Source organism: Actinomadura parmotrematis, assembly GCF_019458805.1.
GTDB classification, from domain to species: Bacteria; Actinomycetota; Actinomycetes; order Streptosporangiales; family Streptosporangiaceae; genus Spirillospora; species Spirillospora parmotrematis.
The window spans coordinates 56,894-114,564 of sequence record NZ_JAIBOA010000016.1 but is presented as its reverse complement, the minus strand read 5'-3'; the positions used below and the strand labels follow the sequence as shown (position 1 = coordinate 114,564).

The following is a 57,671-nucleotide window of genomic DNA, read 5'->3' as shown; positions in this document are numbered from 1 at the left end:
AGGCCGCCGAGGGACCAGCCGGCCAGCCGGTAGGGGCCGTGCGGCCGCACGCCGCGGATCAGCTCCAGGTAGTCGGCGGCCATCTCCTCGATCGAGCCGGGCAGCTCGTCGCGGGTGAACGCGCGCGCCTGGAGGCCGTAGATGGGCTGGTCGGGGCCGAGGTAGCGCTGGAACTGGAAGTAGTTCCAGGCCAGGCCGCCCGCCGGGTGGACGAAGAACAGCGGCGGCCGCGTCCCGCTCTCGCGGATCGGCAGCAGCACCTCGAAGCCGAGGTCGGGCTGCCCGTCGGCGGCCAGCAGCGCCTCCACGGTCTGCCGGGTGAACAGGTCCTTCGGGGTGAGCTCGAGGCCGGCCTGGCGGGCGCGGGTGACGAGCTTGAGGGCGGTGATGCTGTCGCCGCCGTAGTCGAAGAAGCTGACGTCCGCGCCGACCCGCTCGACGCCGAGGACCTCGGCGAACAAGGCGCAGAGGGTCTCCTCCTCGGGCGTGGCGGGCGCGCGCCCGGCGAGCGCCTCGCCGTAGTCGGGGGCGGGCAGGGCGCGCCGGTCGAGCTTGCCCGTCGGGCCGATCGGGAAGGTGTCCAGGACGACGACGGCGGCCGGGACCATGTACTCGGGCAGCCGCTCCCCTGCGAACCGGCGCAGGTCGGGGACCTCGCGGCCCGCGACGGGCAGGACGTAGGCGACGAGGCGCTTCAGGCCGGGCTCGTCCTCGCGGGCGAGGACGGCGACGTTGGCGACCGAGGGGTGCGCGGCGATCGCCGACTCGATCTCGCCGAGCTCGATCCGGAACCCGCGCACCTTCACCTGGAAGTCCGCCCGGTCGACGTACTCCAAGGTCCCGTCGTCCCGCCACCGCAGCAGGTCGCCGGTGCGGTACATGCGCTCGCCGGGGGCGCCGAAGGGGTTGGCGACGAACCGCTCGGAGGTGAGGACGGGCCGGTCGAGGTAGCCGCGCCCCATACCGGCGCCCGCGATGTACGCCTCGCCGGTGACTCCCGGCGGGACGGGCTGGAGCGCCTCGTCCAGCAGGTAGACCTGCATGTCGTCGATGGGGCTGCCGAGGACGGGGAGGGTCTCGCCCGCCTCCAGCGGGCCGCGCATCCCGGCGACGGTGGTGTAGGTGGTGCACTCGGTCGGGCCGTAGACGTTGCCGACCTCGGTGTCGGGGCAGGCGGCGAGGACCTTGCGCATCGCCGCGACCGACCCGGCCTCGCCGCCGGTGAGGACCTCCCGCAGGTGCGCGAACGCCTCCGGGCGCTCCTCGGCGACCAGGTTGAACAGGGTGGTGGTGATGAACAGCCCCTGCACGTCCTCCTCGACGATCACCTTCTCCAGGGTGGCGGCGTCGAGCCGCCCCTTCGGCGCGACGACGACGGTCCCGCCGTGCAGCAGCGGCGTCCAGATCTCGTAGGTGGAGGCGTCGAAGGCGTGCGGGGAGTGCATGAGGACGCGGTCGTGGGCGCCGTTGGTCATGGCGGCGTCGTCGGCCAGGTCCACGACGTCGCGGTGGCGGACCATGACGCCCTTCGGCAGGCCCGTCGAGCCGGAGGTGAACAGCACGTAGGCGAGGCGGTCGGGCTGCACCTCGACGTCGGGCGCGTGCGCGGGGCCGTCCCCGTCCTCAGTCCCGTCGAGGACGATGGTGCGGGCGGTCGCCCGGACGTCCGCGACGAGCGGCGCGGTGACCGCGTCGACGAGCAGGACGGGCGCGCCGACCTCCTCGATGGCCCAGGCGATGCGGTCGGCCGGGTAGCTGTGGTGGATCGGCGCGTACACCCCGCCCGCCTTGACGATGGCGAGGGTGGCGACGACGACGTCGGCGGACCGGTCGAGGAGCGTGGCGACGCGCGTCTCGGGGCCGACGCCGAGCCCGGCGAGGCGGTGCGCGAGGCGGTTGGCGCGCTCGTCGAGCTCCCGGTAGGTGAGCGTGGTGTCGCCGGCGCGGACCGCGACGGCGTCCGGGGCGGCGGCGACGCGGGCGGCGAACCGGCCGGTGATCGTGGCGGGCGCGGTCCCGGCGCGGCCGGTGACCGGGCCCTGCCAGGCGCGGAGGACGCGGGTGCGCTCGGCGGCGTCGAGGACGTCGATGCGGCCGAGCGGCGTCGCGGGCCGGTGCGCGATCGTCTCCAGGGCGCGCCGCAGCCGCCCCATGATCCGCCCGGCGGCGGCGTCGTCGAACACGTCCCGCCGGTGGTCCAGGCGGAGCGACAGCCGCCGGCCGGGGACGGCGGCGAGGGCGAGCGGGTAGTGGGTGGCGTCGTAGCCGTCGAGGGCGCTGATGGCGAGGCCGCCGAGGTCGGTGCCGGCGGCGTCGGGGTCGAAGGGGTAGTTCTCCAGCACCGTCATGGTGTCGAAGAGCGTCCCGGCGCCGTGCAGCCGCTGGATGTCGGCGAGGCCGAGGTGGTGGTGGGCCAGCAGGTCGGCCTGCTCGCCCTGGAGACGGCGGAGCGCCTCCGCGACGGTGTCGGCGGGCCGGACGGCGACGCGGACGGGCAGCGTGTTGATGAACAGGCCGATCATCTGCTCGACGCCGGGCAGCTCGGGCGGCCGCCCGGACACGGCCGCGCCGAACACCACGTCGGTGCCGCCGGTCAGCCGGGACAGCACGACGCCCCACGCGAGCTGCAGGACGGTGTTGAGGGTGACGCCCTCGGCGCGGGCGCGCGTGTTGAGGGCGGCGGTCAGGTCCTCGGGCAGCGCGACGCGGACGCGGCCGGGCGCCGCCTCGCCGCCGGGCGCGCCGGCGTCGGGCGCGACGAGCGTCGGCTCGTCCACGCCGTCCAGGGCGCGCCGCCAGGCGTCCTCGGCGGCGGTGCGGTCCTGCTTGGCCACCCACGCCAGGTAGTTCTTGTAGGGGGTGACGCGCGGCATGCCGGTGTCGTCGCCCTTGGTGAGGTAGAGGGTGAACAGCTCGGTCTGCAGGATCGGGGTGGACCAGCCGTCCAGCAGGATGTGGTGGTTGGTGAGGATCAGCCGGTGCCGGTCCTCGCCCGTCCGCACCAGGACGAACCGCATGAGCGGCGGCTTGGCCATGTCGAACGGCGTCGCCCGCTCGCGGGCGGCGATCGCGTCCGCCTCGGCGGCGCGGTCGGCCTCGGGCAGGCCGGTGAGGTCGACCTCCTCCCAGGGCGTGCGGACCCGGCGGTGCACGACCTGGACGGGCGTGCCCTCCTTGCGCTGGCGGAACCCGGCGCGCAGGTTGGCGTGCCGGGCCAGCAGCGTGCCCGCGGCGGCGCGGAGCGCGCCGGCGTCCAGGGGGCCGTCCAGGGCGCAGACGAGCTGTGCGGTGTAGACGTCCCGGTCGTCGCCGTAGAGGGCGTGGAAGAACAGGCCCTGCTGGAGCGGCGACAGCGGCAGCACGTCCTCCAGCTGGGACGGCTTCTTCGGCTGCTCGGTCATCGTCAGTCCAGCTCCCAATCGCCGTCCAGCTCGGCGGCGAGGTCGTCGATCTCGTCCTGGTCGATCTCGACCAGGGACAGGTCGGAGGGGGTGAAGCCGCCGACCGGGCCGTCCGCGGGGGCGTCCACGACGTGCGCGACGAGGCCGCGCAGCGCGGCCGCCCAGCGGCCGGCGAGGTCGGCGATCTCGGTCTCGGCGAACAGGCCGCCCGCCCACGTCCAGGTCGCCGACAGCTCGGGGCCGCCGGGCAGGTCGCGGGTGTGGGCGTTGACCTCGATCGCGTGGACGAGGGCGAGCGCGTCGTCCTGGCCGCCGGCGAGCGCGTCGGTGTCGGCCTGCCCGGCGGGCGACCAGTCGGTCTCGGCGGGGGCGGCGGCGCGGCCCAGGTAGTTGAACGCGATCTGCGGGGTGCGGGCGGCGGGCAGCCGGTCCTCCAGCAGCCCGTACCCGATGCCGTTGTCGGGCAGCTCGCGCAGCTGCTCCTTGATCCGCTTGAGGGCGGTGCCGACGGCCGGGCCGCCCGCGGTCGCCTCGGCCCAGCCGACGCCGCCCGCGTCCAGCCGGACCGGGAAGATCGAGGTGAACCAGCCGGCCGTGCGGGACAGGTCCACGCCCGGGACGATCTCCTCGCGGCCGTGGCCCTCCAGGTCGATCAGGACCGCGCCGTCCTCCCCCGCGCCGCGCTCGCGCCGCCACTCGGCGACGGCGAGGGCCAGGCCGGTGAGCAGCACGTCGTTGGCGCGGCCGTGGAACGCGGCCGGGACGTCGGTGAGCAGCGGCCCGGTGACGTCGGCGGGCAGGTCCACGGTGAGGTGGCGGGCGGTGCCGAAGGTGTCGGCGGCCGGGTCGAGCGGCCGGTCCGCCAGGTCGGGGTCGGGGGTGGCGAGGATCTCGGTCCACAGCGGGACCTCGGCGAGGCGCCCGGGGTCGGACGCGGCGGCGGCGAGGCGCTGCGCCCAGCGGCGGAACGACGTCGGCACCGGGTCGAGGGCGCCGCCCGCGAGGGCGGCGACCAGGTCGGGCAGCACGATCCGCCACGAGACGCCGTCCACGACCAGGTGGTGGGCGGTGATCAGCAGGCGGCCGGAGGCGGCCGGCCCGGCGTCGAACCAGACGAGCTGCACCATGGTCCCGGCGGCGGGGTCGAGGCGGCGGCGGGCGGCGAGGGACTCGGCGCGCAGGGTGGCCGCGTCGATGCCCTCGACCCGCCGGACGAGCGCGGCGGCGTCCACCGCGCCCGGCTCGGCGACCTCGAAGCCGCCGCCGTCCGGGCCGACGCGGAGGCGGAGCATGTCGTGGTGGTCCAGGACCGCCTGGAGGGCGCGGGCGAGGGCGTCCTCGCCGAGGCCGGGCGGGACGCGCAGCAGCATCCGCTGGCTGTAATCGTTGGTCGGGCCGTGCAGGCGCCGGAACCAGCGCATGATCGGGGTGGGCGGGACGGTGCCGACGCCCGCGCCGGGCGCCTCGACCTCGACCCGCTCGTCCTCGCCCGCGGGGCGGGCGACGGCGGCGAGCTCCTCGACGGTCTGGTGCTGGAACACCTCGCGGGGCGAGATCACCAGGCCGGACTGGCGGGCGCGGGACACGAGCTGGATCGCGATGATCGAGTCGCCGCCCAGGTCGAAGAACCCGTCGTCGACACCGACCCGCTCCAGGCCGAGGACCTCGGCGAACAGGGCGGCGAGGGTCTCCTCCTCCGGCGTGCGCGGGGCGCGGCCGGAGACCTTGGCGCCGAAGTCGGGCGCCGGGAGGGCCTTGCGGTCGAGCTTGCCGTTGGAAGTGAGCGGCAGCGCGTCCAGCTCCACCACGACGGCCGGGACCATGTAGTCCGGCAGGGTGAGGTTGACGAAGCGGCGCAGCTCGCCGGAGTCGACGCCGCCGCCGACCGCGTAGGCGATCAGCCGGTCGTCGCGGACGACGACGGCCGCGTCGCGGACGGAGTCGTGGCGGACGAGGGCCGCCTCGATCTCGCCGAGCTCGATGCGGAAGCCGCGGAGCTGCACCTGCTGGTCGGCGCGGCCGAGGTACTCCAACTTTCCGGATTTGAGCCAGCGGCCGAGGTCTCCGGTGCGGTACATGCGGGTGCCGGGCTTGCCGTGCGGGTCGGCGACGAACCGTTCGGCCGACAGGCCCGGACGGTTGAGGTAGCCGCGGGCGAGGCCGTCGCCCGCGACGTACAGCTCTCCGACGACGCCGATCGGTGCGGGCTGGAGCCGGTCGTCCAGGACGTAGAGCTTGAGGTCCGGGATGCCCTCGCCGATGACGGAACCGGGGGCGGTGGCGGCGTACTCGCGGTCGAGGGCGATGTACGAGACGTGCACCGTGGTCTCGGTGATGCCGTACATGTTGACCAGCGTCGGCGCGTCCTCGGCGTGACGGCTGTACCAGTCGTCCAGACGCCCGAGTTCGAGGGCCTCGCCGCCGAACACGATGTAGCGCAGCGCCAGGTCGGTGCCCGGGGCGTCCCGGTCGGCGGCCATGAGCTGGTAGAACGCCGACGGCGTCTGGTTCAGCACCGTCACGCGCTCGGCCGCCAGCAACTTCAGAAAATCGGCCGGCGTGCGCGACGTCAGGTACGGCACCACGACCAGGCGGCCGCCGTACAGCAGCGAGCCCCACAGCTCCCACACCGAGAAGTCGAAGGCGTAGGAGTGGAACAGCGTCCACACGTCGTCCGGCCCGAAGTGGAACCAGTCCTGCGTGGAGGACAGCAGCCGGGCCACGTTCTGGTGCGGGACGACGACGCCCTTCGGGCGCCCCGTCGACCCCGAGGTGTAGATGACGTAGGCCGGGTGGTCGGGCAGCAGGGGCGCGAGCCGGTCGGCGTCGGTGAGGTCGGTGTCGGCGTAGGCGCCGTCCGCGTCGGCGGACTCGACGGTGAGGACGGGCTTCGCGTCGTCGAGCATGTAGGCGATGCGGTCGGCCGGGTAGTCCGGGTCGACCGGCACGTAGGCGGCGCCCGCCTTCAGCACCGCCAGGATCGCGACGACCAGGTCCGCCGAGCGCGGCAGAGACAGCGCGACGAACCGCTCGGGTCCGACGCCCTGCGCGACGAGGTGGCGGGCGAGGCGGTTGGCGCGGGCGTTCAGCTCGCCGTAGGTGAGGGTGGTGTCCTCGAAGGTGACGGCGGGCGCGTCCGGCCGCGCGGCGGCCTGCGCCTCGAACAGCGCCGGAACGGTGGTGCGGTCGGCCTTCCCGATGGCCGTGCCGCCCGCCCACTTGCGCAGCAGGGTGCGGCGCTCGGCGCGCTCCAGGACGTCGGCGGTGCCGATCGGGGCGTCGGGGGCGTCCACGAGCTCGCGGACGAGGCGCGCGAAGCGGTCGGCGATGGAGGCGGCGGTGTCGGGGTCGAACAGGTCGAGGGCGTACTCCAGGCCGGCCTCGATCCCGGCGGGGGCGCCCTGCTCGTCCTGGCGTTCCTCCAGGTAGAGGGACAGGTCGTACTTGGCGACGCCCGCCGTCAGCGGCTCGGCGCCGCCCGACAGGCCGTCCATCTCCAGCCGGGCCTCGGGATTGTTCTGGAACGACAGCACGACCTGGAACAGCGGGTGCCGGGCCATGGAGCGGGCCGGGTTCAGCACCTCGACGAGGCGCTCGAAGGGGACGTCCTGGTGGGCGTAGGCGGCGAGGTCGGCGTCCTTGACGCGGGCGACGAGGTCGCGGAACGTCGGGTCGCCGGAGGTGTCGGTGCGCAGCACCAGCATGTTGACGAACATGCCGACGAGGTCGTCGAGGGCCTCGTCGGTGCGGCCCGCGATCGGCGACCCGATCGGAACGTCGGTCCCGGCGCCGAGGCGGGTGAGCAGCGCGGCGAACGCGGCCTGCATGACCATGAAGAGGCTGGCGCCGGTCTCGCGGGCGATGGTGCGGAGGGCGGCGTGCACGTCGGCGTCCAGCTCGAACGCGACAGTGCCGCCCCGGTAGGACGCCTCGGTCGGGCGGGGCCGGTCGGCGGGCAGTTCGAGCTGGTCGGGCAGCCCGGCGAGGGCGTCCTTCCAGTGCGCGAGCTGCCGGGAGATGAGGCTGCCGGGGTCGTCCTCGGAGCCGAACAGCTCGTGCTGCCAGAGCGTGTAGTCGGCGTACTGGACGGGCAGCGGCTCCCACTCGGGCGCCTTGCCTTCGGCGCGGGCGGCGTAGGCCAGGACGACGTCGCGGGCGAGCGGCGCCATCGACCAGCCGTCGGCGGCGATGTGGTGCAGGACCAGGGCGAGGACGTGGGAGTCGCCGCCGAGGTCGAACAGGCGGGCGCGGAGCGGCGGCTCGGCGGACAGGTCGAAGCCCTCCCCCACGGCGGCGGCGAGCTCCATCGGCAGGCGCGCCTCGTCGGTCCGCACCACCGGCAGCGCCGGGCGGGCGTCGGCGGCGGGCAGGACGAGCTGGCGCGGGGTGCCGCCGGAGTCGGGGAAGACGGTGCGGAGCGGCTCGTGGCGGGCGACGACGTCGGCGAGCGCGGCCTGCAGCGCGGCGCGGTCCAGGGCGCCGTCGAGGCGGAGCGCGGCGGGCATGTTGAACGTCGCCGACGGCCCCTCGAACCGGTTGAGGAACCACAGGCGCTGCTGCGCGTACGACAGCGGGACGGTGCCCGGCCGGTCGGCGCGTACGAGCGGCGGCCGGGCGGTGCCGGCGGCATCCGCGAGGCGCTCGGCGAGCCCGGCGACGGTCGGCGCCTCGAACAGGGCGCGGACGGGCAGCTCGGCGCCGAGCGCGGTGCGGATGCGGCTGATGAGGCGGGTGGCGACGAGGGAGTCGCCGCCGAGGTCGAAGAAGGAGTCGTCCACGCCGACGCGGGCGACGCCGAGGATCTCCCCGAACAGCCCGCAGAGGATCTCCTCCTGCGGGGAGCGCGGGGCGCGGCTGACGGTCGCGGCGGCGCCCGGCTCGGGCAGCGCCCGCCGGTCGAGCTTGCCGTTGACGGTGAGGGGCAGCGCGTCGAGGACGGTCAGCGACGGCACCATGTAGTCGGGCAGGTGCGCGGCGGCGTGGCGGCGGACCGCCGCGGCGTCCAGGCCGGCGCCGCCCGCTGGGACCAGGTAGGCGGCGAGGCGGCCGTCACGGACGACGACGGCGGCGTGCGCGACGGCGGCGTGGCGCACGAGGACGCTCTCGACCTCGCCGAGCTCGACCCGGAACCCGCGGATCTTCACCTGGTCGTCGACCCGGCCGAGGTATTCGATCTTCCCGTCGAACGTCCAGCGGACGAGGTCGCCGGTGCGGTACATCCGCTCCCCCGGCGCGCCGAACGGGTCGGCGACGAACCGCTCCGCCGTCAGGCCGGGACGGCCGAGGTAGCCGCGGGCGAGCTGGGCGCCCGCCAGGTACAGCTCGCCGGGCAGGCCGGGCGCGGCCGGCTGGAGCGCGGCGTCCAGTACATAGGCGCGGGTGGCGCGGTACGGGGAGCCGATGGTGGGCCGCGCGGCGTCGGTGACGCGGGCGTTCATGGTGTCGACGGTCGACTCGGTCGGCCCGTAGAAGTTGCGGACGGTGACGCCGGTGAGGGCGCGCAGCTCGTCCCAGAGCGCCTGGCCGATCGCCTCGCCGCCGAGCAGCAGCGTGGACGGGCGGTGCGCGGCGGTGAGCAGCCCCGAGTCGCGGAGCGACTGGAAGTGCGACGGGGTCGTGTTGACCAGGTCGATGCGGGCGGCGGCGATGTACGCGGCGAAGCCCGCGACGTCGCGGCGCAGCTCGTCGTCGATCAGGTGCAGCTCCTGGCCGTGCAGCATCCACAGCAGGCCGTGCCAGGAGGTGTCGAACGAGAACGACGCGGTGTGCGCGAACCGCATCCGCCGCCCGGCCCGCTCGATCTCCGGCTCCATGAAGGAGGCCCGGTGCGCCTCGTAGTAGTTGAGGACGGCCGCGTGCGCGACGGGGACGCCCTTCGGGCGGCCGGTCGAGCCGGAGGTGTAGATGACGTAGGCGGCGTTGCCGGGCAGCAGCGGCCGGACGCGGTCGGCGTCGGACGGGTCGTGGTCGGGGCGGCCGGACACGTCCGGGCTCTCGGCGCCGATGGTGAGGACGGGCGCGGCGTCGTCCAGCATGTAGGCGATGCGGTCGGCCGGGTACTCGGGGTCGATCGGCACGTAGGCGGCGCCGGCCTTCAGCACGCCGAGGATCGCCGCGACCATCTCGGGGGTGCGGGGCAGGACGAGGGCGACGCGGTCCTCGGCGCCGATGCCGCGGGCGATGAGCTCGTGGGCGAGGCGGTTGGCGCGCCCGTTCAGCTCCGCGAAGGTGAGCGCCTCGCCGTTCGCGACGAGCGCGGTCGCGTCCGGGGTCCGCGCGGCCTGCCGCTCGAACAGCGACGCGAGGGTGCCGGGGACGGGCTCGGCGGCGGTGGCGTTCCACGCGGCGAGCCGGGCGCGCTCGTCCTCCCCCGCGACGTCCACGGCGCCGATCGGCTGGTCGGCGTCCTCGGCGAACGCCTCCAGGAACCGGCGGGTGCGGGCGAGCAGCCCCTCCACGACCTCGGCGTCGTACACGTCCGGCCGGTAGTGCAGCCGCAGCGACAGTTCCTTGTCCGGGATGGCGACGAAGGACAGCGGGAAGTGGGTGGCGTCGTAGGAGTCGAAGCCGGTGATGCGGACGCCGTTCAGCTCGCCGTCCATGGACGCGGGGTCGAACGGGTAGTTCTCCAGCACCGTCATGGTGTCGAAGAGCGGCCCGCCGGTCCCGGCGACCTTCTGGATGTCGGTGAGGCCGAGGTGGTGGTGGGCGAGCAGCTCGGTCTGCTCGTCCTGGAGGCGCTCCAGGAGCGCCGACAGCGGCTCGTCCAGGGAGTAGCGGACGCGGATCGGCAGCGTGTTGATGAACAGGCCGATCATCTGCTCGACGCCGGGCAGCTCGGGCGGCCGGCCGGACACCGTCGCGCCGAACACCACGTCGCCGGTGCCGAGGAGGCGGCCGAGGGTGAGGCCCCAGGCGGCCTGGAGGACGGTCGACAGGGTGACGCCGTGGCGGCGGGCGGCGCGGCCGAGCTTCCTGGTCAGCCGCTCGTCGAGGGCGGTGCTCGTGCGGGCGGGGCGGACCGGCGGGCGGCCGGCGGCCTCGGGCGCGACGAGCGTCGGCTCGTCCACGCCGGCCAGCGCGCGGCGCCAGGCGTCCTCGGCGGCGGTGCGGTCCTGCCCGGCGAGCCAGGCCAGGTAGTTCTTGTAGGGGGTGACGCGCGGGAACCCGGCGTCGTGGCCGCCCTGGATGTAGAGCAGGAATAGCTCGGTCGCGAGGACCGGCGTCGACCAGCCGTCCCACAGGATGTGGTGGTTGGTGAGGACCAGGCGGTGGCGGTCGGCGGCGAGGCGGACGAGGACGAAGCGGAGCAGCGGCGGCTCCGTGACGTCGAAGCCGCGGGCCCGCTCCTCCTGGACGATCGCCTCGGCGGCGGCGTCGTCGGCCGCCTCGGCCTCGCGCCACGGCAGCTCGGCGGCGCGCGGGATCACCTGGACGGGCCTCGACAGGTCCTCGTGCCAGAACGCGGCGCGCAGGTTGCCGTGGCGGCGCAGCAGCGTGTCGGCGGCGGCGCGGAGCGCGGCGGCGTCCAGCGGGCCGGCCAGATCCAGCACGATCTGCGCCGTGTAGACGTCGCTGTCGCCGGGGGCCTCCCCCGAGTCGAGCAGCGCGTGGAAGAAGAAACCCTGCTGCAAGGGGGACAGCGGCAGGATGTCTTCGAGGTCCCCCCGGTTCACTTCTTGCCCTTCCACGCGTCCTGGAGTCGGTCGATCTCGGTCTGGTCGAGGTCGACCAGCAGGTCCGAGGGGGTGAAGCCGCCGGCGCCGCCCTCGGCGGCGCCGCTCGCGACGTGCGCGACGAGGCCGCGCAGCGCGGCGAACCACGCGTCGGCGAGGGCGCGCACCTCGTCCTCGCCGAGCAGCCCGTCCGGCCACGTCCACGCGGCGGACAGCACGGGACCGGCGGCGAGGTCCCGGGTGATGGCGTTGATCTCCAGCAGGTGCGCGAACGGCATCCGCGGGTCCTCGCCGGCGGGCAGCGGCTCGGGCGCGATGCTCCAGTCGCCGCCCTCGTCGCCGGGCGCGACCCGGCCGAGGTAGTTGAACGCCAGCTGCGCGGGCGGCGCCTCGGCGAGCTCCTCGCCCGCGTCCGCGTCCAGGTAGCGGAGCAGGCCGTAGCCGGTGCCGTCGCCGGGCACCTGCCGGAGCTGCTCCTTGACCTTCTTCAGCGCGTTCCCGGCGGCCGCGCCGCCCGCCTCGACCTGCGCCCAGTCGGCGAGGCCGGCGTCCAGGCGGACGGGGTGGATGGAGGTGAACCAGCCGGCGGTGCGCGACAGGTCCACGCCCGGGACGGCGTCGCCGCGGCCGTGGCCCTCCAGGTCGACCAGGACGCTCGTGCCGCGCCCGCCCCGACTCTTGCGCCACTGCGCGACGGCGAGCGCGAGGCCGGTGAGCAGCACGTCGTTGGCGCGGCCGTGGAACGCGGCCGGGACGTCGGTGAGCAGCGGCCCGGTGACGTCGGCGGGCAGCTCCAGGGTCAGCGACCGGGCGCGGGCGGCGATGTCCACGCGCGGGTCCAGCGCCCGGGACGCCAGCGGGGCGTTCGGGCCGTCCACGATGTCGAGCCAGGCGTCCAGCTCGTCCGCGCGGTCGGGGTCGGACGCCGACGCGGTGAGGCGCTGCGCCCAGCGGCGGAACGACGTCGGCACCGGGTCCGGGTCGGCGCCCGCCCAGGCCGCGACGAGGTCGGGCGCGATGATCCGCCAGGTGACGCCGTCCACGACCAGGTGGTGCAGCACGAGCAGCAGGCGGCCCTGCTCCTCGCCGGCGTCGAACCAGACGAGCTGCGCCATGACGCCGGCGGCCGGGTCGAGCCGGTCGCGGGCGGCGAGGGCCTGCTCGGTGATCGTCGCGGCGAGCTTGTCGGCGTCCAGGCCGGTCACGTCCACGCGGGTGACGAGGCCCTCGGCGGACGCCTCGGCGCGGACGACCGGCTGCCAAGCGTCGCCGTCGGCGTCGAGGCGGAGGCGCAGGACGTCGTGGCGGTCCAGGACGGTCTGGTAGGCGGCGGTGAGGGCCTCGACGCCGAGCCCGGCGGGGGTGCGGAGCAGCAGCGACTGGTGGAAGCCGGCGATCAGCTCGGCGTCGCCGTCGACCCGGTCGCGCAGCCACGCCACGATCGGCGTGACCGGGACGGGGCCGACGCCCGCGCCGGGCGCCTCGACCTCGACCTCCTCGCCCTCGCCCGCAGGGCGGGCGACGGCGGCGAGCTCCTCGACGGTCTGGTGCTGGAACACCTCGCGGGGCGAGATGACCAGGCCGGACTGGCGGGCGCGGGACACGAGCTGGATCGCGATGATCGAGTCGCCGCCCAGGTCGAAGAACCCGTCGTCGACGCCGACCCGCTCCAGGCCGAGGACTTCGGCGAACAGGGCGGCGAGGGTCTCCTCCTCCGGCGTGCGCGGGGCGGTCCCCGACACCTTCGCGCCGAAGTCGGGCGCGGGCAGCGCCTTGCGGTCGAGCTTGCCGTTGACGGTCAGCGGGAGCGCGTCCAGCTCCACCACGACGGCCGGGACCATGTGGTCGGGCAGGTCCTGCGCGACGAACTTGCGGAGGACGCCCGAGTCGACGTCCTCCCCGACGACGTAGGCGACCAGGCGGTCGTCGCGGACGACGACCGCGACGTCCTGGACCGCGTCGTGGCGCGAGAGCGCCGCCTCGACCTCGCCGAGCTCGATGCGGAAGCCGCGGAGCTGCACCTGCTGGTCCGAGCGGCCCAGGTACTCCAGTTTTCCGGATTTGAGCCAGCGGCCGAGGTCGCCGGTGCGGTACATGCGGGTGCCGGGCTTGCCGTAGGGGTCGGCGACGAACCGTTCGGCCGACAGGCCCGGACGGTTGAGGTAGCCGCGCGCCAGGCCGCGTCCCGCCACGTACAGCTCGCCGACGACGCCGGGGGCGGTCGGCTGGAGACGCTCGTCCAGGACGTAGACGCGCAGATCGGGGATGCCCTCGCCGATGACCGAGCCGGGGGCTGTGGCGGCGTAGGCGCGGTCCAGGGCGATGTACGAGACGTGCACCGTGGTCTCGGTGATGCCGTACATGTTGACCAGCGTCGGCGCGTCCTCGGCGTGACGGCTGTACCAGTCGTCCAGACGGCCCAGCTCCAGGGCCTCGCCTCCGAACACCACGTACCGCAGCGCCAGATCCGTCCCCGGGGCGTCCCGGTCGGCGGCCATGAGCTGGTAGAACGCCGACGGCGTCTGGTTCAGCACCGTCACGCGCTCGGCCGCCAGCAACTTCAGAAAATCCGCCGGCGTGCGCGACGTCAGATACGGCACCACGACCAGGCGGCCGCCGTACAGCAGCGAGCCCCACAGCTCCCAGACGGTGAAGTCGAAGGCGTAGGAGTGGAACAGCGTCCACACGTCGTCGGGGCCGAAGTCGAACCACCGCTCGGTCGCGCCGAGGAGCCGGACGACGTTCTGGTGCGGGACGACGACGCCCTTCGGGCGGCCCGTCGATCCCGAGGTGTAGATGACGTAGGCCGGGTGGTCGGGCAGCAGCGGCCGGACGCGGTCCTCCTCGCGGAGGTCGCCGTCCAGGTAGGCCGAGTGCTCGCCCTCGTCCAGCAGGACGCGCGGCAGGCCCTCGGGCAGCGCCGTCCCGGCGTCGGTGGTGGTGATGGCGAGGGTCGGGCGCGCGTCGTCGAGCATGTAGGCGATGCGGTCGGCCGGGTAGTCCGGGTCGACCGGCACGTACGCGGCGCCCGCCTTCAGCACCGCCAGGATCGCGACGACGAGCTCCGCCGAGCGCGGCAGGGCGAGGGCGACGAAGTCCTCCGCGCCGATCTCGCGGGCGGCGAGGTAGCGGGCGAGGCGGTTGGCCTCGGCGTTGACCTCGGCGTAGGTGAGGGTGCGGTCCTCGAAGGTGACGGCGGGCGCGTCCGGCCGCGCGGCGGCCTGCGCCTCGAACAGCGCGGGGATCGTGGCGCGCGGTTCGGCGGCGTCCAGCAGCGCGCCGCCGGCCCACTCCCCCAGGATCGCGGCGCGCTCGCCCGCGGCGAGGACGGGCGCGGCGGCGACGGGGGCGTCGGGGTCGGCGAGGAGCGCGGCGAGGAACCGCTCGAAGCGGGCGACGAGGGCGCTGGCGGTCGCCGGGTCGTACAGGTCGAGGGCGTACTCCAGCTCGCCGCCCAGGCCGCCGTCGCGCTCGGTGAGGACCATGAGCAGGTCGAAGCGGGCGACGGCGGCGCGCAGCGGCTCGACCTCGGCGGTGAATCCGGGCAGCTCGACGCGGGCCTCGGGGTTGTTCTGGAAGGTGAGGCCGACCTGGAACAGCGGGTGCCGGCCGAGGTGGCGCGGCGGGTTCAGCACCTCGACGAGGCGCTCGAACGGGACGTCCTGGTGGGCGTAGGCGGCGAGGTCGGTCTCGCGGACGCGGCCGACGAGCTCGCGGAACGTCGGGTCGCCGGAGGTGTCGGTGCGGAACACCAGCATGTTGACGAACATGCCGACGAGGTCGTCGAGGGCCTCGTCCGTGCGGCCCGCGATCGGCGACCCGATCGGGACGTCGGTGCCCGCGCCGAGGCGCGTGAGCAGCGCGGCGAACGCGGCCTGGGCGACCATGAACGGGCTGGCGCCGGTCTCGCGCGCCACCCGCTGGAGGCCCTCGGCGACGTCGGCGCCGAGCTGGAAATGGGTGGTGGCGCCGCGGTAGGACGCCTCGGCCGGGCGGGGCCGGTCGGCGGGCAGCTCCAGCTCCTCGGGGACGCCGGCGAGGGCGTCCTTCCAGTAGGCGATCTGCCGGGAGATGAGGCTCTCGGGGTCGTCCTCGGACCCGAACAGCTCCTGCTGCCACAGCGTGTAGTCGGCGTACTGGACCGGCAGCGGCGCCCAGCCGGGCGCCGCGCCCTGGGCGCGGGCGGCGTAGGCGGTGATGAGGTCGGTGGCGAGGGGCGCCATCGACCAGCCGTCGCCGCCGATGTGGTGCATGAGCAGCAGCACCACGTGCTCGGGCTCGGCGCCCGCGCCGCCGTCGGTCAGGCGGTACAGGTGGGCGCGCAGCGGCGGCTCGGCGGAGATGTCGAACGCGTACCCGGCGGCGGTGCCGAGCCGCGAGGGCAGCTCGGCGGCGGTGGTCTCGGCGGTCTGCAGCTCGGGGCGGGCGGTGGCCGGGTCCAGGATGAGCTGGCGCGGGACGCCGCCGCTGTCGGGCAGCACGGTCCGCAGCGACTCGTGGCGGGCGACGAGGTCGCCGAGCGCGGTCTGCAGGGCGTCCGCGTCGAGGGCGCCGCGGATGCGGAGCGCGATCGGCATGTTGTAGGTCGCCGACGGGCCCTCGAACCGGTTGAGGAACCACAGGCGCTGCTGCGCGTAGGACGGCGGCACCGTCTCGGGCCGCTCGCGGGCGGTGAGCGCCGGGCGGAGCGCCTCGCCGCCGTCGGCGAGGGCGGCGGCGAGGCCGGCGACGGTCGGGGACTCGAACAGGGCGCGGACGGGCAGCTCGACGTCCAGGGCGCGGCGCACCCGGCTGACGACGCGGGTCGCGATGAGCGAGTTGCCGCCGTGCTCGAAGAAGTCGTCGTCGATGCCGACGCGGTCGCGGCCGAGCAGCTCGGCGAAGACGGCGGCGATGGCGCGCTCGCGGTCGTCGCGCGGCTCCCGGTAGGGGGCGGTCGGGGCGGTGATCTCCGGCTTGGGCAGCGCCTTGGTGTCGACCTTGCCGTTCGGGGTGAGCGGCAGCTCGTCCAGCACGACGACGGCGGCCGGGACCATCGACTCCGGCAGGTTCGCGCGGGCGTGGGCGCGCAGCTCCTCGGCGTCGACGGCCTGGCCGGGCGCGGCGACGACGTAGGCGACGAGCCGCTTGACGGCGGGCGCCTCGGGGAGCTCGACGGTGACGGCCGCGCGGCGGTCGTCGGCGCCGGGCAGGTCCAGGGCGCCGACGGTGACGGCGGCGCGGGACGCCACGGCCGCCTCCAGCACCTGCCGGAACCAGCCGGCGAACCGCTCGACGGTGCCGCGGTCGAACAGGTCGAGGGCGTACTCGACCGTGCCGGTGAGGCCGCCGGAGCCGTCGCGCGGCTCCTCCAGCAGGAACTCCAGGTCGAACTTGGCGACGCCGGCGTCCACCGGCTCGACGCCGACGGTGAGGCCGGGCAGCTCGACGGTCGCCTCCGGGTTGTTCTGGAGGGTCAGCATGACCTGGAACAGCGGGTGGCGGGCGAGCGAGCGGGCCGGGTTCAGCACCTCCACCAGGCGCTCGAACGGGACGTCCTGGTGGGCGTAGGCGGCGAGGTCGGTCTCGCGGACGCGGGCGAGGAGCTCGGCGAACGTCGGGTCGCCCGAGGTGTCGGTGCGCAGCACCAGGGTGTTGACGAAGACGCCGACGAGGTCGTCGAGGGCCTCGTCGGTGCGGCCCGCGATCGGCGACCCGATCGGGACGTCGGTGCCCGCGCCGAGGCGCGTGAGCAGCGCGGCGAGCGCGGCCTGCAGCACCATGAACAGGCTGGTCTGGTGGGCGCGGGCGAGGTCGGCGAGGCCCGCGTGCAGGTCGGCGGGCAGCTCGAAGGCGACCTGGCCGCCCCGGTAGGACGCCCGGTCGGGGCGCGGCCGGTCGGTCGGCAGCGGCGTCTGGTCGGGCAGCCCGGCGAGGGCGTCCTTCCAGTAGGAGAGCTGCGCGGCGGCCAGGCTGCCCGGGTCGTCCTCGGCGCCGAGCAGCTCGCGCTGCCACAGCGCGTAGTCGGCGTACTGGACGGGCAGCGGCGCCCAGCCGGGCGCGGCGCCGTCGCGGCGGGCGACGTAGGCGGTGATGACGTCGCGGGCCAGCGGCGCCAGCGACCAGCCGTCCCCGGCGATGTGGTGCAGGACGAGGAGCAGCAGGTGCTCGTCGTCGCCGAGCCGGTAGAGGTGGGCGCGCAGCGGCAGGTCCGCCGACAGGTCGAAGCCGCGGGTGGCGTCGGCGAACAGGGCGGCGTGCAGGTCGCCGCCCGCGACGCGGCCGACGTGCAGGACCGGCTCGGCGTCCCCGGCGGGCAGGATCCGCTGCACGGCGGCGCCGTCGGCCTCGCCGAACAGGGTCCGCAGCGACTCGTGGCGGGCGGTGACGTCGCGCAGCGCCGCGCGGACCGCGGCGACGTCCAGCGCGCCGGTGAGGCGCAGCGGGATCGGCATGTTGTACGTCGCGGTGCCGCCTTCGAGCTGGTTCAGGAACCAGAGGCGCTCCTGCGCGAACGAGGCGGGCAGCGGCTCGGGGCGGGCGGCCGGGCGCAGCACCGGGCGGGACGCCTCGGGGCTGCTCGCGGCCAGGTGCTCGGCGAGCCCGGCGACCGTCGGGAACTCGAACAGGGCGCGGACGGCGAGCTCGGCGTCCAGCGCGGCGCGGGCCCGCGACACCACGCGGGTCGCCTTCAGCGAGTCGCCGCCGAGGTCGAAGAAGTCGTCGTCGATGCCGATCCGCGGCAGGCCGAGCACCTCGGCGAACACCCCGCAGAGGATCTCCTCGCGGGCGTCGCGGGGGCCGCGGCCGACCTCGGAGGCGGCGAACACCGGGTCGGGCAGCGCGCCGCGGTCCAGCTTGCCGGCCGGGTTCAGCGGCATGGCGTCCAGCACCACCACCGCCGAGGGGATCATGTACTCGGGCAGCGTGCGGGCCAGGAACTCCCTGACCCCCGCCGGGTCCGGGTCGCCGCCGGCGGCGCCGACGACGTAGGCGACCAGGGCGGTGTCGCCGACGGCGTCCTTGCGGGCCGTCACCACGTTCTGCGCGACGAGCGGGTGCGCGGCGAGCGCCGTCTCGATCTCGCCGAGCTCGATGCGGAACCCGCGGACCTTCACCTGGTCGTCCTGGCGGCCCATGAACTCCAGCTGGCCGTCGGGCCGCCAGCGCACCACGTCGCCGGTGCGGTACATGCGCTCGCCGGGCTCCCCGAACGGGCAGGCGACGAACCGCTCGGCGGTGAGACCGGGCCGGTTCAGGTAGCCGCGGGTGACGCCCTTGGTCGCCAGGTACAGCTCGCCGGGCACGCCCACGGGGACGGGCTTCAGCGCGTCGTCCAGGACGAAGCCGCGCACGTTCGGCATGAGCGGGCCCATCGGGGCGTGGCCCTCGGGGTTGCCGTCGTCGAACCAGGTCGTCACCATGACGGTGATCTCGGTCGGGCCGTAGATGTTGGAGACCCGCGAGTCCGGCGCGAGCGCGCGGACGTCGCGCAGCAGCCGCGGCGGCATCGCCTCGCCGCCGAGCGAGATGTCGCCGATCTCCAGTTTCAGGCCGCCGCGCGCGATGACGGCGGCGAACGCCGACGGGACGCCGCAGAGCAGGGTGCCCTGCCAGCCGCCGCGCTCGGTCAGCTCCAGCAGGTCGCGGACGACGTCCAGGCGGCCGCCCGCGGCGAGCGTCAGGTACCACTCCATGACCGACACGTCGAAGTTCAGCGACGTGGCGAACAGGGTGTGCGCCATCATCTCGGGCGTGAACACCGGCAGCATCCGCTCCCGGTAGTCGACGAGGTTGGCGTGCGTGACGACGACGCCCTTCGGGCGGCCCGTCGACCCCGAGGTGTAGATGACGTAGGCGGGGTTGTCGTGCCGGACCGGCCGGACCCGCTCGCCCTGGGCCAGGTCGTGGCCGGGCAGCGCGTCCAGGTCGAGGGCGTCGACGTCGACGCGGCGCACGCCCGGCGGCAGCGCCAGCTCCACGGTGCTCGCGGTGAGGACGGCCTTCGGCGCGGCGTCGGCCAGCATGAACGCGACGCGGTCGGCCGGGTAGGCGGGGTCCAGGGCCTGGTAGGCGCCGCCCGCCTTCATCGCCGCGAGCGTCGCGACGACGGTGCGGTGGTCGTGCGGCATCGACACCGCGACCAGGTCCTCGGGGCCGACGCCGAGGCCGACCAGGTGCCGGGCCAGGCGGTTGGCCCGCGCGTTCAGCTCGGCGTAGGTGAGCCACACCTCGCCGCAGGTGACGGCGACCGCGTCCGGCCTCTCCGCCGCCCGCGCCTCGAACAGCTCGTGCGCGAGGGGGGTGCGGTCGACGTCCTTGTAGGTGTCGTTCCACTCGACGAGGATGCGGTGCCGCTCGGCCTCGTCGAGGATCTCCACGTCGCGGAGGCGCGTCGACGGGTCGACGGCGGCGAGCTCGCGCATGAGGCGGATGTAGCGGTCGTGGTGGGCGGCGACCTCGTCCGCGTCGTACAGGTCGGGGTGCGCCTCGAAGTCGACGCGCATCCCGGCGCCGTCGAAGTTGTCGTAGATGTTGATCATCAGGTCGTCGTTGGGGCCGACGGTGACGGCGTGCATCCGGCCCGGCGTCCCGGCGAAGTCCAGCCGGTAGTCGAACGCCATGATGTTGATGACCGTGCCGTACAGGTTGCGGCGCTCGCCGAGCAGCTTCAGGTCGCGCTGCAGGTCCTCGTGCCGGTAGCGCTGGTGGCGGAGCGCGCGGGCGCTCGCCCGGGTCACCGAGCGGACCAGCTCCTCCACCGTCATGTCGGGGCGGACCTCGACGCGCAGCGGCAGGATCGACGACAGCATCGCCGGCGTCGCGAGGGCCAGCTCGGTGGCGCGGCCGGTGACGGCGAGGCCGAGGATGACGTCGCGCTCGCCGGTCATCTTCGCCACGTAGGCGGCGGTCGCGGCGATCGCGAGGCCCTGCGTGGCGGTGCGGAGGCGCCGCGAGCCCGCCACGAGACCGGCGGTCTGGTCCGGGGGGACGGTGACGGCGCGCGCGTGGTAGTCGGCGGTCGGCAGCGCCGTCTCGTCGGTGAGGCGGGTCGCCGTGGGGCGGTCGGCGAACCGCTCCAGCCAGTAGGCGCGGTCCCGCTCGAACTTCTCCGACTCGCGGTAGGCGGCCTCGTCGGCCAGCAGCCGGCGGTAGTCGCCGAGCTTGGCGGGGACGTACTCGCCGCCGCCGGCGAGCGTGGTGTAGACCTCGGCGGCGCGGTGGCTGATCAGCGAGCCGCAGTAGCCGTCCTGGACGATGTGGTGGGCGCGGATGAACCACCAGTGCACGTCCGGCGCCAGCCTGATCATCTCGGTCGTCACGAGCCGCTCGGCGTCCAGCGGCAGCGGCTCGCGCAGCCGCGCCCGGATGCGCGCGTGCGCGGCCGCCCGCGGGTCGTCCGCACCGCTCAGATCCACCAGCGGAATGGTCTGCGCGGCCTCTCCGATGACCTGGTACGCCATTCCGTCGCGCTCGACGATGCGCACGTGCAGCGCCTCGGCCTCGTGCGCGGCGATGCGCGCGACGCGGTCGAAGAGTTCGTGGTCGAGCGGCCCCTCGATCTCGATGTACTGCGCGATATGGATCGGCGTTTCCGGAACCAGTTGCTGGGCGTACCAGACGCTCTGCTGCGCGGCGGAAAGGGGAACGTACTCGGTGGACGACATCAAGCAGTGCTTTCCCAGTCGGAGGGGTTTCTTCAACACCCGGAAGGGTGACCGGAGCAACGGTCCGGAAGCGGGCGATAAAACGGCTGAACAAAGAACTGCGGGTGTCGCCGTCCCCTTTCCCCGAGTCCCCGGCGGGACGTGGTGCGCGCCCCCGGCGGCGGCCGGATCCGCGCCCGCCCTTCCGGGCCGGCGTCCCCCGCGGTCGCCGGCGCTGTCCCCGGCGTGGACCGGGCCCACGGTCCACGGCTCTACTGAGCAGTAGCGGAGCCACAGTTAACCAGCCTGTCACATGCCTCGCAATCCCCTCAAAAGTAGAAAACGGGGCGGCGGATTACTCACGGCGGTGACAAACGATCCCCAGGTCGCAGGTGCCTGGAGGGGCGCCGACGCTCACCCGGTGACAACGGTTGACGTCCACAGGCGGACACCGTCGCGGACCACGCCGTCACGCCCTGTACTCGTGCACCACCACGGCCGCCGCGCCGACCGCCGGATGCCGCTGGAGCACCGCCTCGATCTCGCCGAGCTCCATCCGGACGCCGGAGATCTTCACCTGCCGGTCGACCCGGCCGAGGTACTGCAGGGTGGGCCGGTCGTCGCCGCCGGCACCGGGCGGCAGCAGCTTCACCGCGTCGCCCGTCCGGTAGAGGCGGCCGGTCGCGGTGGCCTCGAAGGGGTCCTGGTAGAAGGCGTCGGCGGTGCGCTTCGGGTCGCCGAGGTAACCGCGGCCGACGCAGACGCCGCCGACGAACAGCTCCCCGGTCTCCTCCAGGTCGCAGGCCCGCCAGGTGCCGTCGTCCTCGTGCCGCAGCACGTACAGCCGCGCGTTGGCGACCGGCACGCCGATGGGCAGCCGCAGCAGCTCCAGGTCGCCCGCGGTGACGGTGTGGTGGGTGACGTCGTCGGAGCACTCGGTCGGCCCGTAGGCGTTCAGCAGCCGGGCGTGCGGCATGGCCTGCAGCCAGCGGCGGGACAGCTCGGTCGGCAGCTCCTCGCCGGTGGCGATCATCCAGCGCAGGCCGCCGAGCGCGCCCGCCGGGGCGGCCGCCAGGTCGTCCAGCAGGTGCCGGACCATCGTCGGGACGAGCTCGACGACGGTGATGCCCCGCTCGTCCACGGCGCGCGCGAACGCCACCGGGTCGTGGCCGACCTCGTCGCCGACGACGTCGACGCGGCCGCCGACCAGCAGCGGGCAGAGCAGCTGCCAGACCGAGATGTCGAAGCCGAGCGGGGCGGTCTGCGCGACGACGTCGGCGCCGGTCAGCCCCAGATCGACGATCTTGGCGTAGAGGTGGTTGACCATCCCCTGGTGCTCGACGACGGCGCCCTTGGGGCGGCCGGTCGAGCCGGAGGTGAAGAGCACGTAGCGGGGCTGGTCGAGCGACTCCAGCCGGGCCTCCCCCGCCCACGGCGCGCGGCCGTCGGCGTCGGCGGCGCGCAGCACGGTGCAGCCGGCCTCGGCCGCGCCCTCCAGCAGGGCCGGGGCGGTCGCGCCGGCGTCCACGGTGAGCAGCACCCCCGCGCCGGCCTGGTCGAGGACGTCGCGGACGCGCGCGGCGGGCCAGGTCTCGTCGGCGGGCACGTACAGGGCGCCGACCAGCTCGATCGCCAGGAACGCCGCGACGACGGTCGCGCAGCGCTCCCCGCCGACGCCGACGACCGTGCCGGGCCGCACGCCGGCGTCCTCCAGCAGGGTCGCGAGGCGGCGGGCCTCGGCGGCGAGCCCGGCGTAGGACAGCGTGCGGGTCCGGTCGGCGACGGCGGGCCGGTCGCGCTCGGCGGCGAACCGCTCGACCCGCGCGATCACGGCGTCCGCCAGGTCGACCTCGCGGTCGCTGGTCATGCCGTGGCGGGCGGCGAGCTCGCGCGCCCGCCCGGCCTCGTCCACCGAGACGGCGAGCGCGGGCAGCTCGGTGAGGGCGAGCAGCCGCCCGGCGACGGGACCGCCAGCATTCATGGTGACTCTCCGTGATCTCATCCTCGTGCACCGGCCGGGTGGAATGAACCCGTATACCCGCCCGGGCGTCATAGCTTATGTCCAGCGCCGAGCGGATGTTCGGGATTCACCGGATAACACCCTACTCGTGGGTAAGTAGGGGGTTGCGACAGGGGATGACCGAAGGTACCGTGAGGCTTCGCCCCGGGCGGCTTGTCGTGCGCCCGGGACACCATCGGGGGAGGATGGGAGAAGATCCAGGAAATGTTCACTGGAAATTGAAAAAGCGCCCCGCCCTGGAACGAGAATACAGCCCGGAGCGGAAATACGGCGCGGACTCCACTCCACTTCTTCCTGACCCATCAATTGTCATTCATTCAAGGGTGGCAGCGTGCCCATCATCACCTCGCCGCAGGACTTCAATGTCGAGGACCTTTATGTGGACCTTCGGCCGACCCTCGGCTGTCCTGTGCGTCTCAAGTGCGAGGGCTTCAACTTCGCCGGCTCGGTCAAGCTGAAGGCGGCCGCGGCCATGGTCGCCGCCGCCGAGCGCGACGGCGTGCTCACCCCCGACTCGATCATCATCGAGTCCTCCTCGGGCAACCTCGGCATCGCGCTCAGCGTGATCGCGGCCAGCAAGGGCTACCGGTTCGTCTGCGTCACCGACCCGCGCTGCAACCCCGCGTCCATGCGGGTGATGCGCGCGCTCGGCGCCGAGGTGCGGGTCATCTCCCGCCAGGACGGCAACGGCGGGTTCCTGGAGAGCCGCATCCGCTACGTGCAGAACCTCTGCGAGTCCGGCGGCGGCTACGTCTGGCTGAACCAGTACGCCAACGCCAACAACTCCCAGGCGCACTACGCGGGCACCGCGCCCGCCATCGACCGGGCCTTCCCCGACCTGGAGGTGCTGTTCGTCGGCGCCGGCACGACCGGCACGCTGATGGGCTGCGCCCGCTACTTCCGCGAGCGCAGGCGGCCGGTCACCATCGTGGCGATCGACGCGGTCGGCTCGGTCACCTTCGGCGGCATCCCCGAGCGGCGCATGGTGCCCGGCCTCGGCACGAGCCGCCGGCCCGAGCTCGTCGACGAGTCCCTCGTCGACGACGTGGTGCACGTCCCCGAGACCGAGACGATCCGCACCGTCCACGCGCTCGCCTCGCACGGCTTCCTGTTCGGCGGCTCCACCGGCACCGTCGTGGCGGGCGCGGCCCGCTGGCTCGCCGCCAAGTACCCCGGCGGCGACCCCGTCGCGGTCGCCATCGCGCCCGACCTCGGCGAGCGCTACCTCGACTCGATCTACGAGGAGAGCTGGCTGCGCGAGAACTTCGCCGAGCTGTCCCCCGAACTGTCCCTGCCCGGCGCCGATATCCTCGGCGTCTGATCATCACCAGCCATTCCACGGAGCATCCAGACATGACCGACGCCCCCTCTTTCGCCGTGATCTCCGGCGCCCAGGTGCACGAGGCGGTCAGCGGCCGCGAGCCGCAGGTCACCCGCATGATCGAGGCGGCCTACCGGCTGCACGGCGAGGGCCGGACGGTCAACCCCGACTCCTACTTCCTGCGGTTCCCCGACCGGCCCGCCGACCGGATCATCGCGCTGCCCGCCTCGGTGCAGGGCGAGGTGGACGTCCACGGCATCAAGTGGATCTCCTCGTTCCCCGGCAACGTGGCCAACGGGATCCCGCGCGCGTCGGCCGTCCTCATCCTCAACGACACCGCGACCGGCTACCCGTTCGCCTGCCTGGAGAGCTCCATCATCTCGGCGGCGCGCACCGCCGCGTCCGCCGCGCTCGCCGCCGTCACCCTCGCCGAGGCCCGCGGCGTCCGCCCGCGCCGCGTCGGTTTCATCGGGGTCGGCCTCATCGCCCGCTACCTGCACACCTACCTGGCGGGCAACGGCCTGGAGTTCGACGAGCTCGGCGTCTTCGACCTGTCCCGCGAGCACGCCGAGGGTTTCCAGGGCTACCTGGAGCGCACCGAGAAGGGCGAGGTGACCATCCACGGCTCGGCCGAGTCGCTGATCACCGCCTCGGACCTGATCGTGTTCGCCACCGTCGCGGGCGAGCCCCACGTCCACGACCCGGCGCTGTTCGCGCACAACCCGCTCGTCCTGCACGTCTCCCTGCGCGACCTGTCGCCGGAGATCATCCTGTCGTCGTTCAACATCGTCGACGACGTCGAGCACTGCATGAAGGCCAACACCTCCCCGCACCTGGCCGAGCAGCAGGTCGGCCACCGCGACTTCGTCGCCGGCACCCTCTACGACGCCCTGACCGGCGCCATCACCGCCCCCGCCGACAAACCGGTCGTCTTCTCCCCCTTCGGCCTCGGCGTCCTCGACCTCGCCGTCGCCCGCTACGTCTACGACCAGGTCACCGCCGCCGGCGAGCTCCAGAAGGTCCCCGGCTTCTTCCACGAGATGAAGCGCTACGGCTGACCCGGCCGCCGCTCAGGGGAACTCGAAGGTCTCCAGCTCGAAGCCGAACGGATCAGGCAGGGGCAGCGCCTTGCCGAAAGGCACTCGCGACGAGTCCCGGTAGTCGTCGCCCTGCGGCTCGCTGAAGAGCGTCAGGGCGCGCTCGTCGCGGTCGGCCAGCAGGTAGAAGGGGATATCGGCACGCGCATAGCAGTGCCGCTTGGCCTCGCGGTCGATGCCGGCGCGCCGCGAGGTCACCTCCAGCACCAGCAGGACGCCCTCGGCGGGCATCCACGTCCCGGCGTCTCGGAACAACCTCAGCTCCGCCAGGGCGAACGTCCCGTCAGGGATCACGCGGTTCTTCGGGCAGGCTCCCCCGCTGGGGACGATCAGACCCTTGGTACCGGCGAAGTTCACCCTGGTCTTCGTCTTCTGGAAGATCTGCTCGACGATCAAGCCGATGATGTCTTCATGTCCGCCCAGGGGGGGTGGGGTCACGACGATCTCTCCGTCGATCAGTTCGGCGCGGAATCCCTCGGGGGTGTCGAGGGCGAGGAACCCTTCCAGGAGGAAGTCCTCTTGCGTGTGCTGGTCATGAGCCATCGCGGTCATGCCCTGCTCCTTCCTCGTCACGGACGAGGATAGTGGCAGGTTGCCACCTTCCGCATACAGATCGTCACCGAAGAGTCGTCGCATCCAGATTACGTCGGCACCCGCCGGAAGACACAGAGCGGGTCGGCGCGCCGCCCCGTCAGGGGGTGAAGGCGGGGGCGTGGCGGGGCCAGGGGCGGGTGCGCTCCAGTTCGGCGGCGAGGGCCAGGAGGGACGCCTCGCCGCCGGGGGCGGCCACCAGCTGGACCGACAGGGGCAGGCCGGAGGCGCCGATGCCCATGGGGACGGTCGCGGCCGGGTAGCCGGCGAGGTTCCAGGCGGCCGTCATCGGGGCGTAGGCGGCCGACAGGGCGATGCTGCGCAGCCATGAGGAGTCGTTGCGGCGGGCGCGCGGGGCGCGGCGGGCCAGCGTCGGCATGACCAGGACGTCGTGGCGGTCGAAGAGCGGCGCCACCGCCTCCTGGAAGCGGGCGCGGTCGTCGGGGCGCGGCGGGCGGACGCGGGCGGCGGCGCGGCCCGCGCGGGCGTGGCGGCGGGTGCGGGGCTCCAGGCGCGGGTCGCCGAGCAGCGCCTCGGCCTCGGCGCCGGGCAGCACCAGCCAGCGCGCCATGACGGCGAGGCCCGCCCAGACGGGGTAGTCCGGGTCGTCGCGGTGCACGCTGTGGCCGCCCGCGACGAGGGCCTTGCCCGCTTCGCGGACGGCGGCGCGCAGGTCGGCGCGGACGGCGACGCCGGCGACCGGCGGGCGCACCGACAGCGCCACGCGCAGGCCGTCCGCCGGGCCGGGCGCCGCGAGCGACGGGTCGCCGGCCATGACCGACAGGACGAGCGCGGCGTCCTCGACGGTCGTGGCGAGCGGCCCGTTCTCGGCCATCGCGTCCCAGCTGTCGGCGCCGAGCTCGGCGGGCACGACGCCGGTGCCGGGCTTGATGCCGAACAGGCCGCAGTTCGCGGCCGGGATGCGGATCGAGCCCGCGCCGTCGTTGCCGTGCGCGACCGGGACGAGGCCCGCGGCGACGGCCGCCGCCGACCCGCCGGACGAGCCGCCCGCCGTGCGGGCGGTGTCCCAGGGGTTGCGGGCGATGCCGTAGCCGTTGTCGGTGAAGGGGTAGATGCCGAGCTCGGGCAGGTTCGTCAGGCCGACGACGACGGCGCCCGCGGCGCGCAGCCGCGCGACGACGGGGTGGTCGGCGGGCCGCGGGACGTCGTCGGTGGCGGCCGACCCGGCGCGCATCGGCTCGCCCGCGACCGGCACGTTGTCCTTGATCGCGACGGGGACGCCGGCGAGCGGCAGGTCCGCGCGGTCGGCGCGGGCGTCCACCTCGGCGGCCTCGGCGAGCGCCCGCTCGGGCCGCACCCGCACGAACGCGCCGAGCCCGCCGTCCAGCGCGGCGATGCGGTCCAGGTGCTCGCGCACGACCTGCACGGCCGTGGCCTTCCCGCCGCGCACCGCGGCGGCGATGTCGGCCGCGGTGCGGCCCGTCCATTCCCCCATAGCGGTACAGACTAGCCAGCGTTCAGCGGCCTGTCCCCTGCGCGTCAGGCGGGATTGCCGTGCCGGTCGCGGGGCGCCGAGACGCTTCGCCCGACGCGAAGGAGCCCGCCATGACCGCAGTCCACCGCCGCCGCTTCCTGCAGATCGCGGGCGGCGCCTCCGCCCTGACGCTGCTGCCCGACAGCATCGCCCGCGCCGCGGAGATCCCGGCGGCCCGCCGCACCGGCACGATCCGCGACGTCGAGCACATCGTGGTGCTGATGCAGGAGAACCGCTCGTTCGACCACTACTTCGGCAAGCTGCGGGGCGTGCGGGGCTTCGGCGACCCGCGCGCGGTGACGCTCCCGAACGGCGGGCCGGTGTGGGACCAGTCGGGCGTCCTGCCGTTCCGGCCCGACGTCGCCGACCTCGGCATGACCTACCTGACCGGCCTGAACCACGACTGGACCGGCGGCCAGAAGGCGTGGAACAACGGCCGCTACGACAACTGGGTCCCGGCCAAGACCGCGAGCACGATGGCGCACCTGCAGCGCGCCGACATCCCGTTCCACTACGCCCTCGCCGACGCCTTCACCGTCTGCGACGCCTACCACTGCTCGTTCATCGGCAACACCGACCCGAACCGCTACTACATGTGGACCGGCTACACCGGCAACGACGGCCAGGGCGGCGGCCCCGTCCTCGCCAACCAGGAGGCCGGGTACGGGTGGAAGACCTACCCCGAGCGGCTGGAGGCGGCCGGCGTGTCCTGGAAGGTCTACCAGGACGCCGGCGACGGCCTGGACGCCGCCGGTTCCTGGGGCTGGACCGACGACGCGTTCATCGGCAACTACGGCGACAACTCGCTGCTGTACTTCGACAGCTACCGCGACGCGAAGCCGGGCGACGCCCTGTACGAGAAGGCCCGCACCGGCACGAACGTCAAGGCGGGCGGCACCTATTTCGACGTGCTGCGCGCCGACGTCAAGAGCGGGCGCCTGCCGCAGGTGTCCTACATCGCCGCGCCGGAGGCGTACAGCGAGCACCCGAACTGGCCGGTCAACTACGGCGCCTGGTACATCGCGCAGGTGCTGGACGCGCTCACGGCGAACCCCGAGGTGTGGAGCCGGACCGTCCTGCTGCTCACCTACGACGAGAACGACGGGTTCTTCGACCACGTCGTGCCGCCGTTCGCGCCCGCGTCCCGCGAGCAGGGCCTGTCGACCGTCTCCACCGAGGGCGAGCACTACCCCGGCGGCGGCGGGTACCAGGCCGGGCCGTACGGCCTCGGGCCGCGGGTGCCGATGCTGGCGATCTCGCCGTGGAGCAAGGGCGGCTGGGTGTGCTCGCAGACCTTCGACCACACCTCGGTCATCCGGTTCATCGAGGAGCGGTTCGGGGTGCGCGAGCCGAACATCTCGCCGTGGCGCCGCGCCGTGTGCGGCGACCTCACCAGCGCCTTCGACTTCGCCAGCCCCGACCGGCGGCCCGCGCGGCTGCCCGCCACGAGCGGCTACCTGCCGGCCGACAAGGCCCGGCACCCCAGCTACGTCCCGCCCGTCCCGGCGTCCCCGGCGCTGCCGAAGCAGGAGAAGGGGACGCGGTACGCGCGGCCGCTGCCCTACGCGCTGTCGGTGACGGCGGCCGTCGCGCCCGGCAAGGTGACCCTGGAGTTCGCGAGCGGCCGCGGCGCCGGCGCGTCCTTCTACGTGACCTCGCCGTCGCGCCCGGAGGCGCCGTGGTCCTACACCGTCGGGGCGGGCCGCCGGCTGTCGGACGTCTGGACGTTCGCCGGCGCCTACGACCTGTCGGTGCACGGCCCGAACGGCTTCTTCCGCCGCTTCAAGGGCGACCCCGCCAAGGGCGGGCCGCGCGTGACGGCCGTCGAGGCGGGCGGCTCCCTGCGGCTCACCGTCGCCAACCCGGGCGCCGCCGCCATCGACGTCCAGCTCGCCGACGCCTACCGGGCGGGCCGCCCGGCGCGGCTGCGGCTCCGTCCGGGTCAGCGCGCCGTGCACACCGTGGACCTGCGGTCCAGCGCGTCCTGGTACGACGTGTCGGTGACCACGGCGGCCGACCCGGATTTCCTGCACCGCTTCGCGGGCCATGTCGAGACGGGCCGCCCCAGCCTCAGCGACCCCGCGCTCGGGTAGCTACTCGGCGGCGTCGATGACGCAGAAGATGTTGTCCTCGGGGTCGGCGAGGACGACGAAGTCGGGGTCCTCGGGGTAGAGGTCCCAGTCGACGAGGCGGGCGCCGAGGCCGACCAGGCGCTCCACCTCGGCCGCCTGCTGCTCGCTGTAGAGGTCGAGGTGGACGCGGGGCCGCTTCTCGGCGGGCCCGCCCGCCGGCTGCAGGCCGATCTGCGGGCCGCCGCCGGCGGCGGGGACGAGCACCGTCCAGTCGCCGCGCTGCTCGCCGTCCCGGCGCCGGTAGTCCAGGGCCGCGCACCAGAAGTCGGCGGCCCGCTGCATGTCCTCGGCGGCGAGGACGATGGTTCCGATGGTCAGCATCGCCCTCTTCTACCCCACCGGGCCCCGCCCTCACCCGGCGGGAACGGCGGGCGCGGCGACGGCGGCGCGGATCGGCTTGAGGTCGTCGATGTAGTCGACGTAGCGGGTCGCCGGGAAGGACAGGCGGAGCGTCTCGCCCGGCGCGAGCACGCGCGGGCCGCCCCAGTCCAGGGTGATGCTGGTGGTGAGGGTGTCGCCCGCGCCCTGGCAGATGCGGAGGCCGACCTCGGCGCCGCCGACGTCGCCGCGCAGCGCGCCGCCGTCACCGTCGTCGAGGACGGTCGCCTTGCCGACGAAGCGGATGGTGACCGGGTTGATGTCGACCTCCTCGGCGCGGCCGTTGCGGACCTCCACCTCCGGCTCCCAGCCGGCGGTGACGATGCCCGCCTCGATGCCCGCGTCCTTCCGGGTCCTGCTGTCCGTGCGCACGTCGAACTCCGTTCCCCCGATTGTGCGGCGGCGGCCGCCGCCACCAAGAGTCACTATTCCCTCACCGTCCGGGTAGATGCATCTGACCGCTGTTCGGCGCGCCACCCGTTCCGGCTGGCCCCGGCGGGGTGTGATGCGCGACAATGGCGACCAAGCAAGCGTTGGGTTGGCATGTCGGACATCTTCAGGAGGTCGCCGGATGAGGCTCGTCGCCACCGAGGAGCAGCGGGAACTGCGCGGGACGCTACGGCGGTTCCTGGCCGACCGGTCGCCGGGCGGCGAGGTGCGGCGGCTGATGGCGGCGCCCGAGGGGCACGACCCCGAGGTGTGGGCGCTGATGGCCGAGCAGCTCGGCCTCCAGGGCCTCGCGGTCGCCGAGGAGCACGGCGGCGCCGGGTACGGGACGGCCGAGCTCGCCGTCGTGTTCGAGGAGATGGGCCGCGCGCTGCTCTGCTCCCCCTTCCTCGCGACGACCGTCGCCGCGGCGGCCGTCGCGGCCTGCGGCGACGCCGCGTTCCAGGCCGGGGCGCTGCCGGGCCTCGCGGACGGCACGACCATCGCGACGCTCGCCTGGTCCGAGGCGGCCCCTGCGGTGGAGGCGCGCCGCGACGGCGACGGCTGGACCCTGCACGGCGCCGCCGACCGCGTCCTCGACGGCCACCTCGCCGACCTCGTCCTCGTCCCCGCCCGCACCGGCGCGGGCACGCGGCTGTTCGCCGTCCGGGACGGGTTCGCGCGGACGCCGCTGACCACCCTCGACCAGACGCGCCGCCTGGCCCGGCTGGAGTTCGCCGACACCCCCGCGCGCGCGCTGGAAGGCGACGCGGACGCCGCGCTCGGGCACGCCCTGGACGCGGCGTCGGTCGCGCTCGCCGCCGAGGCGCTCGGTGGCGCGCAGCGGATGCTCGACCTCACCGTCGAGTACGTGAAGGTCCGCAAGCAGTTCGGGCGGGCCATCGGGTCCTTCCAGGCGATCAAGCACCGCTGCGCCGACCTGTTCGTCCTGGTGGAGTCCTCCCGCTCGGCGGTGATGGCGGCCGCCGCGACCGCCGACGAGGACCCCGCGCGCCTGCCGGCGGCGGCGAGCGTCGCCAAGGCGTACTGCACCGACGCCTACTTCCAGGTGGCGGGCGAGGCGGTCCAGCTGCACGGCGGCATCGGGTTCACCTGGGAGCACGACGCGCACCTGCACTTCAAGCGCGCCAAGTCCTGCCAGGCCCTGTTCGGCTCCCCCGCCTGGCACCGGCGGCGGCTGGACGCGACCGCCCTCGCCCCGTCCGGTTCATAGAGATCATCATCCTTCGTCCACAATGGAACCGGCGAAGGGGGCGGGACGATGGACGCGACCGCGAGCGGATCGATCTTCGGGCTGGCGTACGGGGACGCGCTCGGCGCGCCCACCGAGTTCCTGGACATGCCGCGGATCCACCGCCGGTACGGCTTCGACGGCCCGCGCGACCTGGAGGGCGACCCGGCGCTCGTCACCGACGACACGCAGATGGGCCTCGCCGTCGCGGAAGGGCTGCTGGACGCCCTGGCGGACCCGCCGTTCACCCCCGACCGCGTCACGCCGATCTGGCGCCGCCGGTTCGTCGACTGGCTGCACGACCCCGACAACAACCGCGCACCGGGCAACACGTGCCTGCGGGCGTGTGAGGGCCTGGACGCGGGCCGTCCCTGGGTGCAGGCGACGCAGGCGAACTCCAAGGGCTGCGGCGCGAACATGCGCGTCACACCGCTCGGGCTCGCGCCCGGCCTCACCGACGAGACGCGCGCGGCCGCGTCGCAGTTGCAGGCCGCCCTGACTCACGGCCACCCGACGGGACTCGCCGCCAGCGAACTGACCGCGTTCGCGGTGTGGTGGCTGCGCCAGGGCATGCATCCGAGCGAACTGCCGGGTGCGCTGCGCGCGCGCTGCCACGAGCAGCGGACGGTCTATCACGGCGACTGGCTCGGCGACCTGTGGCAGCGCCCCTCGGTGGCCAGCCCGCAGGAGTTCATCGCGCGCGGCTGGGACGAGTGCCTGAACGTCCTCGACCGCCTGGACGCCGCGCTCGCGCACCCCGTCCGTGACGCCGACCCCTGCGAGGCGACCGGCGCGGGCTGGATCGCCGAGGAGGCCCTCGCCACCGGCCTCCACTGTTTCCTGCTGTTCCCCGCCGACGCCGTGTCGGCCGTCTGGCGGGGGGCGGCGTCCTCGGGCGACTCCGACTCGATCGCCTGCCTGGCCGGCGCCTTCGCCGGCGCCCACCTCGGCATGTCCGCCTGGCCGGCGGAGTGGGCGTCCCGCATCGAGTACGCCGGCCGCCTCGCCCGCGTCGGCGCCGCCTGGGACTGACCCGTCCCCCAGCCCCGTGACCCCTCGGTCACTCCTCGTTGACTTGCGGCGTGTTGGCCCTTTGGAGCGTTCCAAAGGGCCAACACGCCGCAAGTCAACGACAGGTGACCAGGGGGTCAGGGGTCAGGGGTCAGGAGGGGGCGGCGGACCAGCCGGTCCAGGAGTCGATGGTGATCGCGATGACCGGGCCGTCCGGCGGGCGGTCGCGGTACTGGGGGTAGCGGGCGGCGAGCAGCGCGGCGGGGGCGGCGGTGCGGGCCGGGTCGTCGACGACGCGGGCGTGCCCGTCCACCCGCACCCACCAGAGGCGCGTCCAGTCGTCCTCGTAGTGGTCGGCGAGCAGCGCGACGCGCGGGTTGGCGCGGACGTTGGCGAGCCGCCGCAGGTCGCGGGTCGTCTTCGGCTTGTGGTCGACGGCGGTGTAGACGGTGCCGCGCTCCACGGCGAAGGTGACCGGGACGAGGTGCGGGCGGCCCGCCGCGTCGGCGGTGGCGAGCCGGGCCACCGGGACGGCGGCGAGGCGGTCCCGGGCGTCGGCGGGCGCGAGGCGGGGCATGCGGCCAGGGTAGACGAGCGGCTCAGTCGCGGAAGTCCGGCGCGCGGCCCTCCTTGCGCGCCGCGATCGCCTCCTCGAAGTTGCGGGTGGTGAGGCGCACGAAGAGCTGCGCGAGGCCCTCGTGGCCCATGTGCGCCTCCAGGCTCGCCGCGTCCAGGCCCGCCCAGAGCGTCCGCTTGGTGAGCTCGACGCCGGGGCGGCTGAAGCCGGCGACGCGCTCGGCGAGGTCGCAGGCGGCGTCCAGGAGCTCGGCGCCGGGGACGGCGCGCGAGACGAGGCCGACGCGCTCGGCCTCGGCGGCGTCCACGTCCCGCCCCGACAGCATGATCTCGAAGGCGCGCGAGGACCCGATCGCGCGCGGCAGCAGGTAGCTGAGGCCGAGCTCGCTCGCGGTGAGGCCGTTGGTGATGCCGGCGGCGCGGAAGTAGGCGGTGTCGGCGGCGAGGCGCACGTCGGCGGCGAGCCCGAGGCAGAACCCGCCGCCGATCGCCGGCCCGTTGATGGCGGCGATGACGGGCTGGTGCAGCCGCCGCATCGTCCGGACCACGTCGTCCAGCAGCTCCATCGAGCGGAGCGCGATCGAGGACACGGTGAGCCCCTCGATGCCGGGGATGCGGCCGGGCGACTCCAGGTCGGCGCCCGAGCAGAAGCCGCGTCCGGCGCCGGTCAGCACCACGGCGCGGGTGCCGTTGTCGCGGCCCGCGTCCTCCAGCGCCTCGCGGAGGGGCACCATGACGTCGAACGCCATGGCGTTCATCCGCTCCGGCCGGTTCAGCGTGATCAGCGTGACGTGCGGGCGGGGCTGGGAGACGAGGACGAACGGCACCGGCGACCTCCAGTTCAGTGACCTAGCAAGCGCTAGGTTACAGGCGGGACGCCCGCGCCCGCCGGTCAGGCGCCGAAGCGCTCGACAACCGCCGCGAGCTGCTCCTCGGTCAGCACCCGCGGCTCCCCGATCGCCTTGGCCCGCACGTACACCCCGCACAGCCACTCCAGCAGCCGCGCGTTCTCGTACGCCTCGTCCAGGCTGTACCCGAGGGCGACGCCGCCGTGGTTGGCCATGAGCGCCGCGCGGCGGCCGCCCTCCAGGGCGGCGCGGACGTTGGCGGCGAGCTCGGGCGTGCCGTAGGTGGCGTACTCGGCGACGCGGATCGTCCCGCCGAGCAGCAGGGTGTTGTAGTGGATCGGCGGCAGCTCGTCCATCGTGGACGCCACGACGGTGCCGTACGTGGAGTGGGTGTGCACGATCGCGGCCGCGTCGGACGACGCGTAGACCGCCAGGTGCATCGGGGTCTCCGAGGACGGCTTGCGCTCCCCCTCGACCACGGTCCCCGCCAGGTCCACGACGGGGCAGTCGGCGGGCTCCATCCGGTCCAGCATGACGCCGCCGGGGGTGACCGCCACCAGGTCGCCGACCCGCACCGAGACGTTGCCGGCCGCGCCGGTCACCAGGCCGGAGGCCGCCATGGCACGGCCCGTCGCGCAGATCGCCGCGCGCTCCCGCTCCAGTCTCATATGAATCTCCCTCACGTTAGCTGCCGGTACCGCGTACGCTAGCCCGCCAGTACAGATCATGAGGAGGTCGCCGATGACCGTCGTCACGCTCGGGGCGCACATCGTGGACGTGCTGGCCCGCCCCGTGGAGGGCATCCCGGCCGGCCAGGACACCGTGGTCGTGGACCAGGTCAAGGTCACCGCCGCCGGCGCGGCGGCCGGCACGGCGGTCTCCCTCGCCCGGCTCGGCAACCGGGTGGTGTCGCTCGGCGCGATCGGCGACGACGACCTCGGCACCCTGCTGGCCGCCCTCCTGACCCGCGAGGGCGTCGACGTGAGCGGCCTCGTCCGCCGCACCGACGAGCAGACCAGCGCGTCGATCCTGCCGATCCGCCCCGACGGCGGCCGGCCCTCCTTCCACGTGCCCGGCGCGAACCTGACGTTCGGCGCGGCCATGGTCGACCCGGGCCTGCTCGCCGCCGCCGACGCCGTCCACATCGGCGGCCCCGACGTCGCGTTCGGCCTGAACGACCCGGCGTTCTTCGGCGCCCTGGAGGCGGCGCGCGCGGCCGGCACCGTCGTCACCATGGACCTGCTGTCGAACCTGCCCGACCTCGTCGCCGCGACGGCCGCCTTCCTGCCCCACGTCGACCACTTCCTGCCGAACGAGGAGCAGGCCCTCGCGATGACCGGCGCCGCCGACCCGGTCCAGGCCGCCCGCGAGCTGCTGGACCAGGGGCCGTCCTCGGTGCTGGTGACGCTCGGCGAGCACGGCAGCCTCGTCGCCTCCGCCGACGGCGTCGAGCGGCTGCCCGCCCTGCCCGTCGAGGTCGTGGACACCACCGGCTGCGGCGACGCCTACTGCGCCGGGTTCATCACCGGCCTGCTGCACGGCCGCCCGCTCGGCGAGGCCGCCCGCTGGGGCACGGCCGCCGCCGCGACCGTCGCGCAGGGCCTCGGCACCGCCGCCGGCCTGGACGGCCTGGACGCCGCGCTCGCCCTGCTCGACGCCTGAGGGCGCGGGCATCGGAATGGCCCCCGGTGCGACCGCGCCGCCGCGCCCGAGGGCCATGTCCAAGAAAGTAGACGCATCGTGCGCCCTGCCGGTTTCGTGCCGGTTACGTTACTTGCCGGCCGGGACGCCGAGCACCGCCTCGGCGGCGCCGACGAGCTGCGCGAGCCGGAACACCTCCGTGCCGTGGAAGGGCGGCGCCCCCGCCCGCGCCACGAGCAGGACGAGGCCGCCCGCCATCGGCGCGACCGCGTACTGCGTGCCGTCCTCGGCGGTGAACCCGCGCGGCCGGAGCGGCTCCAGGTCGGGGACCCGCACGGTCCCGACCCCGATGCTGTGGTGGGTGACGCGCGGGCCGTCGTCGCCGAGCTCGACCAGCGCGGCCCAGTCGGCGCTGAGGATGGCCGGGACGGCGTCGGTCAGGGTCAGCGCGCCGCGCGCGGGCGCGGCGGCGAGCTGCCCGACGAGCGCGGCGTCGGGGAAGGCGCCCTGCGGCTCGACGGTGGGCCAGATCCCGACGATGTCGACGCCGGCGATCGAGCCGAGCCCGTCCATGAGCCGGTCGATGCCCGCACCGGCGGGCCAGGCGACGGTGAAGTCGTCCAGGGCGCGCCCGTTCTCGCGCTCCAGGACGGCCATCTGCGCCACGTCGGCCCCGGCGGCGCCCAGAATGCGCGCCACCTGGCCCAGTGCCCCGGGACGGTCCGGCAACCGGACGCGGATCCGCAGCAACATCGTCACCTCCTGTGTCCATCGGCGCCGGGTGTCCCCGGCGCGACACCCCTACCCTTCCCCGAGCCCGTTTCCGACGTGTTACCGAGGCGTGACAGCACAAAGAAACCGGACGTCGCGCCCGGGATCGCCCCGGTGACCGCCGCTCCCGGCCCGCGGGATGGTCAAGGGGGCCTATCCCGGGCCACGGTGGGGCGTTAAGGTAACTGCGTGTGTCGAGCGATAGGGACCGGCCAGTAAGCGACGAGGCGCCCGCCGAGGAGGCCGCGCCCGTCACCGGCGACGGCGCGCCGGACCCGCTGGACGAGGTGCGCGCCGCGCTCGCCGGCCTCGCCGACCGCGTCGCCCGCGACCACGAGCGCGCCGCGCACCGCGAGGCGATCATCGACCGGCTGCACGAGGAGAACCAGCGGCTGCGCCGCGGCGAGCTCGCCGCGATGCTGGAGCCCGTCCGCGCCATGCTGCTGCGCGTCCACGACCGCGCCCGCCAGGCCGCCCCGCACTCCGCCGACGACGACGGCGCCGCCCTGCTGAACGCGCTCGCCGACGACGTCGTGGACGCCCTCGCCCGCATCGGCGTCACCCGCTTCGACGTCGAGCCCGGCGCGCCCTACGACGCCGCCCGCCACCGGCCCGTCGCGACCGAGCCCGTCCCGCCCGACCGCGCCGGCAGCGTCGTCGCGGTGCGCGCCGACGGCTTCGAGCAGGGCGGCCGCGTCGTCCGCAAGGCCGAGGTCTGCGTCGGCAAGGCCGCCCCGGAGGACGCGGACCCCGGCGGGGACGGGGATGCGAGCGGTCACACCGCGCCGGAACGGCTGCGCGGAGGCGGGCCGGGCGAGAACATGAAGACCGGCACCCGGTACCGATAGGTGAATAGAGGACATGGCTGTCTACGGGATCGACCTGGGAACCACCTACTCGTGCATCGCCTCCATCGACGACGTGGGGCGGCCTGCGGTCCTGCGCAACCTGGAGGGCACCGACACCACCCCCTCGGTGGTGTACTTCGAGAGCGGCGACAACGTCGTGGTGGGCGCGACGGCCAAGGACACCGCCGTCCTGGAGCCCGACAACGCGGTGAGCCTGATCAAGCGCGACATGGGGCGCGACGTCGGCCGGTCCATCCACGGCATCGACTTCAAGCCCGAGGAGCTGTCGGCGTTCATCCTGCTGAAGCTCGCCACCGACGCGCGGACCGTCACCGGCGAGGACGCCCGCGACGTCGTCATCACGGTGCCGGCCTACTTCGGCGCGGCCGAGCGCGACGCGACCCGCAAGGCGGGCCGCATCGCCGGGCTGAACGTCATCGACATCGTGTCCGAGCCGATCGCCGCCGCGATCACCTACGGGGTGCTGAACCCCGACGCCGACCGCACCATCCTGGTCTACGACCTCGGCGGCGGCACCTTCGACACCACCGTCATCGCGCTGCGCGGCGGCCACATCGAGGTGGTGTGCACCGACGGCGACCACGAGCTCGGCGGCGCCGACTGGGACGACCGGCTGGTCGCCCACCTCGCCGAGGCGTTCCGCGCCGAGCACCCCGACGCGGGCGACCCCCTCGACGACAAGCAGACCGAGCAGCAGCTCCGCCGCGACGCCGAGGACGCCAAGAAGGCCCTCACCACCCGCACCTCCCACACCGTCCGCGTCATGCACGGCGGCCGCGTCGCCGCCGTCGAGGTCACCCGGGAGCGGCTGGAGGAGCTGACCCGCGACCTGGTCGACCGGACCATCGAGATCACCGGCCGGACCCTCGCCACCGCCGCCGACAAGGGCGTGCACGACTACGACGACCTGGTGCTGGTGGGCGGGTCCACCAAGATGCCGGTGGTGGCGTCGCGGCTGGAGACCGAGCTCGGCCTGTCGCCGCGCCTGCAGGACCCCGACCTCGCCGTCGCCAAGGGCGCCGCGCTGTACGCGTTCGAGGAGACCTACCGGCGGCTGGTCCGCGAGGGCCGCGCCGAGCAGGCCGAGGAGATGGCCGGCAAGGCGGGCCTGTCCACCGAGCAGCAGCGGCAGATCGCCGGCCGGCAGATCAAGACGGTCGCCTCGCACGCGTTCGGGATCGTGGTCGTGGAACGCGAGTCGGGCGCCGAGAGCGTCGCGCACCTGGTGCACGCCAACGACGAGCTGCCCGCCGCGCACACCGAGGAGTTCTTCACCGTCTACGACGACCAGACCTCCGCCGACATCCGGGTGATGGAGCAGGCCGGCAGCGTGGAGTCCGCCGAGCTGATCGACAACACCGAGATCGCCACCGGCGACATCCGCGTCCCGCCGGGCAAGAAGGCCGGCTGGCCGATCGGCGTGACGTTCGCGCTCGACGCCTCGGGCCTGCTGAACGTCACGGCGGTCGAGAAGGAGACCGGCGAGCGGCTCGACCTGAAGATCGACGTCGGGGGCATGTCGGAGGAGGAGGTCGAGCAGTCCCGCAAGGCACTGTCCCGCGTCCAGGTGAGCTGATGCGTCCATGAACTTCGACGATGACTACCGGCGCGTCGTCCTGGAGCCCGCGCGGGCCGCGGGCGACGCGCCGCCGGAGGACCTGCGCGTCCGGTACGCGCTGCCCGACCCGCTGACGCCCGCCGGGGTCGCGGCGGCGGTGAAGCAGGTGCGGCAGTGCTGGCGGCGGGCCCGCGGGCAGCTGAAGTACCGGCGGCTGGTCGACCGGCTGGAGGCCGAGCACCGCGAGCTGGCCCCGCTGTTCGCCGCCGCCGAGCGCGGCGACCTGTCCGGGCTCGCCGAGCGGCTGCGCGGCGGCGAGGAGCGCGGGCGGCGGCGCCGGACGCAGGCGCGGGCGCGCCTGGCGGACGCGGCCGGGACGCTGCACCTGGTGACGCCCGCCGAGCTGGAGGGCATCGCGCGGGACGCGGGCGTCGCGGCGGGCGAGCTCGCCGCGCTCGCCCGCGAGGACCGCATCGAGGTGCGGGTGCCGGACGCGCTGCCCGCCGCCGCGCCGTACGCGGCGTTCCGCAACGTGCGGGCGTCGCTGGACGTCCTCGGGCACCGGCATCTGGCGGCGTTCGTGTTCGGGCCGCGCCTCGCCGGCCCGATGCGGGTGCTGGACGGGTTCGCCGCGCCCGGCGTCGTCCTGGACCGGGCGGCGGTGGAGGAGGCGGCGGCCGGATGGGCGCGGCGGAGCCGCGACACCAGCACCACGCACGCCGGGACGGTCCTCGCTGCGCTGCGCGCGGGCGACCCGGCCGAGCTGGTCCGCTACGACCTGGTCGAGCGGCTCCGCGAGCGGCTCGCGCAGCGCGCGTCGGAGCGGGCGCTGCTGCGGTACGCGATGGAGGACCTCGGCGTCGAGCCGGGCGACGCGCGGCGCCTGGTGTTCGCGGTGCTGCGCGAGACGGCGCCCGGCGGCGGTCTGGAGGGGCGGCTGCGGGCGCTGCTGGACGGCGGCGAGGTGCACGCCGCCGCCGAGCTGGCGAACGCCTCCCAGGACGGCGGCGAGCTGCCCGAGGGCGCGGCGGTGCTGGCCGCCGAGGCGCGGCAGCGCGTCGCGACGGCCGTGCGGCTGCGCGAGGCGGCCGCCGCCGAGGACGACCCCGACCGCGCGTGGCGGCTCCTCGCCGACGCGCTCCGCCTGGTCCGCGACCTGCCCGGCGCCGCCGAGCACCAGCGGCGCCTCGCCCCGCACCCGGTGCCCGAGCTGCGCGCCGACATCGACGGCGCGGCCGTCCGCCTGTCCTGGGACGCCTCGCCGTCCACGGCGGGCGAGGTGCTGTACCACGTGGTGCGGCGCCTCGGCCGCCCGCCGCGCAACGCCGCCGACGGCGACCCGCTGCCCGGCCCGCGCGACGACCGGCCGCCCGCCAACCGGCCCCTGTTCTACGCGGTCGTCGCGGTGCGCGGCGAGGCCGCGTCGCCGCCGACGGTCACCGGCCCCGTCGTGGTGCGGCCCGAGCCCGCCGACGTGCGGCTGTCGGCGGGCGACGGCGGCGTGACGGGACGCTGGCGGTGCCCGCCGGACGCCGCGCGCGTGCAGGTGGTGCGCGGCGGCCGCCGCGTCCCGGCGACCCGCGACGGGTTCACCGACCGCGTCCCGAACGGCGTCACCTACCACTACCGGGTCTGCGCGGTGTACCTGGACGAGGCGGGCGAGGAGGTCGCCACGCCCGGCGTGCGGGTGTCGGTGACGCCGAGCGCCCCGCCCGACCCGGTGTTCGAGCTGTCCGCCGAACCCGACCCCGACGATCCGGGCCTGCTGCTGGTGCGGTTCGCGCCGCCCGCGCACGGCGACGTCGAGCTGGTGCTGACCGAGCAGCCGCCGCCGTGGCCGCGCAGCGCCCTCGTCCCGATCGAGGAGGTGTGGCGGCACGCGCGGCGGCTCACCGCGACGCCGTCCCCGGCGGGCCTCGCGGTGCGGCCGGGGGCGGGCGGCTGGCTGCTCGCCGTCAGCGTCGCCGAGGGCACCGCCGCGATCGGCGCCTACCACCGGCACGTGAACCTGCCGGCGCCGCGGCGGCTCCTCGCCGAGCGGCGCGGCGGGAGGGTCCACGTCGGGTTCGACTGGCCCGAGGGCGTCGCCGAGGTCGAGCTGACGTGGCGGGTCGGCGCGGGCCGCATCGCGACCGGCCACATGGAGAGCATGCTCGGCACCGCTCTCGGGGCGGGCGGCCCCGAGCGGCGCCTGGTCACCCGCGCCCACTACGACACCCAGGGCGGGGTGAACCTGCCGGTGCCCGAGGACGAGGCCGTGGAGGTCGCGGTCGCCTCCAGCGGCCTGCTCGGCGGGTCGCGGGTGACGGGCCCGGCCGTCACCGCCCGCGTCGGGTCGCGGACGGTCGTGCACTACGACGTGGCGCGCGGCGGCCCGCCGTGGAAGCGGTCGCTGACGATCCGGCTCACCGCCGGGCAGCCGGTGCGGGTCGCCAGGCTCGACCTGGTGGTGCGGGCCGGGCGCGTCATGCCGCACCAGCTCGGCGACGGCGACACGCTCTGCTCGTGGGAGCAGGTGAGCGTGCCCGGCGAGCTGTCGGTGGAGCTGCCGTCGCTGTCCGGCCCCTACTGGCTGCGCTGCTTCGCCGACGACGACGTCGTCGAGCTGAGCGATCCCCCCGTCCGCCGCCTCCAGGTCACCAGATGAGGAACCCCGTGCCCCCCTTGCCCCGGCCCCCCTCGTCCCGGCAGGGCGTCACCTGCCCCTACTGCTTCGCCGTCGTGTCCGCGCAGCGGATCCCCTACCGGTGCCGGGGGCAGGCGGGCCGCCGGTCGGGCTGCGCCCCGGTGCTGGACAAGGAGCTCGCCGAGTACACCGGTTCGACGGCGGGCGCGTCGCTGCCACCCGTGTTCGAGGCGCCGGGCGGGCGCGCGCGCGCCGAATGCCCGGCCTGCCGGCAGATCACCGGCAGCCGTGTCTGCCCCGAATGCCACAACCCGCTGCCGTCGGCCTACTGTGACTCCCCCGGCCGCATCGTCGCGCTGGTCGGCGCCAAGAACGCCGGAAAGTCGACCTACATCGCGGTGCTGCTGCACGAGCTGATGAACCGGGTCGGCACCGAGTTGGACGCCTCCCTCGTCGCCTGCGACGACCGGACGATCGAGCGCTACAAGCGCGACTTCGCCCGGCCGCTGCTGGAGGAGAAGCGGCTGCTGCCGACGACGGCGTCGGCGGCGACGTCGCCGCGCGAGCCGCTCGTCTACCTGCTGACGCGCACGCTGCCGCCGCGCACCCGGTTCTCGCGCCCGCGCAGCGAGTCGATCTGCCTGGTGCTGTTCGACACCGCGGGCGAGGACCTGCGCAGCCGCGAGGTCCGCGACCTGCACCTGCGGTACCTGGAGGCGGCCGACGCCGTCATCTTCCTGGTCGACCCGCTGGAGCTGCCCGCCGCGCGCCCGGCGGTCGCCGGGGCGCTCCCCGAGGCGGCGGGCGAGGACCCCGACAGCGAGCCCATCAACATCATCGCCCGCGTCACCGAGGCGCTGCGCACCCGCCACGACGCCAAGCCGGGCGAGCGGCTGCGGACGCCCGTCGCGGTCGCCCTCACCAAGATCGACGTGCTGCGGCCGGGGATGCTGCGCCAGTCGGCGCTGCACCGCTCGCGCGCCGGGTCGGGCGTCCTGGACCTCGACGACCGGGAGGCCGTCAACGAGCAGGTCCGGTCGCTGCTGCACGAGTGGCAGGCCGGGCAGCTCGACACCTTCCTCGGCCAGCAGTACGCCGACTACGCGCTGTTCGGCCTGTCGGCGCTCGGCGGGATCCCCGAAGGCGGGCGCGTCGGCGCGGGCGGCGTCCGGCCCTACCGCACCGAGGATCCGCTGCTCTGGCTGCTGCACCGGTTCGGGATGCTCGCCGGGGCCCGTCCCCAGGGGTCGTGACGGCGTGGCCTGGCAGCTGCACTACACCTCCGCGCGGCGCGGCCCGACGGGCCGGGCCGGGTTCCAGTTCGTCGCCGAGACGCCCGGCCTGCCCGACGGCGTCCGCGCCGCGGTGACGCCGCACCTGGCCTACCGGCCGCCGCCGGAGGCGCCGCTGTCGCCGGGCGACGGCGAGCTCGGCGCGTTCCCCGTCGCGCTGCTGTACGACAGCGTGGACGGCCGCCCGCTGCTGCTGCGCTGCCGCTACCTCGGGCAGGACTACTCGGGCCGCTACGGCAACTTCTTCGCGCACGCGGTCGTCGCCGAACCCGACGAGCTGGAGGGCCTCCGCCCGGCCGAGCTGTGGAACGCCCCGCTGTGGGACGACGGCCCCGCCGACGACGCCGAGCTGCCCGACCTGGCCGACCTGACCCCCGGCGACGCGTTCGCGCCCGACACGCTCGCCGCGTGGCTGACCGACGGGAACGGCCACCCGCTGCTCGCCCGGGTGGTGGACGCGGTCGCCGGGGTCCTCGGGCGCGGCCACGGCCGGGTCGTGCTGATCGCCGGCGACGTCGAGCTGATCGCCCGCTGGATCGCGGTCGTGTCGTACTCGCTGCCGGTCGCCGCCGCCGCGCGGCTGTCGTTCGTCACCTACAGCGCCGACCCCGAGGCCGCCGGGCAGCGCCTCGTCGGCACCACTCCCGACGTGTGGGCGTCGGCGCAGCACCACGGGTCGACGGCGTTCGTCCTCGGCGCCCCGGCCCCGCCGGGCGAGCCGTCCCGGTTCGCCGCGACGGTCGCGGCGTGCTGGCAGGACGCCGACTTCGCGGGCCTGGACGCGCTCGGCGAGCTGGCGCTGCTGGACTCCGGCGACGCCGGTCCCGGCCCCGCCGAGCTGGACCGCGCCGCCGGGCTGCTCGCGCTCTGCCGCGGCGACACCGGCGTCCGTCCCGCCGAGGAGGACGAGGCGGCCGGGCTGCTCGCCCGGCACGGCACCGCGATCCCCGAATGGGTGTGGCGCGACCTCGTGCCGGGCGTCCCGTCGATGGGGTTCGACCTGGCGCTCGCCGTCCACGACCGGGCCCGCGACGCGGGCGCGCCCGAGGTCGCCGAGCAGTGCGCGCTGCGCGCGACCGCGCTCGCGCTGTCGTCGCCCGCGCTGCGCGCCCGGCTGCCGAAGCTGGACCTGCCGCCGACCGCCCGCGAGGAGCTGGCGTCCTCGGTGTCGGAGGCGCTGGCGGCGGCGGCCGACCTCACCGAGGTCGCGCACGTCGCCGCGACGGCGCGGCCCGCGCTCGGCGAGGTGACCGCCGCCGCGCACGCCCGCGCGCGGGCCGGCGCCGCCGACCTGCCCGCCGCCCTCGACGCCTGCCCGGCGGCCGCGCGCGAGGCGCTGCTCGGCGGCGCCCTCGACGGCCTGGAGGCCGCCGGCGACGCGGTCCGCGCCGCCGTCCTGGACGACGGCGCCTGCGACCTGCTGTACGGGGAGCGGGAGCGGCTCGCCGCGCTGCCCGCCGTCGCCCGGCACGTCCTCGCCGCCGTCGGCGCGCGCAGCCCCGGGCGGCGCGTCGCGGTCACCGGGGAGCTGCTGGCGCTGGACGGCGCGTCCGCCGCCGACCTCGACCCGGCGCTCAGCCGCGTGTGGGCCGAGCCGCCGGACGCCGAGGAGTGCCTCGCGCTGATCGAGGCGCAGGCGGCGGCGATGACCGGCCACCCGGCGCTCGCCGTGCTGCCGTCCCGGACGTTCACCCGCCTCGCCACGCCCGCCGGGGCCGCGCTCGACGCCCCGCAGACGCTGCGGCTCGCCGCCCGCGTCCGCGCCGAGCTGCCCGGCGGCGGCGCCGAGCGCGACGCCGCGCTCGTCCAGGCGTACTGCGACGCGGCGGGCGCGTCCACCGCGTCCGAGGCGGCCTCGGCGGTGCGGGCGCTGGACGGGGCGAACCGGCTCGCCGCCGAGGCGTTCGCGGGCGCCGCCGGCCGCCTCGGCCGCCGCGCGCCCGCGTTCCGCGCCGAGCTGCTCGCCGCGCTGCCCGAGGGGCCGCGCGCCCGGCTCGGGGAGGTCTGGTCGGCGGAGCTGCCCGGCCGGGCGCGCGGCGCCGACACCGCCCGCCGCAACGAGCTGATCGAGGTGGTGCTGCGGCTCCGGCTCGCCGGGGCCCGCGACGCGGGCCTGGAGGCGTGGGCGCGCGCCGCCGCGGCCCGCTGGGCCGCCGGGCGCCGCCTGGACGCGCACTTCGCGGGCGAGCGGGAGCTGCGGACCGCGCTGCGGGACCTGCTCGCCGAGGGCAAGGGGAGGTGACCTGATGCAGGTGCTCGCGTTCGTGCTGCTGTCCGTGCTCTGGATCGTCCTCTGGCTCGTGTCGCCGGTGCTGCTCGCCGCCACCCTGGCCGTCGCCGTCCTCGCCGCCGGCGCCCTGTACTACCGGTACGCCTTCCGGGCGCTGACGTCGTCGGCGCTGGACGGCCCCTCCCCCGTCGCGGTCCCCGAGACCGCCTACCGGCACTACCTGATCGAGCAGGTGTGGCGGGACTGGTGGGCGATCAACGTCGCGGTGGTGCCGCAGGTGGCGGCGACGGCGCGGCTGCTCGTGCGGGGCCTCACCCGGCGGCTGCTGCCGATGCCGTGGGGGCTGCTGGCGTTCCCGGTGTGGCTCGCGCTCTGCGCGGGCATCGTCGCCGCGGCCGTCCCGGCGGCGGTGATCGGGCTGGTGCTGACCGTCCTGTACGGGCTCGTCGCGGCGGTCGGGCTCGCGGCCTGGCTCGCGTGCGCGCTCGTCCTCGCCGCCGTCGAGCGCGTCCTCATGGCCTACGGGCGCATCCTGCAGACCTGCCCGCACCCGTTCTGCTACGAGAAGATCGCGCTGCCCGAGTACGCGTGCCCGAACTGCGGCACCCGCCACCGGCGGCTCGTGCCGAACACCGGCGGCGCGTTCCGGCACGTGTGCCGGTGCGGGACGCGGCTGCCGACGACGGTCCCGCTCGGCCGGTTCCGGCTGTCGGCGTTCTGCCCGCACTGCGGCGGGAAGCTGCCCGACCGCATCGGCCGCGTCCGCGTCGAGCCGCTGGCGTTCGTCGGCGGCCCCTCGGCCGGCAAGACGACGTTCATGGTGATGGGCATCCGCGCGCTGCACGCCCGCGCCCGCGGCGCCGACGGCCGCGTCGCGTTCGTCGAGCCCAAGCACGCGCAGGCGTACGCGGGCGCGATCCGCGAGTTCCAGCGCGGCGGGCGGCTCGCCAAGACCGGGCCGGGGCTGCCGCTCGCGACGATGCTGGACGTGGACCTGCCGGGCCGGTCCCGGCGCATCCTGTACCTGTTCGACCCGGCGGGCGAGCACTACACCGGCGCCGGGGAGGTCGGGTCGCTGCGCTACCTCGACCACGGCGAGGCGCTGCTGTTCGTGGTGGACCCGTTCGCGCTGCCGCAGGTCGAGCGGTCCCTGACGGCCGAGGAGGCCCTCGCCGTCGACCAGCTCGCGGCGGCGTCCGCCGAGGACCCCGCCGACACGCTCCAGCGGGTGCTGAACGAGCTGCGGTCGCGGCCCGACAAGGGGCGGCAGAAGCGCGTCGCGGTCGTGGTGACCAAGACCGACCTGCTGGTCCGCACCGAGATCGGCCGCACCCTGGACGACGACCCGGACCTGCGGTCCTGGCTCGGCCGCGTCGGGCTCGGCAACACCGTCCGCACCCTGGACCAGGTCGCGGGCCAGGTCCGCTACTTCGGGTCGGGGCCGCAGACGCCGCCCGCCGACATCGCCGACCTGCTCGGCTGGGTGTCGGGCCTCGGCGGCGAGGAGGGCGGCGCGCCCGCCGATGTGGAGCGCGAGGAGGTGCCGGGGACGGCGCCGCTCCGCGCGGCGTGGCCGGTGCGCGGCCGCGGCGAGGGCCGCGTCCCGGCCGGCTACCAGGCGGGCCGCTGGGCCGTCCTCGCCGGCCTGTCCCTGGTGACGGCCGCCGCCGTCGTCGCCGCCCTCGTCCTCGCTCTGCGCTACCTGTAGCCGGTCAGGGCGCCGTCATGGCGTCGGTCCAGAGGCGGGCGCCCTCGCGGCGGTCCAGGCGGCGCAGGAACGACAGGACGCCGGCGGCGCCGGTGCCCCAGGTGAAGGACGGGGTGTCCAGGTCGTTGCCGGGCAGGACGGGACGCCGCGGGGTGCCGCCGCTGCGCACCAGCATCAGCTCGACGACCTCCTCGGCGCCGCGCCACCAGGTGTCGTCGCCGGTGGCGAGCGCGAGGTCGACCAGCGCCTCGCCCATCCCGGCGAGGCCGCAGCACTGCGACGCCACCCAGGCGCGGGGCGCGACCGCGATGCAGCCGTGCCCGATCCGGACGGCGAGGTCGAGCAGACCGTCGTCGCCGTAGACGTCGGCGGCGCGCAGCAGCGTGGCGGTGACTCCCGAGACGCCCTGGCACCAGGACGCGCCCATGGGTTTGGCGCCGTCGCCGCGCAGCGCGTCCGCGAGCGCGGTGACGTCGGGGAGCATCGCGTCCAGGTGGATGCGGGCGGCGTCGAGCGCGGCGGTGTCGCCGGTCGCCTGGTGGTGGGCGAGCAGGAAGTCGGCGATGCCCGCGTCGCCGTGGGCGTAGGCGGCGTCCACGGCGACGCCCGCGTCCGGCGGGAGCGGCGCGGGCGGCTCGGGCGCCTCGGCGTGCTCGCCCGCCGCGAGCCGGCGGGCGCACTCGGCGGCGACCGCCAGGTGCGCGTCCGCGCCCCCGGGGTCGAGGCGGGCGAGGGCGAGGTGCCCGGTACCGATGCCGGCGAGGCCGTGGGCCTGGTCGGCGCGCTCGGCGCCGGTGAGGCGGACGGGGCCGGGCGCCGCGACCCCGGCGGCGGCGAGGAACAGCGCGGTGCCGGTGCGGCCGAAGTACAGGGCGGGCGGCAGGACGGTCGGCGGCGTCGCCCCGACCGTCCAGCGGGCGAGGTCGCCGGCGAGGGCGCGGGTCCCGGCGTGGTGCAGCAGTTCCATGCCGACGCCCGCGCTGCCGCCGTAGACGTTGGTGACGGGCGGGCTCGCGCGCCGGTCGGCCGGCTCCTCCATGAGTCCCTCGGCGAAGCGGGCGCACTCGGCGGCGGTGTGGTCGAGGACCGCCGACAGCAGGTCGCGGGTCAGCCGGGGCGTGACGGCGAGGGGTCGGGTGTTGGTGCGGTGCGCGGCGCCGTGCCGGCCGGCCCGGATCTCGGCGGCGGCCGCCGTCCGGGCGGCGGGGTCGGGGCCGAGCAGGGCGGGCAGCAGGCCGACGACGCCGGTGCGGACGCCGGGGAAGCGGCGGGCGAGCACCTGGAGGGTGCGCTCGGCGGCGCGCTCCGGATCGGGGTCGATCATGACGGGGTTCATGCCGGTCGCGGCGAAGAACAGCGTCGCGCCGAGCGAGAAGTGGTCGTCGGCGGGGACGGAGGGGCGGCCGGTGCGCTGGTCGGGGACGCTGTAGCCGCGGCTGTAGCCGGGGAGCTGGAGGTCCTCGTGGCGGCTGGTGCCGAAGTCGATGAGGGTGCAGGCGCCGTCGTCGCCGAGCACGACGTTCTTCGGCGACAGGTCGCGGACCACCACGCCGCGCGCGTGCACGGCGTCGAGGACGGCGAGGAGCCGGGACGCCAGCTCCCCGAGGTCGCGGCCGGGCCGCCCGTCGGCGTAGGCGCCGTCCTCGATGACGGCCCGGTTGAGGTCGCGGCTGCCGGCGTCGGTCATCACCAGGTACTCGTCGTCGCCGTGGCGGAAGTGGTCCACCGCGCGCGGGACGCCCGCGACGCCGCGCAGCGCCGTCAGCACGCGCAGCTCGTTGCGCAGGTACAGGCGCAGGTCGTGGCCGTCCGCGCGCTCGCCGACGTAGGCGCGCGACTCCTTGACGATCACGGCGCGGCCGTCCGGCGCCGCGGCCCGGTAGACGCTGCCGCGCGGGCCGCGCATGACGCCGGAGGTGACGCGGTAGCGGCCGCCGAGCAGGCGCTCGGCCCGCTCGCCCGGCTCCGCGGGAGCAGGCGCGGCGTCCGCGGCGGGCCGCGGGCGGAAGGGGTCGGACGTCCAGGGCGGGCAGGTGAACTCGGCGCCGGCGGCGCCGGGCAGCCCCTCCCCGTCCGGGCCGACGACGACGAGCTCGAAGTCGCCGTTGTCGTCCACCCGGAACTGCGGCAGGAACGGCGCGTACCGGTAGTAGACGGGCGCGTCGGGGCGGACGCGGCGGTCGCTCGCGACGCGCGGTCCGGCCAGGCCCGCGAGCGCCTCGGCGAGGGCGTGCCCGAGGGCGACGGCGCGGTCCTCCGCCGGGTAGGCGGTGAGGGCCTTGCCGACGGCGCCGGGGTCCTTGTCGCCGGAGTTCAGCTCGCGCAGCACCTCGGGCGAGCGGGCCACCTTGAAGTCGCAGCCCTCGGCGAGCAGCACCGGCAGCGCCCGCGCGACGGTTTCGGCCAGGGTGCCCGGACGGGCCGAGACGTGCAGTTTCCAGCCCTGCGCGGGCATCGCGAATTCGGGATTGCGAAGGCTGATCCAGACCTCGTCGGCCCGATATTCCCGACCGTTCAGGTCGGCAAATGAAGCGAGCAGTCCGCCCACTTCTCCGGCCGCCTCGGCCGCCATTGTTTCCAATGCGTTGCCCTTCGCTGTGCGTATCGGGACGACCCCGGAGGACGATTCCGGAAAAGGAGGGCGGCGCGCCGGGCGCGCGGCCGGGCGCCGGCCGCCGGGGACACGGCACGAGACCCCGGCGGCCGGCTCCCCCGCGAGGGGGCTAGACGATCGAGGGGCAGCAGGGGTAGCTGCTGCACACGGTCCGCTTGCAGGTGTTCACGCACGCCTGCGGGCCGTGCAGGAGCTCGGCGAGCTCCGCCTCGAAGTCGACGGCCAGGTCCTCGGGGTCGAGCACGCCGGCGTCGCGGGGCTCCATGGTCAGCACGGACAAGGGGGGCTCCTTTCGCCTGCCGCCGGTGGGCGGCCGGTAGGGGGTCTGCCCGGCGGGGCGCGCCGCGTGGTCCGCGCCGTCCCCGCCCCGCGATGCCACCCGGGATGATCATCACGGTCGGACGAGCGCATTATGAGCAGACCGCACAAGGGCTGTCCATGACCGAGCAGTGACGCGCCCGGCACGTTCCGGTCATGATCACCTCGGCGAACTGCGGGCATTTACAGCGGATGAGAACCGACATACATTGACCCTCGTGATCATGAAATTCCGCGTCCCATTCCCGAATGCGCTTTAGGCGGCGCCGCGCGGTCCCGCCCGCGCCCGCGCCCGACCGCTCGGGCCTCGCGGCCGCCTACTGGGAGAGCCACGACGCCGAGCTGCTGGCGGTCCGGCCGGCGACGATGCTGCGGCGGCTGCCCGGCCTCGTCCGGTCGGCGGTCGCGCTCGCCTGGGCGGCGAGCCGCCGCGACACCGCCGCCGCGCTCGGCGGCGGCCTCGCCGCCGGGCTGTTCACCGCCTGGGCGCTGCTCGCCACCTCCGACGCGCTGGCCTCGCTGTTCGCGCAGGGCCCGACGCCCGGCCGGGTGCGCGCCGCGCTGCCCGGCCTCGCGCTCGTGGCGGTCGCGACGGCGCTCCGCGGGCTGCTGCTCGGCGTCGCCGGGTGGGCGCGGGCGCGGCTGAAGCCGCAGGTGGAGCTGCTCGCCGAGCGGCGGCTGTTCGAGCTCACCACGCGGGTGGAGCTCACCGCCTTCGACGACCACGGGTTCAACAACGCGATGCTGCGCGCCCGCGACAGCGGCGTGCCCGACAGCGCCACCGTCGTGGAGACGACCGTCACCGCCGCGACCGCGGCCGTCGGGGTGCTCGCCCCGGCGGTGGCGCTCGGCCTGCTGCAACCGCTGCTCATGCCGCTGCTGCTGGTCACCGCCGTCCCGGCGGCGTGGGCGGCGGTGCGCTCGGCGCGGCTCGCCTACGAGGCCCACCACCGGCTGTCGTCGGCGCGGCGCCGCAAGTTCATGCTGTCGGACCTGATGGCCGAGCGGGCGCCGGCCGCCGAGGTCCGCTCGTTCGGGCTGCGCGCCTTCCTGCTCGGCGAGCACGACCGGGTCGCCGGCCTGGAGCGGCGGACGCAGCTGCGGGTGGCGCGGCGGCAGGCCGCCGCCAAGGGCGCCGGCGACGCCCTCACCGGCGCCGCGACCCTGCTGGTCTACCTCGCGCTCGGCGGCCTGCTGTCGGCCGGGGTCGTCCCGCTCGGCGTCGCGGGCGCGGCCGTGCTGGCGGTCCGCGCCGGGCAGTCCTCGCTCACCGCCCTCGTCGTCGCGGTGAACCGGCTGTACGAGGCGGGCCTGTACTTCGCCGACTACCTGGCGTTCCTCGACCTCGGCGCGGCGCGCACCGAGGCGCCGCGCCCGCCCGCGCCGCGCGCGGGGTTCCGGCGGCTCGCCGCCGACGGCGTCGCCTTCGCCTACCCCGGCGCGGACCGGCGGGCCCTGGACGGGGTGAGCGTGCACGCCGAGCGCGGCGAGGTGATCGCGCTGGTCGGCGAGAACGGCTCGGGCAAGACCACCCTCGCCAAGCTGCTGGCCGGCCTGTACCGGCCCGACGCCGGCACGGTGACCTGGGACGGCGCCGACCTCGCCCGCTTCGACGGCGAGACGGTACGGCGCCGCGTCTCGGTGATCGCCCAGGACCACACCCGGTGGCCGCTCACCGTCCGGGAGAACATCGTCATGGGCGCCGGCGCCGACGAGGAGCGGCTCGCCGAGGCCGCGGCGGCGGCGGGCGCCGACCAGGTGCTGGCCGGGCTCGCGGACGGCTACGACGCGCTGCTGGACCGCCGCTTCGAGGGCGGCCACGACCTGTCGGGCGGCCAGTGGCAGCGCATCGCGGCGGCGCGCGGCTTCTACCGGGACGCCGCGCTGGTCATCTTCGACGAGCCCACCTCGGCGCTCGACGCCCGCGCCGAGCACGCCCTGTTCGAGCGGATCCGCGCGCACGCGGCGGGCCGCACCGTCGTGCTCATCACCCACCGGCTGGCCAGCGTCCGCTTCGCCGACCGCATCTACGTGCTGGACGGCGGCCGCGTCGTCGAGCAGGGCACCCACGAGGGGCTGATGGACCGCGGCGGCCTGTACGCCGACCTGTACGGGCTGCAGGCGGCGGCCTACCGCGTCGCCGGGCAGGAGGTGCCGTGATGGACGCGCTCGCCGCCGGCGGCCCGGCGACGGCGGCGGTGCTCGCCGCCGCCGCGCTCGCCAAGGCCCGGGACGTGCCGGGCTTCGCCGCCGCGATCGGCGGCTACCGGATCGTCCCGGCGCGCTGGACGCGCGCCTGCGCCGCCGCGACGCTCGCCACCGAGGCGGCCGCCGCCGTCCTGCTGGTCCCGCCGGGCACCCGCCGCTGGGGCGCGCTGGCGGCGGCGGGCCTGTTCGCGGTGTTCCTGGCGGCCATGGCGTCGGTGCTGGCGCGCGGCCTGCGGGTGGACTGCGGATGCTTCGGCGGGCGCGCCCTGGTCGGGCCGCTGTCGATCGCGCGGACGGGGCTGCTGCTGGCCCTGGCCGTCGCCGCCGTCGTCGCGGGCCCGGCGCCGCTGCCGGCGGGCACGCTCGCCCTGTCGGCTGGATATCTGCTGGTCATCGGCGCGCTGTCGCTGCCGCCCGGCCGGGGCGGCGAGGCGAGCGGCCCGGGTCCGGGCGGCCGGTTCGTCCTGGCGGGCGGCGCCGCCTCGGACGGCCCGACGCTGTACGCGCTCGTCTCCCCCGGCTGCGGGCTGTGCACGGCGATGCTCCCCGAGTTCGCCGGGGCCGCGTCCCGCCTGCGCGTCGTGGCCGTCTCCGGCGACGACGCCGGCGCCGTCCGCGCCCACCTCGCCGAGCACGGCGCGGCCGGCCTGCCGGTGGTGCACGACCCGGACGTCTACGACGCCAACGGCATCCCGTGGCCGCCGTACGCCGTCGTCACCGACGCCGCCGGGACGGTGCTGGCGGCGGGCGGCGCCGACCGGCCCGAGGCCCTCGCCGCGCTGCTGGAGCGCGCGGCCGTCACGCGCCGGGCAGGAGGCCGACGCCCGCGATGAGGAAGGAGTCCTGGACGACGGCCTCGCCGTCGTCGGGGCGCCACTCGGGGGCGTAGACGACGCCGGGCTCCGTCGGCTCGAAGGCGCCGAACAGCCGGGCGATCTCGGCGGGCGAGCGCAGCTCGATCGACGAGGCGGCGCTCGTGTAGACCGACTTGGCGGTGGCGACCGCGTCCTCGCGGGTCCGGGCGCTCGTCGCGTGGCTGAGGACGAGGGCGCTGCCGGGCGCGAGGCCGCCGGTGAGGCGGCGGACCAGGCCCGCCGGGTCGGCGGCGTCCGGCACGAAGTGCAGCACCGCCAGCATCAGGACCGCGACCGGCTCGGCCGGGTCGATCAGCCGCTGCACCACCGGATCGGCGCGGATCTCCTCCGGCCGGTACAGGTCCCCGTGGACGACCGCGACGCCGGGCGCCTCCGACAGCAGCGCGCGGCCGTGCGCGACGACGACGGGGTCGTGGTCGACGTAGACGGTGCGGGCGTCCGGCGCCACCCGCCGGGCGACCTCGTGCACGTTGGCCCGGGTCGGCAGTCCCGCGCCGACGTCCAGGAACTGGCGGACGCCCCCGGCGGCCAGGGCGCGCACCGCGCGGCCGAGGAACGCCCGGTTCGCGCGGGCGGTGACGGCCGCCTCGGGCGCGGCGGCGAGCAGCGCCTCGGCGGCCTTCCGGTCGACCTCGAAGTTGTCCTTGCCGCCCAGCAGGTAGTCGTAGATGCGCGCGACGTTGGGGACGGTGGCGTCGACGCCGGCGGGCGTCACGCGTCCTCTCCTGCTAGCACGGGCAGCGCGGCGGGCCGCTGCACGATCGCCTGGTCCACCCACGCGACGCCCTCGGGCGCGTCGGCGAGCCGCAGCCCCGGCGTCCGCTCGGCCAGGGCGGAGAACGCCTCCTGCAACTCCATCCGGGCGAGGTTGGCGCCGAGGCAGTAGTGCGGGCCGTGCCCGAACGCCAGGTGCGGCGAGGGCGGCGCGTCCCCGGCGAAGCGGGCCGGGTCGAACTCCGCGGCGTTCGGGAACGCCTCGGGGTCGAGGTTGCCGGCCGGCAGCAGCAGGAACACCGCCTCGCCCGCCTCGACGGTCCCGCCGCTCAGCTCGACGCGCTCGGTCATGCGGCGCAGCAGCCCGATGCCGCCGGGCCCGTCGTAGCGCAGGATCTCCTCGACGGTCGCGGGCACCAGCGCGGGGTCGGCGGCGAGCGCCGCCCAGCGTTCGGGGTGCGACAGGAGCCGCAGGACGCCGCGCGAGATCTGCGCGGCGGTCGTCTCGTGCCCGGCCAGGACCAGCCCGAACACCAGCGCGACGAGCTCGTCCTCGCTGAGGCGGTCGCCCTCGTCGCGGGCCTGCACCAGGACGTCGATGAGGTCGCCGCCCGGGCGCGCGCGGTGCGCGGCGACGAGCTCGCCCGCGTAGGCGGCGAGCTCCAGCGCGGCGGTCACCCGGTCGTCGGCGGAGGCCCCGGCGGTCGACAGGAACAGGCCCGTCCAGTGCCGGAACCGGGCCTGGTCGCCGGGCGGGACGCCGAGCAGCTCGCAGATGACGACGCTCGGCAGCGGGAACGCGAACTCCTCCACCAGGTCGACGGGGCCGGCCTCCGCCCGCAGCCCGTCCGCCAGGCCCGCCGCGATCTCGCGGACGCGGGGGCGCCACCCGGCGATCTGGCGGGGCGTGAAGGTGCCCGACAGGATCCGCCGCAGGCGGGTGTGGTCGGGGGCGTCCATGTTGAGGATCGACGACGGGTCGTCCTCGATGCCGAGCCCGGCGGTGACGCGCGGCGCGCCCGGGTAGCGCAGGTTCCGGCTGGCCGCCGGGTGCGCCATGATCGTCCGGATGTCGGCGTACCGGGCGATGGCGCGGACGCGGTCGCCGCTCGGCAGCGTGATCGGGGCGACCGGGGCGGCGGCGAGCCGCTCGGCGAACGCCGGGGACGGCGGCCCGTACCGGCCCGGCGGCAGCTCGGGCCAGGCGGTCCCGGGGGCGGCGGTCGGGTCGGGCGCGGCGGAGGCGGCTGCGTCGGGCATGGCGTCCTTTCCCGGCGGCGGGCGGGTCGCCCGGAGCCTATGCCGGTGCTTGACGATCTGTCATGGGCGTTGTCGATCTATGCCGAAAAAGGGGCGTCCCGAACTCGATCTCGGTCCCGGGCATCTGTGCGGGAAGAGCGGTCGGCACCGTCGCGGTACCGCTCGGAAAGGGGCGTGACCATGCCCGCGGACCTCCCGCAGGCGCCGGACCGGGAGCCGGCGCCGCGTCCCCCGGAGCCCGGCTCCGGCGGGCCCGAAATGTCGCGCCGCACGATGCTGCTGCTCGGCGGCGTCTGCAGCGTCGCCGTCCTCGGCGTGCTCGGCCTCACCCTGCTGGTCGGCGGGGCGCACGCGCGCGGCGGGCACGGCGGCGGCCTGGAGACGCTGGACGCCTCCGCGCAGGCCGCGCCCGCCGGGACGGCGGGCGGCCCCGTCACCGTCCCGCCGGTCGCCGGGCACGGCTCGATGACGGCCGTCGCGCGGCTCGCCGCGCGCCGCATCCCGCTCGGCGCGCTGATCCGGGTGCCGTCGTCGCGGCCCGCCGGCACCGTCGTCCGCAGCTACCCGGCGGGCGGCAGCCGCGTCGCGCCGGGCCTGCCGGTCACCCTGTACGTGTCGGGCGGCCAGGGCGGGTCGGTGACCGGCACCCGCGTCGTCGTCCCCTTCTTCGGCGGCCGCACCGCCGAGCAGGCCCGCGCCACGGCCGCGGGGCTCGGCCTCGGCGTGCGGGCGCCGGCGGGCGGCGGCACCGTCACTGGGCAGGCGCCGGCGCCCGGCACCGTCGCGCAGCGCGGCTCGGTGATCACCCTGACGCTCGGGGGCGGCTGACGGGGCGGGTGTGACGCAGCTCATTCCCTGACGCGGCAGATAACCGGCCGTCGTCCCGTTGGACCTCTCGGAACACCCCGCGACCGAGAGGCAGACGACATGAGCACGACCGAGGGCATGCTGGCGCTGGAGCAGGCGGCGCAGGAACTGCTGTTCACCGAGGCGCGCACCGCCAACACCTTCACCGACGAGCCGGTGAGCACCGAGCAGGTCCAGGCCATCTACGACCTCGTCAAGTGGGGCCCGACCGCGATGAACACCCAGCCGCTCCGGCTGGTCGCGGTGCGCAGCCCCGAGGCCCGCGAGCGGCTCGTGGCGCACATGGCCGACGGCAACAAGGCCAAGACCGCGAGCGCCCCGCTGACCCTCATCGTCACCTCCGACGCCGACTTCCACGAACACCTGCCGCAGGTGTTCCCGCACAAGCCCGACGCCCGCGACATGATGGCCGCCAACCCCGGCCGCGAGCAGATGGCCCGCTTCAACGCCTCCATCCAGCTCGGCTACCTCATCGTCGGCATCCGCGCCGCCGGACTCGCCGCCGGCCCGATGGCCGGGTTCGACGCCGAGGGCCTGAAGAAGGAGTTCCTCGCCGACACCAACCAGCACGTCGTCGCGGTGGTGAACGTCGGCAAGCCCGGCCCCGACGCCTGGTTCCCGCGCAACCCGCGCCTGGACTACGCCCAGGTCGTCACCGAGGTCTGATCCCGGCCTGCGAGGATCCCTCCATGGCCGAGTCCCCCGCCGCCGCCGTCCCGCCGCGCTCCGCCGAGCGCGGCGGGCGGATCGCCGTCGTCCTCATCCTCGGGACGCTGAGCGCGCTCGCCCCGCTGTCGATCGACATGTACCTGCCGGCCCTGCCGCGGCTGACCGGCGACCTGTCGACCGGCCCGGCGACCGCGCAGCTCACGCTGACGGCGTGCGTGGTGGGGCTGTCCCTCGGCCAGGCCGTCGCCGGGCCGACGAGCGACGCCTGGGGGCGCCGCCGCCCCCTGCTCATCGGCCTGGCGGCCTACGCGCTCGCCTCCCTCGTCTGCGCCGTCGCGCCGACCGTCCAGACGCTCATCGCGCTCCGGCTCGTGCAGGGCGCGGCGGGCGCCGCCGGCATCGTCATCGCCCGCGCCGTGGTGCGCGACCTGTACGACGGGCCCGAGGCGGCGCGCTTCTTCTCCGTCCTCATGCTGGTCAACGGGCTGGCGCCGATCGCGGCGCCGCTGCTCGGCGGCCAGCTCCTCCGCGTGGTGCCCTGGCCGGGCATCTTCGCCGTGCTGACCGCGATCGGCGTCGCGCTGCTGCTCGCCGTCCTCGCCGGGCTGCCCGAGACGCTCCCGCCGGACCGGCGCGCGTCCGGCGGCCTGGCCGCCACCCTGCGCGCCTTCCGGACCCTGCTGGCCGACCGGGCGTTCGTCGGGTACTGCGCCACCATCGGCCTGTCGTTCGCGGCGCTGTTCACCTACATCTCCGGGGCGCCGTTCGTCCTGGAGAAGGGCCACGGCCTGTCCGAGCAGGCGTTCAGCCTCGCCTTCGGCGTCAACTCCCTCGGCATCCTCGCCACGGGCGCGCTGAACGGCCGCCTCGTCGGCCGGGTGCCGCTCGGCCGCCTGCTCGCCGCCGGCCTCGCCGTCGTCGCGGCGGGCGCCGCGCTCCTCCTCGCCGCCGCCCTCGCGGGCGCGGGCCTGCCGCTCATGCTCCCGGCGCTGTTCCTCGTCGCCGCCGGGCAGGGCCTCGTCATGCCGAACGCGACGGCGCTCGCCCTGTCGGGCCGCCCCCAGCGGATCGCGGGCAGCGCCTCGGCGCTCCTCGGCGTCGCCCAGTTCGCCATCGGCGGCCTCGCCGCGCCCCTGGCCCACACCGACACCTCGATGGCCGCCACCATCGCCGCCCTGGCAGCCGCCGCCGTCCTGACCTCCCTCCTCACCACCCGCCCGGCCCCCGCCTGACGCGCTGCTCCGCCCCCTGCCGCAGCGACAGCTTCGCCGAATGCCACTCCAGAGCCCTCCCCCGATCGCCCAGCACCTCGTAGAGCAGCCCCAGCGTCTCCGCGCCGCTCCGCTCGCCTTCGGCGAACGCCGCCGACTGCTCGGCCACGAGCGCCCGCTCCATTTCCGCGCTTTCGGCGGCCCGGTCCGACGCCGCCAGGATCCTGACGAGCTGCACGCGCGCCTCGACGTTCACGGGGGCGCCGAGCCGCAGCCATTCCTCGGCCTCCTCGTCCCGCCAGGCGTCGACGAGCAGGAGCCCGAGTTCGGCCGCGGCCTCGGTGTCACCGGCGCGGGCGGCCTCGCGGTACCAGCGCATCGCCTCCTGCG

The 57,671-nt window shown here is 75.5% G+C and carries 34 protein-coding genes (2 of these 34 running past the window's edge); 17 read left to right on the top strand and 17 right to left on the bottom strand.

Annotation, left to right across the window (positions count from 1 at the left end; all coding sequences use genetic code 11):
- From K1Y72_RS24060 to K1Y72_RS24045, 4 genes are all read right to left on the bottom strand, one after another.
- Window positions 1-3,401: the 5' portion of a non-ribosomal peptide synthetase gene (locus tag K1Y72_RS24060; RefSeq protein WP_220168704.1), read on the bottom strand. 523 nt of this gene lie to the left of the window's left edge; the window shows 3,401 of its 3,924 coding nt (coding positions 1-3,401); the start codon lies at window positions 3,399-3,401; its stop codon lies beyond the left edge, outside the window.
- 2 nt (window positions 3,402-3,403) lie between these two features.
- On the bottom strand, window positions 3,404-11,077 hold the full coding sequence (locus K1Y72_RS24055; protein ID WP_220168703.1) for a non-ribosomal peptide synthetase: 7,674 nt from the start codon (window positions 11,075-11,077) through the stop codon (window positions 3,404-3,406).
- On the bottom strand, window positions 11,074-20,724 hold the full coding sequence (locus K1Y72_RS24050; protein WP_220168702.1) for a non-ribosomal peptide synthetase: 9,651 nt from the start codon (window positions 20,722-20,724) through the stop codon (window positions 11,074-11,076). The genes K1Y72_RS24055 and K1Y72_RS24050 overlap by 4 nt, the downstream gene beginning before the upstream one ends.
- A 448-nt stretch (window positions 20,725-21,172) precedes the next feature.
- Window positions 21,173-22,684, bottom strand: a complete 1,512-nt coding sequence (locus K1Y72_RS24045; RefSeq protein ID WP_220168701.1) for an amino acid adenylation domain-containing protein — start codon at window positions 22,682-22,684, stop codon at window positions 21,173-21,175.
- A gap of 370 nt (window positions 22,685-23,054) precedes the next feature.
- On the opposite strand from K1Y72_RS24045, the gene sbnA reads away from it, so the two are divergent.
- Entirely contained in the window at window positions 23,055-24,044 is a 990-nt protein-coding gene (gene sbnA, locus K1Y72_RS24040; protein WP_220168700.1) for a 2,3-diaminopropionate biosynthesis protein SbnA, read from the top strand.
- 32 nt (window positions 24,045-24,076) lie between these two features.
- A complete protein-coding gene (gene sbnB / locus K1Y72_RS24035; protein ID WP_220168699.1) occupies window positions 24,077-25,102 on the top strand; it encodes a 2,3-diaminopropionate biosynthesis protein SbnB in 1,026 nt (341 codons plus the stop codon).
- Between the two features lie 12 nt (window positions 25,103-25,114).
- On the opposite strand, the gene K1Y72_RS24030 is transcribed toward sbnB, so the two are convergent.
- On the bottom strand, window positions 25,115-25,693 hold the full coding sequence (locus K1Y72_RS24030; protein WP_220168698.1) for a Uma2 family endonuclease: 579 nt from the start codon (window positions 25,691-25,693) through the stop codon (window positions 25,115-25,117).
- Window positions 25,694-25,832: 139 nt separating this feature from the next.
- Window positions 25,833-27,188: an amidase gene (locus tag K1Y72_RS24025; RefSeq protein ID WP_220168697.1), complete on the bottom strand. Its 1,356-nt coding sequence runs from the start codon at window positions 27,186-27,188 to the stop codon at window positions 25,833-25,835.
- Window positions 27,189-27,298: 110 nt separating this feature from the next.
- Between K1Y72_RS24025 and K1Y72_RS24020 the strand changes: the two genes are divergently transcribed.
- Window positions 27,299-29,320 (top strand): phosphocholine-specific phospholipase C, encoded by a 2,022-nt coding sequence (locus K1Y72_RS24020; protein WP_220168696.1) that lies wholly within the window; start codon window positions 27,299-27,301, stop codon window positions 29,318-29,320.
- On the opposite strand, the gene K1Y72_RS24015 is transcribed toward K1Y72_RS24020, so the two are convergent.
- Both K1Y72_RS24015 and K1Y72_RS24010 read right to left on the bottom strand, forming a co-directional pair.
- Entirely contained in the window at window positions 29,321-29,680 is a 360-nt protein-coding gene (locus K1Y72_RS24015; protein WP_220168695.1) for a VOC family protein, read from the bottom strand.
- Between the two features lie 30 nt (window positions 29,681-29,710).
- On the bottom strand, window positions 29,711-30,109 hold the full coding sequence (locus K1Y72_RS24010) for a hypothetical protein (protein ID WP_220168694.1): 399 nt from the start codon (window positions 30,107-30,109) through the stop codon (window positions 29,711-29,713).
- Window positions 30,110-30,308: 199 nt separating this feature from the next.
- Here K1Y72_RS24010 and K1Y72_RS24005 point away from each other — a divergent pair, with 199 nt between their 5' ends.
- Window positions 30,309-31,397 carry an acyl-CoA dehydrogenase family protein gene (locus tag K1Y72_RS24005; RefSeq protein WP_220168693.1) on the top strand — a complete coding sequence of 363 codons (1,089 nt, stop codon included), beginning with the start codon at window positions 30,309-30,311 and terminating at the stop codon, window positions 31,395-31,397.
- A gap of 48 nt (window positions 31,398-31,445) precedes the next feature.
- Window positions 31,446-32,447, top strand: a complete 1,002-nt coding sequence (locus K1Y72_RS24000) for an ADP-ribosylglycohydrolase family protein (protein ID WP_220168692.1) — start codon at window positions 31,446-31,448, stop codon at window positions 32,445-32,447.
- A gap of 130 nt (window positions 32,448-32,577) precedes the next feature.
- Here the strand turns inward: K1Y72_RS24000 and K1Y72_RS23995 are convergent, their stop codons facing one another.
- The 3 genes from K1Y72_RS23995 to K1Y72_RS23985 form a co-directional block, all read right to left on the bottom strand.
- The gene (locus K1Y72_RS23995; RefSeq protein WP_220168691.1) at window positions 32,578-33,003 is read right to left on the bottom strand and encodes a TIGR03668 family PPOX class F420-dependent oxidoreductase; all 426 of its coding nucleotides are present in this window, start codon (window positions 33,001-33,003) and stop codon (window positions 32,578-32,580) included.
- 22 nt (window positions 33,004-33,025) lie between these two features.
- Window positions 33,026-33,829 carry an enoyl-CoA hydratase gene (locus K1Y72_RS23990; RefSeq protein WP_220168690.1) on the bottom strand — a complete coding sequence of 268 codons (804 nt, stop codon included), beginning with the start codon at window positions 33,827-33,829 and terminating at the stop codon, window positions 33,026-33,028.
- A gap of 65 nt (window positions 33,830-33,894) precedes the next feature.
- Entirely contained in the window at window positions 33,895-34,518 is a 624-nt protein-coding gene (locus K1Y72_RS23985) for a class II aldolase/adducin family protein (protein ID WP_220168689.1), read from the bottom strand.
- A gap of 73 nt (window positions 34,519-34,591) precedes the next feature.
- On the opposite strand from K1Y72_RS23985, the gene K1Y72_RS23980 reads away from it, so the two are divergent.
- Complete coding sequence (locus tag K1Y72_RS23980; protein ID WP_220168688.1) at window positions 34,592-35,512, top strand: carbohydrate kinase family protein; 921 nt, start codon at window positions 34,592-34,594, stop codon at window positions 35,510-35,512.
- A gap of 108 nt (window positions 35,513-35,620) precedes the next feature.
- Here K1Y72_RS23980 and K1Y72_RS23975 read toward each other — a convergent pair whose 3' ends face one another.
- Window positions 35,621-36,244 carry an ACT domain-containing protein gene (locus tag K1Y72_RS23975; RefSeq protein ID WP_220168687.1) on the bottom strand — a complete coding sequence of 208 codons (624 nt, stop codon included), beginning with the start codon at window positions 36,242-36,244 and terminating at the stop codon, window positions 35,621-35,623.
- Between the two features lie 209 nt (window positions 36,245-36,453).
- Between K1Y72_RS23975 and K1Y72_RS23970 the strand changes: the two genes are divergently transcribed.
- The 6 genes from K1Y72_RS23970 to K1Y72_RS23945 are packed head-to-tail and all read left to right on the top strand — an operon-like array spanning window position 36,454 to window position 46,545.
- Window positions 36,454-37,110: a nucleotide exchange factor GrpE gene (locus tag K1Y72_RS23970; RefSeq protein ID WP_220168686.1), complete on the top strand. Its 657-nt coding sequence runs from the start codon at window positions 36,454-36,456 to the stop codon at window positions 37,108-37,110.
- Between the two features lie 13 nt (window positions 37,111-37,123).
- Window positions 37,124-38,707, top strand: coding sequence for an Hsp70 family protein (locus tag K1Y72_RS23965; protein ID WP_220168685.1), 1,584 nt, complete (start codon window positions 37,124-37,126; stop codon window positions 38,705-38,707).
- Between the two features lie 7 nt (window positions 38,708-38,714).
- Window positions 38,715-41,336 (top strand): SaeA-related protein, encoded by a 2,622-nt coding sequence (locus K1Y72_RS23960; RefSeq protein WP_220168684.1) that lies wholly within the window; start codon window positions 38,715-38,717, stop codon window positions 41,334-41,336.
- Window positions 41,337-41,344: 8 nt separating this feature from the next.
- Window positions 41,345-42,568, top strand: a complete 1,224-nt coding sequence (locus K1Y72_RS23955) for a TRAFAC clade GTPase domain-containing protein (RefSeq protein WP_308287203.1) — start codon at window positions 41,345-41,347, stop codon at window positions 42,566-42,568.
- Window positions 42,569-42,572: 4 nt separating this feature from the next.
- A complete protein-coding gene (locus K1Y72_RS23950; RefSeq protein ID WP_220168682.1) occupies window positions 42,573-44,849 on the top strand; it encodes a GAP1-N2 domain-containing protein in 2,277 nt (758 codons plus the stop codon).
- 4 nt (window positions 44,850-44,853) lie between these two features.
- Window positions 44,854-46,545, top strand: coding sequence for a TRAFAC clade GTPase domain-containing protein (locus tag K1Y72_RS23945; RefSeq protein ID WP_220168681.1), 1,692 nt, complete (start codon window positions 44,854-44,856; stop codon window positions 46,543-46,545).
- Window positions 46,546-46,549: 4 nt separating this feature from the next.
- On the opposite strand, the gene lanL is transcribed toward K1Y72_RS23945, so the two are convergent.
- Both lanL and K1Y72_RS23935 read right to left on the bottom strand, forming a co-directional pair.
- Window positions 46,550-49,117: a class IV lanthionine synthetase LanL gene (gene lanL / locus K1Y72_RS23940; protein WP_220168680.1), complete on the bottom strand. Its 2,568-nt coding sequence runs from the start codon at window positions 49,115-49,117 to the stop codon at window positions 46,550-46,552.
- Between the two features lie 151 nt (window positions 49,118-49,268).
- Window positions 49,269-49,439 (bottom strand): hypothetical protein, encoded by a 171-nt coding sequence (locus tag K1Y72_RS23935; protein ID WP_220168679.1) that lies wholly within the window; start codon window positions 49,437-49,439, stop codon window positions 49,269-49,271.
- A 287-nt stretch (window positions 49,440-49,726) separates the two neighbouring features.
- On the opposite strand from K1Y72_RS23935, the gene K1Y72_RS23930 reads away from it, so the two are divergent.
- Together K1Y72_RS23930 and K1Y72_RS23925 are read left to right on the top strand one after the other, a co-directional pair.
- Window positions 49,727-51,637 (top strand): ABC transporter ATP-binding protein, encoded by a 1,911-nt coding sequence (locus K1Y72_RS23930; RefSeq protein ID WP_220168678.1) that lies wholly within the window; start codon window positions 49,727-49,729, stop codon window positions 51,635-51,637.
- Window positions 51,637-52,518 (top strand): MauE/DoxX family redox-associated membrane protein, encoded by an 882-nt coding sequence (locus tag K1Y72_RS23925; protein ID WP_220168677.1) that lies wholly within the window; start codon window positions 51,637-51,639, stop codon window positions 52,516-52,518. Before K1Y72_RS23930 ends, K1Y72_RS23925 begins: the two co-directional genes overlap by 1 nt.
- Here K1Y72_RS23925 and K1Y72_RS23920 read toward each other — a convergent pair.
- Both K1Y72_RS23920 and K1Y72_RS23915 read right to left on the bottom strand, forming a co-directional pair.
- Window positions 52,484-53,275, bottom strand: a complete 792-nt coding sequence (locus K1Y72_RS23920; RefSeq protein WP_220168676.1) for an SAM-dependent methyltransferase — start codon at window positions 53,273-53,275, stop codon at window positions 52,484-52,486. The two genes, K1Y72_RS23925 and K1Y72_RS23920, sit on opposite strands and share 35 nt — an antisense overlap.
- Complete coding sequence (locus tag K1Y72_RS23915) at window positions 53,272-54,534, bottom strand: cytochrome P450 (protein WP_220168675.1); 1,263 nt, start codon at window positions 54,532-54,534, stop codon at window positions 53,272-53,274. The genes K1Y72_RS23920 and K1Y72_RS23915 overlap by 4 nt, the downstream gene beginning before the upstream one ends.
- A gap of 180 nt (window positions 54,535-54,714) precedes the next feature.
- On the opposite strand from K1Y72_RS23915, the gene K1Y72_RS23910 reads away from it, so the two are divergent.
- From K1Y72_RS23910 to K1Y72_RS23900, 3 genes are all read left to right on the top strand, one after another.
- Window positions 54,715-55,362 carry a PASTA domain-containing protein gene (locus K1Y72_RS23910; protein ID WP_220168674.1) on the top strand — a complete coding sequence of 216 codons (648 nt, stop codon included), beginning with the start codon at window positions 54,715-54,717 and terminating at the stop codon, window positions 55,360-55,362.
- 99 nt (window positions 55,363-55,461) lie between these two features.
- Window positions 55,462-56,067: a malonic semialdehyde reductase gene (locus K1Y72_RS23905; RefSeq protein ID WP_220168673.1), complete on the top strand. Its 606-nt coding sequence runs from the start codon at window positions 55,462-55,464 to the stop codon at window positions 56,065-56,067.
- 23 nt (window positions 56,068-56,090) lie between these two features.
- Window positions 56,091-57,302 (top strand): multidrug effflux MFS transporter, encoded by a 1,212-nt coding sequence (locus tag K1Y72_RS23900; protein WP_220168672.1) that lies wholly within the window; start codon window positions 56,091-56,093, stop codon window positions 57,300-57,302.
- Here K1Y72_RS23900 and K1Y72_RS23895 read toward each other — a convergent pair.
- Window positions 57,277-57,671: the 3' portion of a tetratricopeptide repeat protein gene (locus K1Y72_RS23895; protein WP_220168671.1), read on the bottom strand. The gene runs 538 nt beyond the window's last position; 395 of the gene's 933 nt are visible here — the last part of the coding sequence; its start codon lies beyond the right edge, outside the window — the gene reads right to left on this strand; the stop codon is at window positions 57,277-57,279. The two genes, K1Y72_RS23900 and K1Y72_RS23895, sit on opposite strands and share 26 nt — an antisense overlap.

Excerpts from the sequence above, each read along its gene's own strand:
- K1Y72_RS24050 (WP_220168702.1), bottom strand. The coding sequence starts at position 20,724 with ATGTCGTCCACCGAGTACGTTCCCCTTTCCGCCGCGCAGCAGAGCGTC.
- K1Y72_RS24045 (WP_220168701.1), bottom strand. The coding sequence starts at position 22,684 with ATGAATGCTGGCGGTCCCGTCGCCGGGCGGCTGCTCGCCCTCACCGAG.
- sbnB (WP_220168699.1), top strand. The coding sequence starts at position 24,077 with ATGACCGACGCCCCCTCTTTCGCCGTGATCTCCGGCGCCCAGGTGCAC.
- K1Y72_RS24030 (WP_220168698.1), bottom strand. The coding sequence starts at position 25,693 with ATGACCGCGATGGCTCATGACCAGCACACGCAAGAGGACTTCCTCCTG.
- K1Y72_RS24025 (WP_220168697.1), bottom strand. The coding sequence starts at position 27,188 with ATGGGGGAATGGACGGGCCGCACCGCGGCCGACATCGCCGCCGCGGTG.
- K1Y72_RS24020 (WP_220168696.1), top strand. The coding sequence starts at position 27,299 with ATGACCGCAGTCCACCGCCGCCGCTTCCTGCAGATCGCGGGCGGCGCC.
- K1Y72_RS24015 (WP_220168695.1), bottom strand. The coding sequence starts at position 29,680 with ATGCTGACCATCGGAACCATCGTCCTCGCCGCCGAGGACATGCAGCGG.
- K1Y72_RS24005 (WP_220168693.1), top strand. The coding sequence starts at position 30,309 with ATGAGGCTCGTCGCCACCGAGGAGCAGCGGGAACTGCGCGGGACGCTA.
- K1Y72_RS24000 (WP_220168692.1), top strand. The coding sequence starts at position 31,446 with ATGGACGCGACCGCGAGCGGATCGATCTTCGGGCTGGCGTACGGGGAC.
- K1Y72_RS23995 (WP_220168691.1), bottom strand. The coding sequence starts at position 33,003 with ATGCCCCGCCTCGCGCCCGCCGACGCCCGGGACCGCCTCGCCGCCGTC.
- K1Y72_RS23985 (WP_220168689.1), bottom strand. The coding sequence starts at position 34,518 with ATGAGACTGGAGCGGGAGCGCGCGGCGATCTGCGCGACGGGCCGTGCC.
- K1Y72_RS23980 (WP_220168688.1), top strand. The coding sequence starts at position 34,592 with ATGACCGTCGTCACGCTCGGGGCGCACATCGTGGACGTGCTGGCCCGC.
- K1Y72_RS23975 (WP_220168687.1), bottom strand. The coding sequence starts at position 36,244 with ATGTTGCTGCGGATCCGCGTCCGGTTGCCGGACCGTCCCGGGGCACTG.
- K1Y72_RS23965 (WP_220168685.1), top strand. The coding sequence starts at position 37,124 with ATGGCTGTCTACGGGATCGACCTGGGAACCACCTACTCGTGCATCGCC.
- K1Y72_RS23960 (WP_220168684.1), top strand. The coding sequence starts at position 38,715 with ATGAACTTCGACGATGACTACCGGCGCGTCGTCCTGGAGCCCGCGCGG.
- K1Y72_RS23945 (WP_220168681.1), top strand. The coding sequence starts at position 44,854 with ATGCAGGTGCTCGCGTTCGTGCTGCTGTCCGTGCTCTGGATCGTCCTC.
- lanL (WP_220168680.1), bottom strand. The coding sequence starts at position 49,117 with ATGGCGGCCGAGGCGGCCGGAGAAGTGGGCGGACTGCTCGCTTCATTT.
- K1Y72_RS23930 (WP_220168678.1), top strand. The coding sequence starts at position 49,727 with ATGCGCTTTAGGCGGCGCCGCGCGGTCCCGCCCGCGCCCGCGCCCGAC.
- K1Y72_RS23925 (WP_220168677.1), top strand. The coding sequence starts at position 51,637 with ATGGACGCGCTCGCCGCCGGCGGCCCGGCGACGGCGGCGGTGCTCGCC.
- K1Y72_RS23915 (WP_220168675.1), bottom strand. The coding sequence starts at position 54,534 with ATGCCCGACGCAGCCGCCTCCGCCGCGCCCGACCCGACCGCCGCCCCC.
- K1Y72_RS23910 (WP_220168674.1), top strand. The coding sequence starts at position 54,715 with ATGCCCGCGGACCTCCCGCAGGCGCCGGACCGGGAGCCGGCGCCGCGT.
- K1Y72_RS23905 (WP_220168673.1), top strand. The coding sequence starts at position 55,462 with ATGAGCACGACCGAGGGCATGCTGGCGCTGGAGCAGGCGGCGCAGGAA.
- K1Y72_RS23900 (WP_220168672.1), top strand. The coding sequence starts at position 56,091 with ATGGCCGAGTCCCCCGCCGCCGCCGTCCCGCCGCGCTCCGCCGAGCGC.